We start from the raw sequence: 56,587 nt of genomic DNA on the forward strand, positions 1-56,587 counted from the left end.
CCTGCACCTTGGCATCGCCCCCCACCACGGCCACGGCGGTCATCGGCAGGGCCGGCGTGCGGTTGCCATCGATCAGCACCAGCTGCGGCGCGATGGCCAGGCCAGCCACGGCGCGTTGCATGGCCAGCATGGTGGCCTGCAGGATGTTGAGGCGCTCGATTTCCTCCACGCTGGCCTGGGCCACGCAGCACGCCAGGGCCTGGGCCTCGATGGCCTGGGCCAGTTGCTCGCGCCGGCGCGCGCTCAAGCGTTTGGAATCGGCCAACCCGGCAATGGGCCGGGCCGCATCAAGGATCACCGCCGCCGCAAAGACAGGGCCGGCCAGCGGCCCGCGGCCGGCCTCGTCCACCCCGGCCTGCAGCGCAGGCCCTTCGGGCTGCAACGGCAGCTCGGCCTGGCTCTGGGCAGCCTCAGGCTTGCAGCAGTTTTTTGAGGACATGGGCGCTCAGGGTAGCGGTGTCGGCCTGCAGCGACTGATGCAGTGCCGTCAAAGCCTGCTGCAACTGCTGCCAATCGGCACTGCGCTGCAGGCTGGCGTGCAGCCATTGGGCGCAGGCCTGGGCCAACGCGGCCGGGGTGGCCGCTTCTTGCAAAAGCTCGGGCACCAGCTGCTGCTGCCACAAGATGTTAGGCAGTCCGACCCAAGGCTGCAGTTGCTTGCGCCGCATCAGCATTGCGCTCACCGGGTGCATGGCGTAGCTGATGACCATGGGCTTTTTGAACAGCGCGGCTTCCAGCGTGGCCGTGCCACTGGCAATCAGCGTCACGTCGCAGGCCTGCAGCGCCAGGTGCGATTGGCCGCCGAGCACCCGCAGCCGCCCCTGCAACTGGCTCTGGCTTTGTACGATGGCCTGCACCCGTGCCAGCTGCGCCGGCACACAGGGCAGGATCAGCTGTAGCCTGGACTGCTCGGCCAGCAAGCGCTGCGCTGCGGCAAGAAAGCGCGGCAGCAGGTAGTCGATTTCCTTGCTGCGGCTGCCCGGCAGCAGTGCCAGCACCGGGTCGCCCGGCTCCAGTTGCAGCTGCTGGCGCGCCGCTGCAGTGGCCTGCTCGGCCTGCTGCGGCGATTGCAGGGCAATGGCCTGGGCCAGCGGGTGGCCCACGAAGGTGGCCTCGATGCCATGCTGGCGCAGCAGCGCAGGCTCGAAGGGGAACAGGCACAGCACATGGCTGGCAGCGCGGCGGATGGCGTGCACGCGCTCGGGGCGCCAGGCCCAGATCGACGGGCAGACGAAATGCACGGTCGGGATGCCTGCCGCGCGCAGGCGCTGCTCCAAGCCCAGGTTGAAATCCGGCGCGTCCACGCCCACGAACACATCCGGGCGCTGCGCCAGAAGGCTGTCGCCCAGTTGGCGGCGAATGCGCAACAAGCCTGCCACGCGCTTGAACACCTCCCAACTGTAGCCATGCACGGCCAGCCGCTCGGCCGGCCATTGCGCTTCAAAGCCCTGCGCCTGCATGTGCGGCCCGCCAATGCCCCAGCTGCGCAGGGCAGGCCACAGCGCCGGCACATGCTCCTGCATGCCTTGCAGCAGCAGAGACGCCAGCAAGTCGCCCGAAGCCTCGCCAGCCACCATGGCCAGGCGCAGCGGTGCGGCGGCAGGTCTGGGGCTCAACGCGCGATGCCTCGCTCGGCCTGCTGCAGGAACATCAGCATGCCCAGCAGCTCTTCCCAGCCATCGCCTTGCACGGCGCGGGTTTGCAAGTCCTGCAGTTGCGCGCAGGCGTCCTGCAGAGTGCGGCCCTCGCGGAAGACGATGCGATAAGCGGTTTTGAGCGTCGCAATCTGGTTGGCATTGAACTGGCGCCGGCGCAGACCCTCGATGTTCAGACCACGCACGGCAAAAGGGTTACCGCCGGCAAGCACGTAAGGCGGCACGTCCTGCGACACATGGCTGGAAAAGCCGATCATGGCGTGCGCCCCAATGCGCGTGAACTGGTGCACGCCCGTCAGGCCGCCCAGAATGGCCCAGTCGCCCACATGCACATGGCCAGCCAACGCCACGCTGTTGGCCATGACGGTGTGGCTGCCAACTTGGCAGTCGTGCGCGATGTGCGCATAGGCCATGATCCAATTCTCATCGCCCAAACGGGTGACGCCGCCGCCCTGCACCGTGCCGGTATTGATGGTGGTGAACTCGCGAATGGTGTTGCCATCGCCAATGTGCAGCTCGGTAGGCTCGCCCGCGTATTTTTTGTCCTGTGGGGGGCCGCCGATGCTGGCGTGCGCATGGATGGTGTTGCGCGCACCGATACGGGTGCGGCCGTCGATGACGCAGTGCGCCCCAATGTGCGTGTCGGCACCGATCGACACATGCTCGCCGACCACGGCATAGGGGCCGATGCGCACGCTGGGGTGCAGCTGGGCGCCCGGATGCACGATGGCGCTGGGATGGATCAAGGGATCAGCCATAGGGGATTCGCGTTGCGGGCAGACAAAATGCACGGCGCGGGTGTCTTGAAAACCACCTGTTCGCGCTTTGTGCCGGGTCGGATCATCCGCGGATCGGGGCAGTATGCGAGGCTGAAAAGCCTCGCCGGGTCAAGCACAAGGCTACACACCGCGCTCTGCCATATCGGCCATGAATCAGCCGCGCTCGACCGGGCGCATGGTACACATCAGATCGGCCTCGGCCACAACCTGACCATCGACCTTGGCCACGCCCTTGTACTTGTAGATGCCGCCACGCACGCGGTCGATGCTGGCTTCCAGCACAAGCTGATCGCCCGGTACTACAGGGCGCTTGAACCGCGCATTGTCAATGCCGACAAAATAAAACACCTTGTCTTCGCCCGGCGCCTCGCCATAGGTCTCAAAGGACAACAGCCCAGCGGCCTGAGCCAGAGCTTCGAGCACCAGCACCCCGGGCATGACGGGATTCTTCGGAAAGTGCCCGTTGAAGAAGGGCTCGTTGACGGTCACGTTCTTATAAGCAACGATGCGCTCGCCCAAGTGAATTTCCGTCACCCGATCCACCAGCAAGAAAGGATAGCGGTGCGGCAGAAGTTCGAAGATCTTGTGAATGTTCATGATGGTCGTCATGCCGATGTGTGTGGCGGCTGCACGCCTTGCAGAGCCGCCAATTCTTTTTCCAGCGCCTTGATGCGTTCACGCATTTTCTTGAGCTGGCGCAACAGGGCTGCATTTTGTTCCCATTTTGCGTGAGGCTCGAACGGATAAACCCCTGTATAGCGCCCCGGCTCAGTCAGCGAGCGCGAAATGACGGTCGCCCCCGAGACATGGGTGTTGTCGGCCAGCTCGATATGGCCCACTACCCCCACGCCACCGGCCAGGGTGCAATTGGCTCCAATCTTGGTGCTGCCCGAAATGCCCACGCAGGCGGCCATGGCCGTGTTTTCCCCAACCTGCACGTTGTGCGCGATCTGGATCAGGTTGTCGAGCTTGACGCCGTTGGCGATCACGGTGTCGCCCAGAGCGCCGCGGTCGATGCAGGTGTTGGCGCCGATTTCCACGTCATCGCCAATGCGCACCGCGCCCAATTGCTCGATCTTGACCCAGACCTTGCCGCCAGGGGCAGGGGCTTGTGCAAAGCCAAAGCCATCGCCGCCAATCACCGCGCCGGACTGCACAATGCACCGTGCGCCGATCTCACAGTTGCGCTCAATCGTCACGCGCGCGCCAATGCGGCTGTGCGCGCCAATGCGCACGCCCGGGCCAATCACCGTCAATGGCCCAATACTGGCTGTGGCATCGATCTGCGCCGAGGGGTCAACCACCGCGCTGGGGTGGATGCCCGGCGAAGGCAGATCGCCCTGCCGCTGCCGCCACCACTGCGTCAGCTGTGCGAAATACAGATAGGGGTCATCGGCCACGATGCAGGCGCCGCGCGCCTGGGCCTGCTCGGCATGGGTTGCCGACACGATCACGCAGGCTGCCTGGCTGGCCTGCAGCAGGGGCAGCATGCGTGGATTGCTCAAAAAACTGATCTGCGTTGGGCCGGCAGACTCCAGCGCAGCAATGGCCGTGACTGCAGTCGCAGCATCGCCATGCAGCTGTCCGCCCAGTGCCGCGCAAATTTCTCCAAGCGTTGCCGCTGTCACATGTCGTTCCTGTAAAAAGTCCCGCCCTACCCTTCAAGCACACCAATCAGGCTTGTGCTGGGGGAAGCACAGGCTCAAAAAAACTGCATTCCTGCGGTACCCTACCAGCAGACGGGAAGGCTTGGTACGCCACTGCCGGGACTGGCCTGGCGCGGGGACAATGGCTTTAAGAGCCTGCTCAAAGCCCCTGCTAAGGCCACTGCACGGCTGGCAAAAAAGTGGATTTTGAGAGGTATGCGCGGGCGTTGCGCGGCCTCGCTGTAGCTTGGGCTATGGCTGCGTTTTGCGCCTTGCAGACCCATTCCACACCACTTTTTGCCCGCCCACACCGAACCCTCGAACAAGCTCTAAAGCCACCAGCAACCTGGACGCTTATCGCGATGTAGAGACAAGCCCCTTGCCAACCATGCCCAATCAGCTATGACCAAGATGAGTCAGGCCCAAAGCCGCAATTGATCAATGCAATGTTCTGAAACCTTGCAATGTGTCTCTACTTTTCCCATTCAGCTTCGGCAGTGGGCATGGGCTGCGCACCCAATCAGCGCACAGAAAGCCCTTCAAATATCAGGTGGCTACGCTGAATCATGTCCAGCGCAGCTACCTTAGCCTCAGAGCTGGCCGCAATCTCAGCGGCTGCCGTTGAGCGCGCGGATGACTTTGTCGGTGATGTCGTGCTGCGGGCTGACCCAGACAGCCTCCTGCAGGATCACGTCGTACTTCTCGCTTTCGGCCACTTGCTGCACCACAGCATTGGCGCGCTCAAGCACCTTGGCCAGCTCCTCAGTCTTGCGTGCGGCCAGATCCTCCTGGAATTCGCGGCGCTTGCGCTGGAATTCACGGTCCTGATCCATCAGCTGGCGCTGGCGCTGGGTGCGCTGGCTTTCCGAGAGGGTTGCGGCCTCACGTTCGAAGCGCTCGGATGCGGCCTGCAGGCTGTTGCCCAGGTTGACGATTTCCTTCTCGCGGCGCGAGAACTCCTGCTCCAGGCGCTGCTGAGCACTCTTGGCCATGTTGGCGTCGCGCAGGATGCGGTCGGTATTGACGAAGCCGGCCTTGAAGCTTTGCGCCATGGCAGGCGCACAGGCCAGAGCCGCAGCCAGAACGACAGCGGAAGAGAGTTTGGAGGTCAATGCTTTCATGACAGACGCTTTGAGGACAAAGGGTTAAAAGGAAGTCCCGATCTGGAACTGAATTTCTTCGATTCTATCGCCAGCTTTCTTGCGGATCGGATGGGCGTAGGCAATGCGCAGCGGGCCCACGGGAGAAATCCAGCTCAGGCCCAGGCCGGTGGAGGCGCGCAGGTCGGAGAAGCTGACTTTCTCATGCTCGCCAAACACATTGCCGGCATCGACGAAGGCAAACACGCGCAGCGTGCGGTCGTTGCCAGCGCCTGGGAAGGGCGTGATGAACTCGACGTTCATGTTGACCTTCTTGGCGCCGCCCAGCGATGCCCCGATCAGGTCGCGCGGGCCCAAGGTGCCTTGCTCAAAGCCACGCACCGACCCCAAGCCGCCCGAATAGAAATTCTTGAACACCGGGAAGGGCTGGCCGCTGAAGCCCTTGCCCCAGCCCAGCTCGCCATTGAAGGCCAGCGTGTAGCGCTTGCTCAGCGGCAGGTATTGCTGGTACTGGTAGTTGCTCTTCAGATAGCGCGTATCGCCCGCGAAGGACCATTCGCTGTTAAAGCGCTGGTAACGCCCTTCGTTGGGCGCCAAGGCGCTGTCACGGCTGTCACGCGACCAGCCGATGGTAAAGGGCACCGAGGTGCTGCTGTAGCCAAAGGTGTCGGCGTAGTGCAGATAGGCCGCAGGAATGGCGGTGCCGGGCTTGATGCGGTTGCGCTCCACCCCCAGGCCGAAGTAAACGGTGTCGATCTCGCTGAAGGGCACGCCAAAGCGCAGCGCACCGCCGTAGGTGACCAGCGAGTAATTACCGCCCATGCGGTCGTAGGGCTTGTCGGTGCGGTAGTAGGCATCGAGCGTGCGCGACACGCCCGACTGCGTGAAGTAGGGATTGGTGGTGCTGAACACCAACGTGCGGTTGTATTTGCTGGTGTTCAGATCCACGCCCAGATAATGGCCTGAGCCCATGAAATTCTCCTGCTTGAGCGCGAAGGAGAACGAGAGCTTGTCGGCGCTGGAAAAGCCTGCGCCAATCTGCACCGAGCCGGTGGGCTTCTCCGCCACGGTGATCTGCAGATCAACCTGATCGGGCACGCCCGGCACCTCCTGGGTCTCGACTTCGACCTGGGTGAAGTAGCCCAGCCGGTCGACGCGGTCGCGCGAGAGGCGAATCTTCTCGCCGTCGTACCAGGAGGCCTCGTACTGGCGGAACTCGCGGCGGATGACCTCATCGCGCGTGCGCGTATTGCCGGTGACGTTGATGCGCCGCACGTACACGCGCGCCTGCGGCTCCGAACGCAGCACAATGGCCACGGTATTGCGCTCGCGGTCCACCTCGGGCTGAGCCTGCACGCGGGCGAAGGCGTAGCCATAGTTGCCGAAGTGCTCGGTGAAGGCCTCGCGGGTGTTGGTCACCTCCTCCTCGTTGAAGGGCTGTCCGGGGCGGATCTGCACCAGCGACTTGAATTCGTCGTCACGCCCCAGGTAATCGCCCTCCAGGCGCACGCCGGAGACGGCAAAGCGCTCGCCCTCGTGCACGTTGATGGTGATGGAGATGCTTTGCTTGTCGGGCGAGATCGCCACCTGCGTGGAGTCGATGCGGAAATCCAGGTAGCCGCGCTGCAGGTAATGCGAGCGCACACTTTCCAGATCGGCATTGAGCTTGGCGCGCGAGTAGCGGTTGGACTTGGTATACCAGCTCAGCCAGCCGCCGGTGTCCTGATCCATCAGACCCTTGAGAGTGGATTCGCTGAAGGCTTTGTTGCCGGTGAAACGGATGTCGCCGATTTTGGCCACGCCGCCCTCGGTGACGGTGAACACCAGGTTGACGCGGTTGCGATCCACCGGCGTGACGGTGGTCACGACCTGCGCGCCGTAGTAACTGCGCGAGAGGTATTGACGCACCAGCTCCTGCTCGGCGCGGTCGGCCAGCGATCGATCAAAGGGCCGCCCTTCTGCCAGGCCCACGTCGCGCATGGCGTTGACCAGGGCCTCGCGGTCAAATTCGCGCGTGCCGGCAAACTCCACGCTGCCAATCACCGGGCGCTCCTGCACCACGACCACCAGCACATTGCCATCGGCCTCAATGCGCACATCATTGAACAGACCCAGCGCAAACAGCGCGCGGATTGAATCAGAGGCCTTGTCGTCCGTGTACTGATCGCCCACCCGGATCGGCAGCGAGGCAAAGACTGTACCCGGCTCGACGCGCTGCAGCCCCTCGACGCGGATGTCGCGCACCGTGAAGGGCTCGATGGCCCAAAGCGGCAGGCTGCAGGCGCAAGCGGTCACGGCCGCTGCCGCGCGCATGGAAAAACGTTTTAACAAGTGGTTCATGGATTGCATCAATCGCGCGCCACAGCGCCTGGGCCGGACGAGCCAACTAGGACAGCAGCCGCGCCAAATCATTGAACAGGGCCAACGCCATCAACATGAAAAGGGCTGCAATGCCCAAGGCTTGCAGCCGCTCCAACCAGAGCACGGACACTGGCCTGCCAGTGACCGCCTCCCAAAGATAATATATCAGGTGCCCGCCATCGAGTATCGGCAGCGGCAGCAAATTCAACACCCCCAGGCTGAGGCTGACCACGGCCAGAAATTGCAGGAATTGCACCATGCCCAGGCGCGCCGATTGGCCGGCATATTGGGCAATGCTGACAGGGCCGCTGAGGTTTTGCAGCGATGCCTGCCCCAGTACCATGCGGCCAAACATGCGCAGTGTGAGCGCAGCCATCTCGCCACTGAGCTGCACCCCACGCACCAACCCATCCCAGGCGCCATAACGCACCCGCACCAGGGCTGCTGCAGGGCCGGGACCCAGGTAAGCGCCCACTTCCGCCCAGCGCCGCGCGCCCTCCTGCCGCAGGCGCGGCTGCACCTGCAGCTGCAGCGGCTGGCCATTGCGCTGCACCATCCAGCGCTGCACCGGCATGGCGGTCGCGGCCACGCCGGGCGGGCCATCGGCCGCTTGGCTGGGCAGCGCATGCAGCAGGGCGATCAGCTGCTGCACATCGCCCATGGGCACGCCGTCCACGGCCTGCACGATGTCGCCCGGTTGCAGCCCGGCCTGCGCCGCCGGGCTGCCTGGCTGGATGCTGCCGAGCTGCGGCGGCGCCATTGGCGCGAGCAGCCCAATGCGACGCAGCGCCTGGGCATCCAAATCCTGCAGCTGTAGAACCGACAGGGGCAGGCGCAGCTCCTGCTGATCGTCGCCACGCTGCACCTGCAGCCACACGTCCTGCTGCAACAAGGCGGCGCGCTGCAGCGCCCAGCTCAACTCGTCGAAAGACTGAATGGTCTGAGGTCGGCTGCCCTGCCCTACGCGCAACTGAAGAACCCGATCGCCCTGCCGCAAGCCCGCCTGAGCCGCCAACGAATCGGCCTCGGGCGTGGCCAGCAGCGCCTGCGGGGCCTGCCCCCCCCACCAGTTGACGGCCGAAAAGCACAGCACGGCCAGCAGCAGATTGGCCAGCGGCCCGGCCAGCACGATGGCCACGCGCTGCAGCAATGGGCGCCGGTTGAAGGCGCGCGCCAGCTCCTCTGGCGGCACAGGGCCTTCGCGCTCATCCAGCATGCGTACATAGCCGCCCAGCGGCAGGGCCGAGAGCACGAACTCGGTCTCATTGCCCGGGCGTTGCCAGCGCAGCAGCGGCCGCCCCATGCCGATGGAAAAGCGCAGCACCTTCACGCCGCAAGCGCGCGCCATCCGGTAGTGGCCATATTCGTGGATGGTCACCAACAGGCCGATGGTGACGAGAAAGGCCAACAAGGTCAGCATGGCAGCGCTTGTCGGATGTGCGCCATGGCTTTAACCCAGGCGCGCCACGCTGGCCTGGGCCAGGCGCCGCGCACGCTCGTCAAGCTCCAGCAAGGCGGGCAACGAATCCACGGCCCCGGTGGCGCAGTGTTCCAGCGTGTGAGCATTGACGGCATGGATGCGGTCAAAGCGCAATCGGCCTTGCAAGAAGGCTTCGACCGCCACCTCGTTGGCGCCATTGAGCACTGCCGTGCTGCCGGCTGGGCCTTTCAGCGCCTGCCAGGCCAGGGCCAGGCAAGGAAAACGCCGCTGGTGCTGCGCATCGTCAAACGATTCGAACGTCAGGGCGCGCAGCGCCATGAAATCCAGTCGCGCACTGCCGGACTCCATGCGCTCCGGCCAGGACAGGCCGTAAGCAATGGGCACGCGCATATCGGGCGTGCCCAACTGCGCAACGATGGAGCCATCGCGATACTGCACCATGGAATGAATCACGCTTTGCGGGTGGATGAGCACCTGCAGCTGCTCGGGCGGCAGGTCGAACAGATAGCGCGCCTCGATCACCTCCAGCGCCTTATTCATCATCGTGGCCGAGTCCACCGAAATCTTGCGCCCCATGCTCCAGTTCGGGTGGGCACAGGCCTGCTCGGGGGTGACTTCGGCCAGCGTGGCCGGGTCGCGCTGGCGGAACGGCCCGCCCGAGGCGGTGAGGATGATTTTCTCCACGCACGCGGCCCAGGTTTCAGGCGACTCAGGCAGCGATTGGAAAATGGCCGAATGCTCGCTGTCGATGGGCAACAGCGTCGCCCCATGCATGCGCACCTGCTGCATGAACCAGCCCCCCCCCACCACCAGTGCCTCTTTATTGGCCAGCAGCAGTTTCTTGCCGGCCTGCACGGCTGCCAGCGCCGGCGGCAAGCCCGCCACGCCAACAATGGCCGCCATCACAGTGTCGACCTCCTCGTGTGCAGCCAACTGCGCGATGGCCTGACTGCCCACCAGCACCTGCGTGCCGCTGACGCCTTGCTCCCGCAATTGCTGGCGCAGAGCCTGGGCCACGTCCGCCTCCGGCACGGCGGCGTAGCGCGGCTGAAATTGCACGCACTGCTGCACCAGGCGCTGCACGTTGCGCCCTGCCGTGAGAGCAAAGACTTCGAAACGTCCGGGGTGCCGCGCCAGCACATCCAGCGTGCTGACCCCAATTGAACCGGTGGAGCCCAGCACGGTGATGCGCTGGCGCGCGGCCTGGGATGGAGCCTTGGGCTGAACCATGAATTGCTGCGCCATCACACGGCCCTCGCCAACAAGGCCAGCACCAGCATTCCCATGGGCATGACCGGCAGCAGACCATCGATGCGATCCAACATGCCGCCGTGGCCGGGCAGGATGGCGCTGCTGTCCTTCACGCCTGCGGCGCGCTTGATCAGCGATTCCAGCAAATCGCCCAGCACGCTCATGGCCGTCAGGGCCAGGCACACCCCAATCATCATGGTCAGGCCCTGCTGGCGCACCAGCCCGTAAAAGCTGCGCCCCCAGTCTTCGGCCAGCGAGCGATCCAGCCACAGCCACAGAAAGGCCAGCAGCACAACGCCGATCATGCCACCGAACACGCCCTCCCAGCTCTTGCCGGGGCTGACTGTAGGCGCCAGCTTGCGCGCCACCAGCTTCTGCCCAAAGGTGCGGCCGGCAAAGTAAGCGCCAATGTCGGCCATCCACACCAGCGCCATCAGCGACAGCAAATAGTTGATGCCCAGCTGGTAGGCCCGCAGCACAGCCACCCAGACCACGGCGAACACCACGATGCCCAGCAGCAGGCGCAGCGCGCGCGGCAGCGCCAGCCAGCCCGCAGTGCCTTCCCGCAGCACGAACACCGCCCCCACCAGCCAGGCCATGGAAAAGAGCAGCCAGAACAGGCTGGGCTTGCTGACCTCTTGCACGCCGTTGAGCGCCGCCACCGTGCAGCCCAGCGCAAACACCAGCCCGACCATCCTCGCGGCCATGCCGCCAATGCCGTTGAGCCTGGCCCATTCCCAGGCTGTGATGCTCAGCACCGCCGTCACCAGCACCACGAAAGGCCAATCCCAAGGGGCGAACAGGCAGACCAGAATCACTGCCAGCAAGGCCAGGGCGGTGATGATTCTTTGCTTCAACATCCAGAAATCCCCAACAAAAAAGAAGGCTGCGGCGCAGCATTTTCAGCATTCAGGCCGCAGCCAATCGCATGGCCCGTGATCCGCAGTCCGGCGATCAGCGCGCCACTTGCTCCCCCGTCTTGCCAAAACGGCGCTGCCGCTGCGCATAGTCGCAAAGCGCAGCATCTAGGTCTTGGGCATCGAAATCAGGCCAGAGCACATCGGAAAAATACAGCTCCGTATAGGCCAGCTGCCACAACAGGAAATTGCTGATGCGCAACTCACCGCCGGTGCGAATGAGCAAGTCCGGATCGGGCACATGCGCCAGCGCCAGCGCGCCCGACAGGCCGTCCGCATCAATGGGCTGATCTTGCTGGCGCAGGCGCTCGGCGGCCTGGGCGATGTCCCAACGCCCACCGTAGTTGAAGCAGACATTGAGGATCAGGCGATCATTGCCTGCAGTGTCCCGCTCGGCCTGCGCCAGGCTGGCACGCACCTTCTCGCTCAAGCGGGCGCGATCGCCCACGCAATGCAGGCGCACGCCATTGGCTTGGAGGCTGGTGATTTCCTTGGCCAGCGCCGAAGCCATCAGCCCCATCAAGCCATCGACCTCATCGGCAGGCCGGGCCCAGTTCTCAGAGGAAAAGGCAAACACCGTCAGCACCCGCACGCCACGCTGGCCGCACAGGCCCACGCAACGGCGCAACGCATCCACCCCCTTTTTGTGCCCTGCCAGACGGGGCAGCATACGCCGCTGGGCCCAGCGACCATTGCCATCCATGACGATGGCAATGTGCTGCGGCAAAGCAGATGAGGCTGAGGCCATGGACACTCCAAACAGCGTGCGGGCAGCACTGCTTCAGGGAAAAACCAAAAGCGCCGCATCTGATCCGTGCAGCGCAAGCCCGGCTGGGCGCGGGCTCTCGGTAAATCTCCGTCCCACCATGCCAAAACGGCGGGCGCGGCGAAAAAAATGACTGCTAAAAGATCGTGAGCGGGGGCTCAGACCTCCATCACGTCCTTTTCCTTGGCCTCGACCAGGGTATCGATTTCCGCGATGAATTTGTCGGTGAGTTTTTGCACGTCGGCTTCGGAACGCTTTTGCTCGTCCTCGGAGGCCTGCTTGTCCTTGACCAGCTTCTTGACCGCGTCGTTGGCATCGCGGCGCAGGTTGCGCACGGCAATCTTGGCATTCTCGCCCTCGCTGCGCACCAGCTTGGTCATTTCGCGGCGGCGCTCCTCGCTCATCGGCGGCATGGGCACTCGGATCAGCTCGCCCATGCTGGCAGGGTTCAGACCCAAATCACTTTCGCGAATGGCTTTTTCGATTTTGGCGGCCATGTCCCGTTCCCAAGGCTGCACGCTGATGGTGCGCGCGTCGAGCAGAGCCACGTTGGCCACCTGGCTGATGGGCACTTGCTGGCCGTAATACTCCACCTGCACGGTGTCGAGCAGGCCAGGGTTGGCGCGCCCGGTGCGAATCTTGGCCAATTGGTTCTTGAAGGCAGCGATGGACTGTTCCATCTTGCCCTGGGTGTTTTTGCGAATGTCGGCAATCGTCATGGCAATTCTCCTGGTTTCATGTCAGCGAGAGGCTTGGCTCAGGCATAGACCAGCGTGCCCTCATCCTCGCCGCGCACCACGCGCTGCAGGGCGCCGGGCTTGACGATGGAAAAGACCTTGATGGGCAGCTTCTGGTCGCGGCATAGGGCGAACGCCGTGGCATCCATGATGCCCAGGTTCTTCACCATCGCCTCGTCGAAGCTGATGCGGCTGTAGCGCTGAGCCTGCGGATCCTTCATCGGGTCGGCGCTGTAGACACCGTCCACCTTGGTAGCCTTGAGCACCAGTTGCGCCCCCACCTCGGCCCCTCGCAATGCAGCGGCTGTATCGGTGGTGAAGAATGGATTGCCAGTGCCTGCGGCAAAGACGACGATCTTGCCCTCTTCCAAGTACTGCAAAGCCTTGGGCCGCACATAGGGCTCGGCCACCTGGTCAATCGAGATGGCGGACATGACGCGCGCGGGCACGCCCTTGCGGTCGATGGCATCGGCCAGCGCCAGCGAGTTCATCACCGTGGCCAGCATGCCCATGTAGTCGGCCGTGGCACGATCCATGCCAGCGGCGCCGCCGGCCATGCCGCGAAAAATATTGCCGCCTCCGATCACAATGGCCAGCTGAACTCCCATCTGGGCCACGGCAATGATCTCCTGAACCATCCTCTCGATGGTTTCCCGATTGATGCCAAAGGCATCATCGCCCATCAGGGCTTCGCCAGAGAGCTTGAGCAAAATGCGCGAATAGGCTGGGGGGGGGACGGCGGTATCGGTCATCACGGATGAGGCTGGTCAAATTTCATGGGGCACGGGCCTGGCGATCTACGCTCCACAACAGCGTGAGCATTGATATCACCGACAGCCACCTGACCGGGCGCAACGCAAAGCAGCGCCCAGCAGAAGAACCGGCGGCGGCGCGCCCCTTGACAAGGCCTATGTCACGCCGCACACCAGACTCTCAAGGCATCAGCCCTTGGCCGCAGCCATCTGAGCTGCCACCTCGGCAGCGAAGTCATCAACTTTCTTCTCAATGCCTTCGCCCACGACGTACAGAGTAAAGCCATGCACCGTGGTACCTTTTTCCTTGAGCATCTGGCCCACGTTCTGCTTGTCATTCTTGACGAAAGGCTGGTCCAGCAGCGCCACTTCCTTGAGATACTTGGCCACAGCGCCATCGACCATCTTGGCCACGATGTCGGCGGGCTTGCCCGATTCTGCGGCCTTGCCTTGGGCAACGCTGCGCTCTTTCTCGATCAACTCGGCAGGCACGTCAGCGCCAGACAGCGCCACGGGCTTCATGGCCGCCACATGCATGGCCACGTCCTTGGCGGCAGCTTCGTCGCCATCGAACTCGACGACCACGCCAATGCGCGTGCCGTGCAAATAGTGCGCCAGCTGCTTGCCATTGGCAAAGCGTGCGAAGCGGCGCAGCGACATGTTCTCGCCAATCTTGCCGATCAGGCCCTTGCGAACCTCTTCCAACGTGGGGCCAAAGCCGTCCTGGCTGTATTCCAGCGCGCCCAGTGCTTCCAGATCAGCAGGATTCTTTTCTGCCACCAGACGGGCGGCCGCATTGGCGAACTCCAGGAAGCTGTCGTTCTTGCTGACGAAGTCCGTCTCGCAGTTGACCTCCACCATGGCGCCAGTCTGGCCCTGCATGGCCACAGCGATCACGCCCTCGGCAGTCACGCGCGAAGCGGCCTTGCCAGCCTTGGTGCCAAGCTTGATGCGCAGCAGCTCTTCGGCCTTGGCCATGTCGCCATCAGCCTCAACCAGGGCCTTCTTGGCCTCCATCATGGGCGCATCGGTTTTTGCACGAAGCTCTGCCACCATACTTGCTGTCACTGCAGCCATCACGTTCTCCAATCCAAATCAGTACAAAAATCAAATTCTGCCGCTGGCATACGAAAAAGGGGCACTCTGTGCGACGCCCCCTTTTGATCGATGCACGCCGCTCTGACAAGAAAGCCAGACGGCATCACGGCGCTGTGCGCGGGAGCAGCGGCTTACTCGGCCGCCTCCTCCTGCACCTCGACGAACTCATCGCCCTGCTCGCCAGCGGCCAGCTTGACCACTTCATCGACGGCGTTGTTGCGGCCCTCGATGATGGCGTCGGCAATGCCACGGGCATACAGGGCCACGGCCTTGGCCGAGTCGTCATTGCCGGGGATGACGTAGTCGATGCCTTCAGGGTTGTGATTGGTATCGACGACACCGATCAACGGAATGCCCAGCTTGTGCGCTTCAGACACGGCAATCTTGTGGTAACCCACGTCGATGACGAAGATCGCATCGGGCAGCGCGCTCATGTCCTGGATGCCACCGATGTCGCGCTCGAGCTTTTCGATCTCGCGCGAGAACATCAGTTGCTCTTTCTTGCTCATGGCTTCCAGGCCAGCCTCCTGCTGGGCCTTCATATCCTTGAGGCGCTTGACCGAGGTCTTCAGGGTCTTGAAGTTGGTCAACATGCCGCCCAGCCAGCGCTGGTCCACATAGGGCATGCCGGCGCGCTGCGCTTCCTGGGCGACGAACTCGCGCGACTGGCGCTTGGTGCCCACGAACAGGATGGTGCCGCGATTGGCCGCCAGCTGGCGCGCAAACTTTTGCGCCTCCTGGAACTTGGGCAGCGTAGCCTCCAAGTTAATGATGTGAATCTTGTTGCGATGGCCGAAGATGAAGGGGGCCATCTTGGGGTTCCAGAAACGGGTTTGGTGGCCGAAATGCACACCTGCTTCCAGCATTTCACGCATGGTGATCGACATAGCTGTCTCTGCTTTCAAAGTCCGAAGGTTGGTTTCCTAGACCGGCCCCGCACTGGCACCCTGCGCCGCCATTGCCACAAAAGAGCACAATGACAACCGCAACTTGCGCAGCACCCTGGATGAACCGGCCTGCTATTTGCCTTGCAGCGATGCGAAGCCCGTAAAAGCACAATCAAAGCTTCAGCAGTACCCACATCAAGCAAAACCGGCGGATTTTAGCACAGCGGCCATTTGCTGCAGCCGCTCGATCGGAAGCGGGCGACAGCCCCGCGTTTTGTGGGAAAATCGCGCGTTTTGCGTGCGCTTGGCAGTCCATTTGAATCCGCTGGACTGTCAACCGTGCAGAGACTTCGGACAGGATCTCAAGCGCGGCACAGGCCGCGTTTTTGCTTTTTACCCGGCACTTCTTCTTTTTGGGCTTTCCCATGATTCAGATCACCCTTCCCGATGGTTCGCAGCGCCAGTTCGACAGCGCCGTCACCGTGGCCGAGGTGGCCGCCGCCATTGGCCCCGGCCTGGCCAAAAATACTGTGGCCGGCAAGGTCGATGGCCGCCTGGTGGATGCCAGCGATCTGATCGAGCACGACGCTCGCGTGCAAATCATCACCCCAAAGGATGAGGAAGGCGTAGACATCATCCGCCACTCCTGCGCACACTTGGTGGGCCACGCCGTCAAGCAACTCTACCCGTCGGCCAAGATGGTCATCGGCCCAGTGATCGACGAGGGCTTTTATTACGACATCTCCTACGAGCGCCCCTTCACCCCAGAGGACATGGCCGCCATTGAGCAGCGCATGAAGGAACTGATCGCCAAGGACTACGATGTCATCAAGCGCATGACGCCGCGCGCTGAAGTCATCCGCATCTTTCAGGAGCGTGGCGAGGACTACAAGCTGCGCCTGATCGAGGACATGCCCAATGAACAGGCCATGGGCCTGTACTTCCACGAGGAATACGTGGACATGTGCCGCGGCCCGCATGTGCCCAACACGCGCTTTCTGAAGGCTTTCAAGCTCACCAAGCTGGCTGGCGCCTACTGGCGCGGCGACTCGCGCAACGAGCAGCTGCAACGCATCTACGGCACGGCCTGGGCCGACAAAAAGCAGCTCGATGCCTACATCCAGCGCATTGAGGAGGCAGAAAAGCGCGACCACCGCCGCCTGGGCCGCGAGCTGGATCTGTTCCATCAGGACGAGCACTCGCCCGGCACCGTGTTCTGGCACCCCAAGGGCTGGATCATCTGGCAGCAAGTCGAGCAGTACATGCGCCGCGTCTACCAGGAAAACGGCTATCTCGAAGTCAAAGGCCCGCAAATCCTGGACAAAACCCTGTGGGAGAAAACCGGCCACTGGGACAAATACCGCGAGAACATGTTCATCACCGAGAGCGAAAAGCGCGACTACGCACTCAAGCCGATGAACTGCCCCGGCCACCTGCTGATCTTCAACCAAGGCATCAAAAGCTACCGCGACCTGCCGCTGCGCTATGGCGAATTCGGCCAATGCCACCGCAACGAGCCCTCGGGCGGCCTGCACGGCATCATGCGCGTGCGCGCCTTCACGCAGGACGACGGCCACATCTTCTGTACGCCCGACCAGCTGCAAGCCGAAGTGCAACACTTCACCCAGGTGCTGCAGCGCGTCTACCGTGACTTTGGTTTTACCGACATCATCTACAAGGTCGCCACCCGCCCCGAGAAGCGCATCGGCACCGAGGAGAGCTGGGACCAGGCTGAAGCTGCGTTGATCGACAGCCTCAAGGCCACCGGCGTGCAATACCGCATCGCCGAGGGCGACGGCGCCTTCTACGGCCCCAAGCTGGAATACACGCTGCGCGATGCCCTGGGGCGCGAATGGCAGTGTGGCACCATCCAGGTTGACCCTTCGATGCCCGAGCGACTGGATGCCCAATACGTCGGCGAGGACGGCGCACGCCACCGCCCGCTGATGCTGCACCGCGCCATCGTCGGCAGCCTGGAACGCTTCATCGGCATCCTCATCGAGCACTATGCCGGCGCCCTGCCCGTCTGGCTGGCACCGCAACAAGTCAGTGTGCTCAACATCACCGACGCCCAGGCCGACTACTGCCGCGAGCTTGTTGTAAAACTCCAAAAAGCCCTGCCGCACCAACCCATCCGCGCCGAGTTGGATTTACGCAACGAAAAGATCACTTATAAAATACGCGAGCACGCCTTGCAAAAAGTGCCGTTCATCCTCGTGGCCGGCGACAAGGAGAAGGCCGCAGGCACCGTGGCAGTCCGCGGTCGTGGCAACCAGGATTTGGGGGTCATGCCGCTGGAGCAATTCATCGCATTGATCAGCGAAAAAATTGCCGCCAAGCAATAAATGCCTGCCTGCCCTGTCCTCAGCCTGTTCATGATCTTCAAGGGCCTTGCTGCCCGCCACTCCGCCCGGCCATTGCCGGGCGGCTTCTTGCAACCAACCGTTTGAAGGTGAGAGCCATCGCTACTGAATACCGTGACCGTCGACACCGCGAAGAGCGCAAGCATCGACTCAACCGTGAAATCAACGCGCCCGAGCTGCGCGTGACCGGGCCAGACAACGAGCCCATCGGCGTCATCAGCCTGCAGGAAGCCCTGCGCATGGCCGGCGACCTGGATGTCGATCTGGTCGAGATCGCGCCCACCGCCAACCCGCCCGTGGCCCGCCTGATCGACTACGGCAAGTTCAAGTACCAGGAACAAAAGCGCGCTGCCGAGGCCAAGGCCAAGCAGACCGTCATCGACATCAAGGAAGTCAAATTCCGCCCTGGCACCGACGACGGCGACTACAACATCAAGCTGCGCAACATCCGCCGCTTTCTTGAAGATGGCGACAAAGTCAAGGTCACACTGCGTTTTCGCGGCCGCGAAATCACCCACCAGAATCTGGGCCTGAACCTGCTCAACCGACTGCGCGAAGAACTGGGCGATGCCATCGTCGTCGAGCAATTCCCCAAGCTCGAAGGCCGCCAGATGATCATGATGATCGCGCCGCAAAAGAAAAAAGCCAGCGGCGGCGGCAAACCAAAGGCCAATGCCCCGCAATCCCAGCCCGGCAGCGAAGCCGCCCCGGACTGATCCAAGCAACCGCCCGCCCCAGGCCACCGCCCACTTAAGGGCGAGCCGCAAGCACCACCCACACGCGCTGCATGCCATCACAGATGATGGCTGCCGCGCGTCGTCGTCTGCGCCGAGCCCTGCCACTACTCGCCAAGCAGACATCATTCCCGATGCGCCAGACGGGAAATACCGGCCGCTAACGCCAGCAGTCAGGCGCTATCATGCCGTCGGCGCAGGCTTCTCCACACGGCAGGCCTGCCTCCATATTCCCCGAGGGGAGCCCCGCGCCAAGGGGCTGAGAAACTGTTGGTCGGCACGCCCGCAGCGCCTGGGCATGCCCGGCAGCACAGTGACCCTTTGAACCTGATCCGGATCATGCCGGCGAAGGGACGGGCAAGGCCCCAGGTACAGCCCCCGCTGTCGCACCCAGGCCACCCCGTACTCCTCGCAGGCCCCATCCACACCAACGAGGAGCACACCATGACCGCCTTCACCGAACAACTGCGCCAAGCCAACCTGCAGACCTGGGAGCAGGCTGCCGAACACCGCTTCGTCCAAGAGCTGTTTGCCGGCACCATCGACGATGCCGTCATGGCCCACTACCTGATTCAGGATCACCGCTTCCTCGACAGCTTCCTGACCCTGCTGGGCAGCGCCATCGCCACCGCCGACACTTTCGAGGCGCGGCTGCGCTTCGGTCGCTTTGCCGGCATGGTCTCAGGCGACGAAAACACCTACTTCCTGCGCGCCTTCGAAGCCTTGGGCGTGAGTGAGGCGCGCCGCCACCAGGAGCCGGACACAGCCCCCACGCAGGGCTTTCAGGCCATCATGCGCGAGGCTGCTGCAACCCGCAACTACGCCGCCGTGCTGGCTGTGCTCAACGTCGCCGAATGGCTCTACCAGGACTGGGCCACACGCGGCAACAAGCCCTTGCCCGAACACTTCGTGCACGCCGAATGGGTCACGCTGCACAACAACCCCTTCTTCAACGACTTCGTCGCCTTCCTGCGCGCCGAGCTCGACCGCATCGGCCCGGCGCACAGCGACATCGCGCACGACTTCTTCCGCCGCGCCGTGGCGCTGGAGCTGGCCTTCTTCGACGAAGCCTACAACGCCTGAACGGGAGCGCCGCCCATGACAACCGTCTTCGAGCGCCTCAAGGCTGCCGCCCTGTCCGACTGGAACCGCTACGTCGACCACCCCTTCATCCGCCAAATGGAAGCGGGCACCCTGCCCCAGCCCGTGTTCCAGCAGTACCTGATCCAAGACTACCTGTTCCTGATCCAATACGCGCGCGCCCACGCCCTGGCCATCTACAAAAGCCGCACACTGGAAGACATGCACATCGCGCAGGGCGGGCTCAATGCCATCCTGGGCGAAATGAACCTGCACGTGCGCCTGTGCGAGCGCTGGGGCCTGAGCCCGGCCCAGCTCCAGGCCGCGCCCGAGCACCAGGCCACCGTGGCCTACACCCGCTACGTGCTCGACTGCGGCCAAAGTGGCGACCTGCTGGACCTGAACGTGGCCCTGGCCCCGTGCATGATTGGCTACGCCGAAATCGGTCGTCGCCTGGCTCCGGCCCTGGCCGCGCGGCCCGACCACCCCTATCGCGAATGGATCAGCGAATACTCCGGGCAAGCCTTTCAGCAAGCCGCCCAGGCCTGTATCGTCCACATGGACAAACTCGCTGCCCACGCCATGACCGAGGCACGTTTTACCGAACTCACCGCCATCTTCGCCCAAGCAGCCCGCCTGGAGGCTGACTTCTGGCAGATGGGCTTCGATCTGGCCAAGTAGGTGCCCGAACACTGATGCGGTCTGACTCACGCACATGGCTCGCGGAGCAGGCACCGAAGGACAGTCACGAACTCTGAGTTTGCTGCGACAAGCCCAGCAATTGCTTGACCACCCTGCCCGTGTCCCGATAGTGGCGCGCCAACAAGCCGGCGGCCAGACCGGCATCGCGCGCCACTGCCGCATCCATGAGTTGGCGGTGCTCGGCCAGTACATCACGCCCCACCTGCCAGTACCGACCATCGCGCAGCGCCGGCTGACGGTAGCGCTCGCTTTGTGCATATAACTGTTCAGCAAAGCTCAGCAACCAACCTGAGCCGCAAGCTGCGATAAGGCTACGGTGGAACTCGTAGTGGCGTTGCTCGAACTGCGCCTCGGCATCGCTATGGCCTTCCTGTTCATCGGCTGCGTAGTAACGCCGGGTAGCCAAGGCCAACGCATGGTAGGCTGACACAACCTGAGCCTCCCACTGATCGTCGCCCTTGACCAGGGATCGGCGCAACGCCTCACACTCGATGACGATGCGGGTCTCAATCACATCCCACATCTGCTCTTCGGAAAAAGGCGCCACGCGAAAACCGCGCGATGTGGTAGATACCACCAATTGCTCGCTGAGCAGGCGATTCAAGGCCTCACGCAGCGGCGAGTAGCTGATTCCGTAACAGTTCTTAAGTTGCGCCAGGCGCAGCGCCTGGCCTGCGGGAAAGCGCCCGGCAATGATGTCGCGGCGCAACGCTCGATGCGCTTGCTCGGCCAGGGTGATTTCTTCGTAGATGGCCCCCTCTGGCTGCGCAGAATGCGGGGCCTGTGTTTTGGCGACCTTTATGCGGGGCTTCATGGCGGACTCCGTAGACCACTGCTTCGTCTCATGGCTATCGGGCATAGACCTGGGCTGCGGCCCCAAACCGTAGACAGTCGAATGCAGTGGGATACAGGCAGCAGGTCAGAAATCTGCCAAGGTCGTGATGCCAAACCTTGGCAGACGCGACTCACAGGGAGAGTTCGCTCACTTGCATGCCAGGCACGATTATGTACTGCTGGGCCCGCCTGCGCCTCGCGCAGCCAGCAAGGCGCCGTAGCCAGGCACCTGCGCATCCAAGCCCAGGCGCTTGAGCATCTGGTAAACCGTGGCTACAGATGAAGAGAGCACGGGCAGCCCAATGCGATCCTCGATGGGCTGAATGGAAGCCAACGAAGGCATTTGCACACAGGCCGATGCCACCACTGCGTCCACACCGCTGGTCTTGAGCTTGCGGCTGATCTCGATCGGCGCGCGCGGATCCTGGCGTCCGACTTCCAGGTTGTCGGCGATTTCCAGCGAGATGCTGTCCACGACCTCAATGCCTTCGTGCTCGATGTAGTCGATCACCAGCTGTGTCAGCGGCTTCATGTAAGGGGTCAGGATGGAGATTTTCTTGGCCCCCAAAGCCTGCAAGCCTTCAACCAGCGCCCCGGCGCTGGTCACGACAGGTGCAGGCGCGCCATTGGCTACCGTGCAGGCATGCAGGCGCTGTTCAGAGATGCGGTGGTAGCCCTTGCCCATGCTCATGATGGCCACCAAGCACGCGTAGCCCAACACGTCCACGCGAGCATCCGACAACTCCAACGCACAGCGATCGCTGTCTGCGTCCATGGCCGACAGCTCCTCCTTGGTGACATGCTTCATGCGCATGCGACTGGAGTGAAATGTAAAGCGCTCCGGAGCCACGGCCTCGCGAGCACGCAACACTGCTGGGATTTCCGTTTCCATCGTGGTGTTAGAGGAAGGCACGATTTGCCCAATGCGGTAATAGCGCGTTGCAACACTCATGGCTGGGTCTCCTGTACGGAATCGATTGTGGGCTGCTGATCCAACTCCGACGCCTCCGCGCATTCACCAAGATGGGCAGCCTGGAGTGCGCGCCGGTTGACGCGCAGCTCGAAGATGTCAAAGCGGTTGTAATGGCCTGTGATGTCATGCATCTGCCGCGGCTGGATGCAGCGAGCCAGATCAATCTCGGCGTAAATGATGCCTTCCTCATCAATGAGTGGCTCGCCCAACATGCGGCCATCAGGGCCAATGAAGCCCGAAAAAGCACTGTGGCTGCGCGAGAGCTGCTCACGTGCCTGAGGGAAGTCCACCTCCAATGCAGCAATCATTTCCTCGGAAATCGTCGAGCATGACACCACGGTGAACAACTTGCCCTCGAAACTGTGCGCGGCCGATCTCACCTTAATGGCATCAGCCATGTCGTAATCCGGCGGCGCCACCGGCAGCGAGATGTAATTGGCCACATGCACCAGCTCCCCTTGTGCCAGCAGCGCAAAACGCGCCAAGGTATTGGTGTTCTCACCGCAGGCCAATGCCCCCAACGGGCCGATGGAGGTGCTGTGCACGCGCAATGCCGAAGCATCACCCGGTGTCCAGGTGAGCTTTTCAGCCCATGTGGGCACAAGCTTGCGATGCCGCCCCAGGATGCGGCCTTCATCGGAGATCGTTACCACGGTGTTGTAGATGGTGCCGATGCCGGTGCGGCTGCGCTCGTTGACACCAACAACCACGTTGATCCTGTGGCGTGCTGCAGCAGCAGCAATCTTGGCAATCTCTGGCCCTGGGATCTCAATGGCAGCCCGCGCCAGCTTCTCAAACCAGGCACTACCCTGAATGGGACTGCCAATCCAGTTCCAATAAGGATAGCCAGCCACAAACACCTCTGGGAATGCCACCAGGCGTGCGCCTTGATCTGCCGCCTCGCCCATCAGGCGCACCACCTTGTCGACCGTCGCCTGCGGATCTAAAAATACAGGTGCAGCCTGCACAGTCGCGGCTTTGAAAACGGGAAGTTCCAACATCTTTCAAGTCCTTTCAAATCCCCATCTAATTGCTCATCAAATACCCAAATAGCGTTGTGCCATGGTCTGGTCCTGTGACAGCTCATCTGGTGTGCCAGACCAAACCACACGCCCCTTTTCAACAATGTGGTGCACATCGACCAGTGCCGCCATTTCGGCCAGATTCTTGTCAACGACGATGATCGTCATGCCCTCCTGCTTGAGTGCACCTAGGCAATGCCAGATTTCCTGACGAATCAGCGGAGCCAAGCCTTCCGTGGCTTCATCAAGCAGCATCAGACAGGGATTGGTCATCAAGGCGCGTCCTATAGCCAACATTTGCTGCTCCCCACCGGACAAAGTCTTGGCAGACTGAGAGCGGCGCTCATGCAATCTTGGAAACAGCGCCATGACGCGCTCCAAGGTCCAGTCACGCCGACCAGCATGACTGCGCGCCGTCGCAAGCAGGTTCTCCTGAACAGATAGGGATCCAAAAACGCGCCTACCCTCCGGCACCAGCCCCATTCCCAGACGCGCAATAGCATGAGGCGCAAGGCCATTCAACGGCCTATCTCGCAGCACGATGCGTCCGCCTCTGGCTGGCAGCAGCCCCATCAGGGTGTGTACCGTCGTGGTCTTGCCCATGCCATTGCGACCGATTAGTGAAATAGCTTGGCCTTGCTGCGCCTGGAAGTCCATGCCCAACAGCACCTGGCTTTGCCCATAGCCCCCGGTCAGTCCTTCGACAATCAGCATGCGTCCTCCCCCAAATAAGCACTGCGCACCTGCGGATGGCTGCGCACTTCATCGGGCGTACCGGTAAAGATGGTGCGTCCATACACCAGCACGCTGATGCGATCGGCCAGCGCAAAGACCGCATCCATGTCATGCTCGACCAGCAGGATGCTGTAGCGCCCCTTGAGTGAGCCCAGCAGCTGCGTCATGCGCACCGTTTCCTCGGCACCCATGCCCGCCATTGGCTCATCCAGCAGCAAAATGCGCGGCGCACGCGCCAGGGCTACCGCCAGCTCCAGCTGTCGTCGCTCGCCATGGGCCAGGTCAGCAGCCAGGCAATGCGCGCGCTCAGCCAGACCAACCTCGCCCAGCCATTGCTGCGCCGCCTGCACCAAGGCCGAATCCTGGCGTGGATCTGCCCATGAGAATGCATGGCCAGACTTCAGCATCAAAGACAGCACCACGTTCTCCAGCGCGGTGTAATCCAGGCACAACTCGGTCACCTGAAAGGAGCGTGACAGCCCGGCTCGTGCACGCTGAAAAGCCCGCTGCGCAGTCACGTCAACGCCGTCGACCAGAATACGCCCGGCGTCGGGGCGCAGTTCCCCGCATAGCTGCGCAATCAGCGTGGATTTGCCTGCCCCGTTGGGCCCGATCAGCGCATGTACCTCGCCCTCAAGCAGTTCCAGATCAACACCATTGGTGGCCTTGACGGCACCAAAGGATTTGTAAAGCCCGCATACCTGCATCAAGGCCTGCGGCTGTGCCTCAATCGCCATGGCGCCCCCCCAACCAGCGGCCGAACAGGCCGCGCCGCCCCAACAGGGCAATCAGTACCAGGATAGGCCCCATGACCAGCATCCAGTGCTCAGTCCAGCTTGTCAGCAACTGCTCCAGGCCAAGAAATACGGCTGCACCACCAATTGGCCCCAGCAGCGTTCCCACGCCGCCCAAAATCACCATCGCCATGAACTCGCCCGACTTTGTCCAGGCCGCCATATCCGGCGTGACCAAGCCAGCATAGTTGGCCCACAGAATGCCCGCCAGGCCCGTACCGATGGCTGACCAGACGAATGCCAGCAAACGGTACGGCGTGGGCGCAGCACCCAGATTGACAACGCGCCGCTCACTTTGCCGCAAAGCCTGCAACACCATGCCAAAACGCGATGCGGTGATGAGCGCGCACACCGCTGTCCAGGCCACGAGGATGATCAGGCACAAGTAATAAAAGCTCTCGGGGTTTTCCAGGTCGATGAAGGGCAGCACATTGCGCTGCGACATCAGCAGGCCGTCATCACCGCCATAGACCTGCAGCGACATCAGGATGAAATACACCATCTGCCCGAATGCCAGCGTGATCATGATGAACTGCACGCCGCGCGTGCGCAGGGCCAGCGCCCCGACAACTGCGCCAAGCACACCGCACAACAGCAAAGCCAGGGGCCAGACCAGCAAGGCCTGCAAAGACCCCTGCCAGCCCAGCAGCGGCAAGCCTTCGAGAGCATGATGCGCCGCGATCGCCGCGATGTAGCCACCCGTGCCAAAGAACATGGCATGACCAAAACTGACCATGGCACCATAGCCCAACACCAGATCCAGCGACACCGCCACCAGGCCATAGATGAGAAAGCGCGTGGCCACATTGACCGCATAGGGCATGCCAGCCAGCTGCGCTCCCATGGGAAGCAAGGCTAGAAGCAGTAACACCGCCCCAGCGGGCACCACACGTCTTGAAAATATTCTTGTCATGCTTTGCTCACCTCTTTGCTGGCAGCAGTCCCAACGGTCGAACGATCAGCACTACCGCCATCAACACATAGATGGACGCCGAGGCCAGGCCTGCAGCCAGAGGTGCTGCGACCTCTGGTCTGAAGAACTGGTCCAACAAAATAGGCAAGAACGCCCGCCCCAGGCTATCCACCATACCCACCAGCAATGCGCCGAGCAGCGCGCCGCGCACTGAGCCCACGCCGCCAATGATGATGACAACGAAGGTAGTGATCAGAATGCGCTCGCCCATGCCGATTTCCACTGCCAGCAAAGGCGCCGCCATGACACCGGCCAAGCCGCACAGCACAGCCCCAAGGCCAAACACGAAGAAATACAGTCGACGGATGTCCACCCCCAGGGCGCTGACCATGTCGCGATCGTCTGCACCAGCGCGCACCAGCATGCCAACGCGAGTGCGATTCACCAGAAACCACAGACCGACCGCCACCAATGCGCCCACCGCTATGAAGGCCAAGCGAATCACTGGGTATTCCAAGCCTGGGGCCACCGTCACCGACCCTTGCAACAAGGCAGGCGTCTGCACTAGGGGCGGCTGGCGGCCAAAAATCAACGTCACTGCTTCGTTGGTGAAGAGAATCAGGCCAAAGGTCGCCAGCACCTGGTAGAGGTGGTCGCGTTGGTAGAGGTGGCGAATCACGCTCCACTCCACCAACAGCCCATAACCGCCAGCGCTGAGTAGAGCTGCGAACATCGCCACGACAAACGAGCCTGTATGGGCCAATGCCAGCGCAGCGCAATAGGCACCCACCATGTAGAAGGAGCCATGCGTGAGGTTGACCACCCCCATGATGCCGAAAATCAGCGTCAGGCCAGAGGCCAGCATGAACAGCATGGCGCCGAACTGCAGGCCGTTGAGCAACTGTTCAAGCAACAGCATCATGGCAGCTTGCACTGGCTAGCGTAAGCATCCTTGCCGTCGGTGATGATCTTGCGCACCACCTGAGGCTCCAACCCACCCTGGTCGTTCTTTACCAGGCGCATCAAATACATGTCCTGGATGGGATGCTGGTTGTTATTCAATGCAAACTTACCGCGCAACGAGACAAAGTCCACCTCACGCAGTGCGGCCTGAAAGGCCTGCATATCCCCCAGATCGCCATTGACGCGCCGCAGTGCCGAGCCAATCCACTGCGCCGTGTCGTAGGCCTGCATGGCATAGTCCGTCGGCGTGCGGCCATAGGCCTGGCGGAAATCGACCACGAACTGCCTGCTCTGCGGGTTGTCCAGTGCAATCGACCAGATGCCAGTAGTGTAAAAACCCTCAGCGGCATCACCCGTGGCTTCGATCATGCGCGCATCCATTGAGAAGCCCGGCATCAGCATTGGCGTGGTCTTGTTCAGCCCCGAATTGCCGTACTGCTTGGCAAAGTTGATGCCAGCCCCGCCCGGATGGAACTGGAAGATGCCATCGGGTGCCAGCGCCCGCACCCTGGCCATCTCGACCGAGAAGTCCGACTGATCGAGCTTGGTGTAAATCTCCGCCAGCACTTCGCCCTGATAAGTGCTCTTGAACCCGGCGATGGCATCACGCCCAGCCTGATAGTTCGGTGCCAATACGACCATGCGCTTGAACCCCAACTCATTGGCCGCAATGCCAGCAGACGAGTGATAGAAGTCGTTTTGGTACGAAGCCACGAAATAGTTCCGATCGCAGCGCGCACCCGCGAACATGGACGGCCCGGCCTGTGCGCTGACGTAGGTATGACCAGCTTTGGTGATGCTGGGCACGACCGCCGCCAGCACGTTCGAGAAATTGACGCCGGTGTAGAGCCTCACGCCCGACTGCACCAGGCGATCGGCCGCCTGCTTGGCATTGGCCGGCTTGAGACCATCGTCTTCGATGACCAACTCCACTGGAACGCCGCCCAGCTTTCCCTGGCCTTGCTGCACGGCCAATAAAAAGCCATCTCGCAGATCCTGACCGATGTAGCCCGCCGGGGTCGAGAGCGTGGTGATGAAGCCGATCTTGACCGGCTCTGCCTGCACGCTGCCGATGGCACACGCCAGCACTGCGCTGGCAGCAAGCACTTTGTTGAGCATAGGAGTCTCCTTTTCATGTTTTATGAAAAGCGGCCTGCATGTGGACCGCTTCTGGCAGGCTTCAGCCCTTGGGCGAGCGCTCGGCGTCACCCACGGCCACGACTGGGTTGCGCAAGCAACCAATCTTCTCGACCCAGGCCTCGACCACATCGCCCGGCCATAGCCATTCCTGCGGCGTACGCCCAGCCCCTACACCAGCGGGGGTGCCGGTGGCGATGATGTCGCCAGGCTCGAGCGTGATGGCCGCGCTGATGTCGGCAATCAGCTCCGGAATCTTGAACAGCAAATGGCGTGTGTTGGAGTGCTGCTTGAGCACTCCATTGACCTTCAGGCCCAAATCCAGATTGTGCGGATCGCCGATTTCATCGGCCGTGACGATGACCGGCCCGAAGGGTGCATAGGTGTCCTGCCCCTTGGAGTAGATCCACTGGCCAGCGCGGCGGTTGTCGCGGGCACTGATGTCGTTGAGCACGCTGTAGCCGAACACATGGCTCATGGCCTGCTCCTGGCTGACACGCCGGGCTCGCTGGCCAATCACCACGGCCAATTCCACCTCCCAGTCGAGCTGCTGTGTGATGGCGGCGTTGTGCTCAATGGCATCGCCATCGGCAATCACTGCTGTGGGAGGCTTGGAAAAAATGACCGGCTGCGTGGGTAGCTCCTTGGCAGTGTCCAAGGAGCGACTGGACTCATGCACATGCTCCACGTAGTTCAGCCCAATGCCGAAGATGTTCTTGCGCGGACGAGGAATCGGCGCCAGCAGGCTCAGATTGACCAAAGGCAAGGCCACTCCGATAGGCCAGCGCCCGTGATACTGCGCCAACAGCTCCGCCGTCTGCAGCACAGCCTGCTTGCCCAAGTCGATGAAATCCAGCATAGAGGCAGGCAAAGCCTGACCGGCATGTTTGCCCAACCTTTGCAAATCCACCACCAAATCATCAACGATGGCTCCAAGCCGAGCCTCTGAGGCCGGATGGGCGCGATAAGTCACAAGTCGCATGCTCCAAAGTTCTCCATCAAAGTAACAGATACGAAAGTGGCATGCCGTCCCGCAGTCAATGCTGAGGCGGCAAGGATCTTCTATGTGTGCAGGGATGACAGGCAGGGGCGATGGGCTCAGACGTTGGGCTCCAGAATGGGCTGGTGGCCGCTGTTATCGGCCAGTGCCTCCTGTCGATACAGCGCCAGCTTTTCCATGACAGGCAAATCGCTGAAGGAAAACAGGCAGGCGTCCTCGCTCTGGCTGGTATTGACATGCTCATGCCAGACCCACGATGGCACGCAAAAGATGTCGTGCTCCTGCCAGTCAAAGCGCCGCCCGCCAATGACCGAGTAGCCACGCCCCTTAGCAACGTGGTAGAGAAAACTGCCCGTATGGCGGTGAGCCTTACCGGTGAAACCAGGCCGCAGCAGCTGCATGCTGGCCCCAATCGTGGCCATCACATGGCCATGGGTGACCGGATTGACGTAATGCATCAGGGCGCCATCGAAAGGGCAGTCTTCCTTGGACGCAGCAAGCCTGCGCAAAGCCTCGTAGGTCGGCTCCCACTGGTACTTGAACAGCGGCGAATAAGGCCGGTCCCAATTCAGCGCCTGCGGTCGCAAGCCGGGCGCCCCCCAAAGAGCCACTGTGTCGTCAACCGGATAGCCCACGGCTTGCTGCAGATCCGGGTGCACGGCATAAAACCCCGCATCCAGGGCATTGACCAGCGGAATGTCCAACCCGTCCTGCCAGATGCAGGGCAGACCATCCTCTTCCACGCCATGCTCATGCCAGCAGCCATTGGGCGTGAGTACAAAATCGTTGGCCCCCAGCGTCATCTTGTGTCCATCGACGATGGTGTAGGCGCCACGCCCCTCCATGATGAAACGCAGCGCCGAGGAAGAATGCGCATGCGCCGAAGCCCTTTCGCCAGGGTGCATCACCTGCAGGCCCGAGTACAGCCAGCCCACTGCTGCAGCCACATCGCTGCGCCCCGGGTTGTTCAGATAGATCACCCGCCGACCCGCCTTTTCCGGCGTCACCAAATCCACCGAACGCAGCACATGCTCACGCAAATCCCGATATCGCCACAGCATAGGCTGCGACTGCGACTTGGGCTCCCAGGGCTCAATCTTGTTAGCCACCGTCCATAGAGCCCCTGTATTCAAGGACTCAAGCTGTCGGTAGTAGCTCAGCAGCTCAGGGGTATCGGCCACATCGGCGCGGCCCGCAACGCTCTCACGATACTGTTCATAGCTGCTCGTCATCTGCAAAGACTCCAGGTTGATTGCATGACACAGATTGGCACCACCATGCCGGCAAACCCTTCTCACAAGCCAGATTCGGCGCCATCTTTCCTAAACTTGATTGATTTTATAAAATTTGAACGACGACCCCATCAGTACAAACCCTTGTCTTATGGCTTGCTCGTCCTGGTCTCTGGCACAGTCGGACTCCCTGCAGAGCAGACAACCATGCGCCTGGCAGGGCTCTGCCTCCTCCATGGAGTTTTATCCCCTGGATTTCATTCAAAATAGCCATCAACTCATTTTCAAAGGCTACCTCAGCGGTCAGTCCTATTGCTAACCCACCGTGCCATCAAATAAAAGAAAAGGAGAAGATTTAAATGCCAGATCAATTTAGCAGCGAATTCCATTGCTACGAGCCCAATCAAGGCCATGGCCTGCGCCACGACCCCATTGCAGCCATTCTTGGCCCACGCTTCATAGGTTGGATTTCGACCCGCTCACTAGACGGAACGCTCAATTTGGCGCCCTACAGCTTTTTCAGCATCTTTAACTACCAACCGCCAATCATTGGTTTTTCCAGCGTAGGTTGGAAAGACACCGTGCGCAATGCACAGGAAACAGGTCAATTTGTCGTCAATCTGGCCACACGTGCATTGGCAGAGCAAATGAATCTCAGCAGCGCCGAGCTTCCCAGCGACGTCAGCGAGTTCCAAATCGCGCAGCTCGACACCATCGATGCAAAAAACGTGGCAGCACCGCGTGTGGCGCAAAGCCCTGTTTCGCTGGAGTGCAAAGTCCTGCAAATTCAGCAGCTCAGTACACTGGAAAACAAGAAAATCAATACTTGGCTGACCCTGGGTGAGGTTGTAACCGTGCACATTTCATCCAGCCTTCTAAAAGATGGCATATACGACACAGCCATCGCGCACCCCATTCTTCGGGGCGGAGGCTCATCGGATTATTTTGAAATCACGCCGGAAAGCCTTTTTAAAATGCGTAGACCACGCTAATCAAAATCCCAGCTTCTTCAGAGCAGCTTGTACTTCATGGAAATTTCATGCAAAACCCCGCTCTTGCTGTGCTTTCCCGAGAAATCATGAGTTATGCAAGCACGCGAGTCGGCCTCCTGCCACAGGACAGAAGGTACCGGCAAGTTAATTTTTTATAAAATTTATCTTTCCAAGGGCGTTGCAGCACAGCGTGCTCACAACAAACGAAGAAGGAGATCAGGCAGGTAAGCACCCATGGTTTCCACCGATGGACGACTCGCGTACAAGGGAAATACTTTTCCCGCTTGACATCCCATGCATCGGTTAGGGGCAACCAGCACGAGACTTGCGCCACCCACACACACTACGAAGGAGGAACCATGCGCACCTGCACACCTGCATTTCGCCCCTTTGCAGCCTTGGCCAGCGCCTGTGCGCTGGCCGTTTCTCTGGGCGCTGCCAGCGCTGTCTGGGCCAGTGAATCCATCAAGCTGGGCATCGTGCAGCCCATGACCGGGCCGAACAAGCAGTACGGCGATCAGATCGTCGCCGGTGCCATGACGGCCATCGAGACCATCAATGCCGCAGGCGGCGTCAAGGGGCGCAAAATCGAGCCCATCCTGATCGACGACGGCTGCGAGCCCAAGCAGGCCGTGCCAGCGGCCAATCAGGTGATCAAGTCCGGCGCCAAGTTCGCCGTGGCCCATGCCTGCTCGGGCACGGCCGTGCCTGCCGTCAATGTGTACGAGGAAGAGCGCATCGTGGGCATCACGCCGGGGGCCACCTCGCCACTGGTGACCGACACCATCAAGCCGCATTTCTTCTTCCGCACCGGTGGGCGCGACGACCAGCAAGGCCCATTCGCTGCGCGCTACATGCTCACGGCGATCAAGCCCAGCAAGATTGCCGTGCTGCACGACAAGCAGACCTATGGCTTTGGCGTGGCCAATGAAGTGCACAAGACGCTCAAGGAGCAAGGCGCCAACATCGTCATGTTCGAGAGCATCAATGCGGGCGACAACGACTACTCGGCCGTCATCACCAAGCTCAAGGCCCAGGGCGCGGACATGGTCTATTACGGTGGCTACCATGCTGAGCTGGGCCTGCTGCTGCGCCAGGCGCGCGAGCAGGGGCTGAGTGCGCAGTTCATGGCCCCGGATGGCGCGGCCAATCCCGATCTGGTGGCCATTGCTGGCCATGCCACCGATGGCCTGCTGGTGACCATGGGGGCGGATTTCACCAAGCGCCCGGAAAACGCGCAGATTCTTGCCGCCTTCCAGAAGGCCGGGCGCGAGCCCGAGGGCACCTTCCAGCTACCGGCCTATGCCGCCGTGGAAGTGATTGCGCAAAGCATCGCGGCAGTCGGCGACGACCCAGTCAAGGTCGCCGATCACATGCACAGCAGCCGCTTCGACACGGCCGTGGGCACGGTCGAGTACGACGCCAAGGGCGATCTCAAGACCTTCGAGTTCGCCGTCTATCGCTGGGACGCCCAGGGCCGCCGCCAGCAAGTGCGGTGATGGGATTGGGCTGCGACTGCGCGCGGATCAATCAATACGCGAGCAGCACTACTTCCTTGCATGTAGCCTACCCCGCAGACATGGCTGGACAAGGCAGCAACTGGTACGTACGCGAGCGAACCTGAAATAACAGAAATAGTGCTATGAATTGCTTGAAATAAAAATGGATTCTGCGATTGGCCATCACCTCTCACACAATCATCCACAATCAAACTCAACCAGCCCCTGTAATTTCATTAGACCAACCATTAATCAGGAGGGATCAATGATCACCGAAATTGTCTACTTTGAACTACCCAATGGAATTTCCCGAGAAGAAGTTCTCGAAAAATATAGACAAACCGCTACCGCGTGGTCAAAAAACAATGACTTGATTCAGAAGTTCTATTTTTTTGACGAATCTAGGAGCATCGGCGGCGGCGTCTACATATGGAAGACAATGGAAGCCGCGCGCCACTGGCATGGAGAAGAGTACCAAACCCGCATCAAAGCGCTGTATGGAAGCGAGGTACGGATGACTTACCATGACACACTCCTTGTTGTCGATAATTTAAATTCGCAGATTTTCGAGCCAGAGAAAACCTAAATCACCACCTCACTCGAGCGTTACAGGAATTATGTTTTTAGACTCCCTCATCCGTCTGGCACATATAAGAAAACCCCCAGCATTTCAATTAACACTGTTTTGATTGATTAACGCCGACTGGCCTCGCGCAGCGTGACGAACTCCTCGGCGCTGGTGGGGTGGATGCCGATGGTGGCGTCAAACTGGGCCTTGGTGGCGCCACATTGCAGGGCCACGGCAAAGCCTTGCACGATTTCGCCCGCGTCCCCGCCCACCATGTGTAGGCCCAGCACGCGGTCGCTGGCGTCGTCCACGATGAGCTTCACCAGAGTGCGCTCGGCGCTGCCGCTCAAGGTGTGCTTGAGCGGCTTGAAGTCGCTGCGATAGACGCGGATGGCGCCAAAGCGCTGCCGCGCTTGCTCTTCCGTCAGGCCCACGGTGCCAATGGGTGGGTGTGTGAAAACGGCGGTGGGGATGTTGTCGTAGCTGAGCGTGCGCGCTGCCTGGCCGGGGGCGGGGCCGAACAGATGATCCACCAGCACCATGGCTTCGGCCAGGGCCACGGGGGTCAGGGCCATGCGGCCCACCACGTCGCCCAAAGCGTAGATGCCAGGCACGTTGGTGGCATAGCGCTCATCCACTTCGATGTGGCCTTGTCTGCTTTGCTTCACGCCCGCGCCATCCAGGTTCAACCCGTCGACCAGCGGGCGACGGCCAGTGGCGTAGAGCACTGCGTCGGCCTCCAGCGTGCTGCCATCGCTCAAATGCACGCGGCGTTGTTCGCCCACGGCTTCGATACGCTGGATGTCGGTCTGCACGCGGATGTCCACGCCATGCTGGCGCATCTGCGCGGCGGTGAAGTCGCGCACCTCGTCGTCAAAACCGCGCAGGATTTGCTCGCCACGGTAGAGCAGCGTGACCTCGGCCCCCAGGCCGTGGAAGATGCTGGCCATTTCGCAGCCGATGTAGCCGCCGCCCGCCACCACCAGCCGCTGGGGGATGCGGGGCAGGTCGAACATATCGTCGGACGTCAAAGCCAGTTCAGCTCCTGGCAACTCGGGCTTGAAAGGGGTGCTGCCGGTGGCGATCAGAATGTGACGGGCGCTGTAGCGGCTGGTGCGGCCATCGGCGGCGCGCACCTGCACGGTATGGGCATCGATGAGCGAGCCATGGCCTTGCAGGCGGGTGACGCCCGCACCGCTCATCAGTCCGTCGTAGATGCCGTTCAGGCGGCCGATCTCCTTGGCGCGCGCGGCCTTGAGCGCGGCCCAGTCCAGCGCGGGCGCGCCTGGCAGCTGCCAGCCGTAACCGCGCGCTTCTTCAAAGTCCTGCGCGTAGTGCGCGGCATAGCTGTAGAGCTTCTTGGGAATGCAGCCCAGGTTGACGCAGGTGCCGCCCATGCGGGCGCTTTCGACCAAGGCCACGCGCGCGCCGCGCTGCGCGGCAAAGCGGGCTGCGCGCACACCGCCTGAGCCTCCGCCGATGACGAAGAGGTCAAAGTCGTGGGCGTCGTGGGAGTCTTTGGAATGGGACATAGTGGTGGGGGTTGGGTGCAATGTGCCTGGCACCGTACTGAAAACCTATTCAAAGCCTCTGCATGACAGCAGCAGGCTGTGGGCTTGCTTGATTCGCCATTGCCTGCGAGAAAAGGGGCAAGGGCCTGCGGCCAGCTTTGCCGGGCAGGCCCTTTGGCAGGCGCAGTGCAATCAAACCGTGCAGCGGCCAATCAGCAGACAGCGGCTCAACAACGGCGCTCAGATATCAAACTTCACGCCCTGTGCCAGCGGCAGCTCGCGCGAGTAGTTGACGGTGTTGGTGGCGCGGCGCATATAGGCCTTCCAGGCATCCGAGCCGGACTCGCGGCCGCCACCGGTTTCCTTCTCGCCGCCGAAGGCACCGCCGATTTCCGCGCCGCTGGTGCCGATGTTGACGTTGGCGATGCCGCAATCGGAGCCCGACGCCGAGAGGAAGCGCTCGGCCTCGCGCAGGTCAGTGGTGAAGATGGCCGAGGACAGACCCTGGGGTACGTCATTCTGCAGCGCGATCGCCTCCTCCAGGCTGTCGTAGCCCAGCACGTAGAGGATGGGGGCAAAGGTTTCATGGCGCACGGTCTCGCTCTGGGCCGGCATCTCGACGATGGCCGGGCGCACGTAATAGGCATCCGGGGCCTTGTCGGCATCGACGCGCTCGCCGCCAAACACTTGGCCCCCTTCAGCGCGCGCGCTGGCCAGCGCCTTCTCAAAGGCCTCGAAGCTGGCCTTGTCGATCAGCGGCCCGACCAGCACGCCCTCTTGCAGCGGGCTGCCGATGGGCAGCTTGGCATAGGCGGCCTTGAGGCGCTCGAGCAACTGCTGCTTGACGCTGTGGTGCACGATCAGGCGGCGCGTGGTGGTGCAGCGCTGGCCAGCCGTGCCCGCTGCGGCAAAGGCAATGCCGCGCAGCGCCAGATCCAGATCGGCGCTGGGCGTGACGATCACGGCGTTGTTGCCGCCCAGCTCCAGCAGCACGCGGCCAAAGCGCTGGGCCACGCGCGGCCCGACCTCGCGGCCCATGCGGGTGCTGCCCGTGGCCGAGACCAGCGCCACCTTGGGGCTGTCCACCACCACCTCGCCCAGCGTGCGGTCGCCCAGCACCAGCTGGTTCAGATGCGCCAGCGCAGCGCCGTCGCTGCGGCCAGCGCCAAAGCGCTTGAGCGCGCGCGCGAACAGAGCCTGCGTGGCCAGCGCCGTCAGCGGCGTTTTTTCAGAAGGCTTCCACACCACGGCATTGCCCGCCACCAGCGCCAGCGCCGCATTCCAGGCCCACACGGCCACGGGGAAGTTGAAGGCCGTGATCACGCCCACCACGCCCAGCGGGTGCCAAGTCTCCATCATGCGGTGACCGGGCCGCTCGGAGGCGATCGTCAGCCCATAGAGCTGGCGCGACAGGCCCACGGCAAAGTCGCAAATGTCGATCATCTCCTGCACCTCGCCCAGGCCTTCGGTAAGGATCTTGCCTGCCTCCAGCGCCACCAGCTGGCCCAGCGCCTGCTTCTCGGCGCGCAGCTCCTCGCCCAGCAGGCGCACCAGCTCACCGCGCTGCGGCGCAGGCACATCGCGCCAGGCCAGATAGGCCGCATGCGCCTGGTCAATGGTCTGCTGCACCTGCGCGGCCGTCTGCGTATGCAGCTGGCCGATGACCGAGCCATCGATCGGGCTGTGCACCGCCAGATTGCCGCCGGTGTGCAGGGCCGGATCGACGCCCAACTGTTGCAACAGGGAGCGGGTGAGTTCGGATGGCTTGGACATGGTGCGGGCAACCCTTTCGATGAGATCAAAAAAACGGCGAGCGCACACGGCGCGCGCCAGACAGTGTGGCTGTGCCGCGGGCAACTATACAGCGCCAAATACCTCTGCCCCTCATTGGAAACCCTGGCCCGAAGACTGACCACGGCCTGGACACGGCAGAGCCATGAAAGCGTGTGACACCAAAGGGGCGGACGCACGCGTTCTTGACGAATCTCGCGCCCGCAGGCGGCGACTTCGCAACCGCGCACCGAGCGCTGGCCGCACCTGCTTCAATCCAGGCGCACGCGAGGGGCGCGACGATTCGTCGCCGTCCTCGCTGTACGACTTCATGTAGTTTCAACTCACGCGCCCGCGAGGGGCGCGACCGCCGCCATTGATGGTGGCGTGGCGGTAGAGGGGTTTCAACTCACGCGCCCGCGAGGGGCGCGACGCCAAATGTTCTTGTCCGACGTTGGCTGGCGGCCGTTTCAACTCACGCGCCCGCGAGGGGCGCGACACGGCGTCTGTGACCTGCACCGGCCTGAGCGTTTTGTTTCAACTCACGCGCCCGCGAAGGGCGCGACCTGATCAGGCCATTTGCGCCAAGCGCTTTTCCATCGCCGCGCGCGTGGCTTTCAGAGCCTCGGGCAGGCCCTGCTGCAGTTGCTTGAACAGCTCGTCGTGCAGCGCAAACTCGGCCTGCCAGGCGTCGGCGTCGATGCCGGTGACGGTGGCGAACTGCGCGGCGTCGAAGTCCAGCCCCGTCCAGTTGATTTCGCCGTATTGCGGGCTGATGCCGAAGTGGTTTTCCTGGCCCTGGGCCTGGCCTTCGATGCGGTCGATCATCCACTTGAGCACGCGCATGTTCTCGCCATAGCCGGGCCAAACGAATTGGCCATCGGCATTCTTGCGGAACCAGTTGACGCAGAAGATCGGCGGCAGCGCAAAGCCCTTGGCCTGCACGCCCGCGCCCGTATCCAGCCAGTGCTGGAAGTAGCCGCTCATGTTGTAGCCGCAAAACGGCAGCATGGCGAAGGGGTCGCGGCGCACCACGCCTTGCGCGCCAAAGGCGGCGGCGGTGGTTTCGCTGCCCATGGTGGCGGCCATGTATACGCCTTCGGCCCAGTCGCGCGCCTGGGTGACCAGCGGCACGGTGGTGGAGCGGCGCCCGCCAAAGAGGAAGGCGTCGATCTTCACGCCCGCGGGGTCGTCCCAGGCCTCGTCCAGCGCGGGGTTGTTGGTGGCGGCCACGGTGAAGCGCGCGTTGGGGTGGGCGGCTTTGCGCCCGGCCTTGCCGTCCTCGGGCGTCCAGTCGTTACCTTGCCAGTCGATCAGGTGCGCGGGGATGTGGCCGCCCTGGTCTTTTTCCATGCCTTCCCACCACACGTCGCCATCGTCGGTCAGCGCCACGTTGGTGAAGATGACGTTTTTGTCCAGGCTTTTCATGCAGTTGGGGTTGGTGAGCATGTTGGTGCCCGGCGCCACGCCGAAGTAGCCCGCCTCGGGGTTGATGGCGCGCAGGCTGCCGTCGGCCTGGGGTTTGATCCAGGCGATGTCATCCCCGATGGTGCTGACTTTCCAGCCCTCAAAGCCCTTGGGCGGCACGAGCATGGAGAAGTTGGTTTTGCCGCAGGCGCTGGGGAAGGCGGCGGCCACGTGGTATTTCTTGCCCTCGGGGTTTTGCACGCCGAGGATGAGCATGTGCTCGGCCAGCCAGCCCTGGTCCTTGCCCATCTTGGAGGCGATGCGCAGCGCAAAGCACTTCTTGCCCAGCAGGGCGTTGCCGCCGTAGCCCGAGCCGTAGCTCCAGATTTCGCGCGTCTCGGGGTAGTGGACGATGTATTTCACATCGGGGTTGCAGGGCCAGGGGGTCTGGTCTTTTTCGCCTTCGGCCAGCGGCGCGCCCACGGTGTGCATGCAGGGCACGAATTCACCGCTCTCGCCCAGCACGTCCAGCGCGCCCTGGCCCATGCGGGTCATCAGCTTCATGTTCACGGCCACGTAGGCGCTGTCGGTCAATTGCACGCCGATGTGGGCGATGGGGCTGCCCAGCGGCCCCATGGAGAAGGGCACGACGTACATGGTGCGCCCGGCCATGCAGCCGTCAAACAGCGGCTCCAGCGTAGCGCGCATCTCGGCCGGGGCCATCCAGTTGTTGGTGGGGCCGGCGTCCTCCTCGCGCTCGGAGCAGATGAAGGTGCGGTCTTCCACGCGGGCCACGTCCGAAGGGTCGGTGCGCGCCAGGAAGGAGTTGGCGCGCTTGGCGGGGTTGAGGCGGATGAAGGTGCCCGCTTCGACCAGCTCATCGCACAGACGCTGGTATTCGGCATCGCTGCCATCGCACCAGTGGATGCGCGCGGGCTTGCACAGCGCGGCCATTTCGGCCACCCAGGCCAGCAGCCTGGCATGCCGCAGGCCAGCAGGCGCATTGAGCGCCGCCGCAGCGGGCGTCGGTTTAGAGGAATGCATGCTCGATCTCCTGAAGTAAAAAAAACCGTCGTGCGGTACGGCCTGCAACGCCATGGGCCGCCAGCGCCTGCCCTGCGCCGGGCAGGGAAAAAAGTGGAGATTCTAAAGAGCCTGACACACAAGCCCGAACGGGCAGGCCCGGCGGTGGCTGCTGCTTCAATCGGCTGGACAGAGCCTGGCCCAGACCATGTGCATGTCCAGATTGCGCCGCCCCCAGGCAGTGCGCAGCAACAACCGCATCGGCCAAGGGTAGCGGTGGCCGCAGGCCTGGCTCAAGCCTTGGTGCGCCAGTACCTGCAAGCCGAAGCTGGCCAGCTCCGAAACATCGCCGATGCCCCATTGGAATGCGGGCGGGTTCTGGCCCATTTTCTTCAGCGAATCGTGCTGCCTTTGCCGCCCAACCAGCTTCTTGGGCAAGGCATCGAACACCAACTGCGCCTGCGGCAGCTTGCGCGCCAGCCGGGCAAACCACTCTTGCAAGGTCTGGGCATCAAAGTACATGAACACGCCTTCGGCCACCAGCAGCACGGGCTGACCGTGGGCAGCGGCCGTGTCCATCCAGGCCTCATCGAGCATGGAAGCGGCCAGGTACACATTGCCGGACTCGGGCAGCAGCTTGCGCCGCAACGCGATGGCCGGCGGCAGATCCAGCTCGTACCAAGCGGTTACGTCTGGGCGTCCCAAGCGCTCGTAGCGCGCATCCAGCCCTGCGCCCAGGTGAACGACCACTGCCTTGGGGTGCTGGGCAAGGAATTCGCGCACATAAGCGTCGAGCAACGCCGCCCGGCCACAGCAGCCGGCCTGCGAGGCCTTGGCGCTGGCAAAAACGGAAAAATCGAAGTCGATCTGGCCCAGCATGCGCTGGGCCTGGGCATCGCGCAGCAAGGCATCGGGCCGCTCACACTCAACGGCCTTGGCCCACAGCGGGATCAGCATGGTGGCCGAGAGCTCGCAGAGATCGGCGGGAGAGATTTTTGGGGCGCTCATGGCCTGCTCCTTTTCAAACGATGGCAATTGGAAGGCTGTGGAATCTTGCGGCAGCTCCCGGCCCACCGCGCGGCGCGGCGCGGCGGGCCCGAAGGCATGGCAAGAAAACATCGTGGAGCGGCCCACACCAGGCCATGGTGGTTGTGGCGTGCCGACGCTATTGTTCCCGATCTGTCGCGCTCGATTTGCAGCACAGCCCTGGCGCGCTGTGACGCGCCAGGCGCTGTGATACAAATGCAAGCTACTTTGAAAGGGCATTTGCCATGAAATTTTCTGCGCTCAAACTTGCCATGCTGTGCAGCTCGCTGTTACTGGCCAGCGCCCCAACCTGGGCCGGCATCGACTGCGATCGGGCGCGGACTGGCCCGGAAATCGCCATCTGCTCCGACCCCAAGCTCAAGGCCTTCGACGACTATCTGGCCCAGGCTTACAGCCGCATTCGCAGCGTCCTGCCCGAGGCGCTGTTCGACGAGGTGCGCCGCAGCCAGAGGCAATGGATTGCGCAGCGCGATGCGCAATGCGGCGCGGACGTGCCCTGCCTGATGCGCGAGACCTATGAGCGCACGGCCGCCCTCAATGGCTTTGCCCAGCGCTATGCCGAGCAGCAACGCGGCGCAGGCCAGGCCGAAGCCGGCAGCGGCCGCAATCACCCGACGCCAGGCATGGGCTCCAGCCCCGCATGGCCAGGGCCCGCCCCGGCACAGAGCTTGCCGCGGCCCGATGCCCAAGACCCCATGACGGCGCAGCGCAGGCCCGCGCCCAATGCCACAGCAGAAGCGCCCAGGCAAAGCCTCAGCCCCAAGCAGATCTACCAGGTAGGGGCGCAGTCCATCGTCGTCATCGCTGCCTACGCCAAGGGCAAGGATGGCGTCAGCCAGGGCAGCGGCGTGGTAATCGCCGAGGATGTGGTGGCCACCAACTGCCATGTGCTCGAAGGGGCTGACAACGCAGTCGTGATCTTCCAGGGCCAGCCCCATGAGGCCGAACTGGTCACGGGCGACCGCAAGATGGACTACTGCATCCTGCGCACGCGCGGCCTGTCGGCCCAGGTGGCGCGCATTGGCCGGCTCGATGAGCTCACGCCCGGGCAGCGCGTCTACAGCATCGGCTCGCCCCGCGGACTGGAGCTGACCATTGCCGAGGGCCTGCTCTCGGCCGTGCGCAAGCAAGACGGCGTGCCCATGATCCAGACCTCGGCGGCGATCTCGCCGGGCTCCAGCGGCGGCGGCCTGTTCGACGAATATGGGCGCGTCATCGGCATCACCACCTTCTTGCTCAAGGATTCGCAAAACCTGAACTTCGCCCTGCCCGTGGAGCTGGCCGAAGTGCTGTTGCGCTGAGATCGTGAAGACAGGTTTGCACAGACTCTGAACACCCCTCAGCCCAGCCGCATGACCATCGCCCTGTACCTGCTGACCGCCACCCTGGCGCTGCTGACCCTGCTGCCATTACACCCCGCACGGGTGTGGTGGGTGCGCGTCTGGGATTTCCCGCGCCTGCAGCTGGCGCTGCTGCTGGCGGCGCTGCTGTTGGCGCAAGTCTGGTGGCTGGACTTCTCCCGCTGGCATGCCTGGCTGGCCGTGGCCACGACCGCGCTGTGCGCGCTCTACCAAGTCTGGTGGATTCTGCCGTACACGCCGCTGTGGCGCCATGAGGTGCGCTGGGCCGATGCCCACGAGCAAGGCCCGCGGCTGCGCATCATGGCCGCCAACGTGCTCACCCCCAACCGCAACGCTGAAGCCGTCGTGGCCCTGGTGCGCCAGCACCGCCCCGACGTGCTGGTGACGCTGGAGACCGACGCCTGGTGGGAGCAGCAACTGCAGCCGCTGCGCCAGCACTACCCGCACCACGTGGCCTGCCCGCAAGACAACCTCTACGGCATGCACCTGTACGCCCGCCTGCCGCTGGACGAAGTGCAGGTGCAGTACCTGGTCGAGCCGGACGTGCCCTCCATCCACGCCAGCCTGCTGCTGCACCCCGCCCAAGGCGCGCAGCCCGAGGTGCGGGTGCGCATGCACTTTCTGCACCCGGCGCCGCCCAGCCCGACGGAAAACGACGAATCCACCGAGCGCGATGTGGAGTTGCTGATGGTCGCCAAAAGCCTGCGCGGCGAGAGCGGCCCAGTCGTCGTGGCCGGCGACCTCAACGACGTGGCCTGGTCGCCCACGACGCGGCTGTTTCGCAAAATCAGCGGCCTGCTCGACGCGCGCGTGGGCCGGGGCATGATCAACAGCTTCCACGCCCGCTACTGGTTTGCCCGCTGGCCGCTGGATCACATCTTCCACAGCGACCACTTTGAACTGGTGCGCGTGCAACGCCTGCCCGGCATCGGCTCAGACCACTTCCCGATCATGATCGAGCTGCAATACCACCCGGCCAACTCCGGCCAGCAAGAAGGCCTGCAAGCCAACGCCCGGGACCATCGCCAAGCCAGCCAGACCCTGGCCGAGCAAGGCGCCAGCGCTGCCGACGTGCCCGAGCCCCAGGCGCGCGGGCAGTGAGTACCTGCCCGCCATGGCCAGCGCCAGGCTTGCCAGCCCGGCCGCTACCGCCCCGCCACCATCCCGCCGCAGCCCCAGACATCTGCACCATGCCCAGCCGCACCAACCCATCCCTGCGCCATCTGCTGTACCTGCACGGCTTTCGCTCCTCGCCGCAATCGACCAAGGCCCAGCTCACGCGCGCCTGGTTCGCCCAGCACCACCCACAGGTGCAAGTGCTCACGCCGCAGCTGCCGCCCTCGCCACAGGCCGCCGCACAGCTCATGCTGGCGCTCACCGGCCACTGGCCCAGCGGCAGCATGGCCGTAATGGGCTCCTCACTGGGGGGCTACTACGCCAGCTGGTTCGCCGTGCAGCGCCAATGCCCTGCCGTGCTGCTGAACCCGGCGGTAGAGCCCGCGCGCGACCTGGCGGCCTACATCGGCCAGGTCGCGCAATGGCACCAGCCCGAAGAGTCCTTTGATTTCCGCCCCGAGTACATTGACGAGCTGCGCGCCCTGGACACACGCCACGTGCGCCCTGCCCCGCCCACGCTGGTGCTGATGGCCAAGGGCGACGAAGTGCTGGACTGGCGCGAAATGCAAGCCCGCCACGCCGATGCCCAGCACATCGTGCTCGAAGGCGGCGACCACGCACTGAGCGAGGACTTCACCCCACAATTGCCCGTGCTGGCTCAATTCCTGCTGCATCTGGGCCAACCACCGGCCAGCGCAGACCAAAGCATGTTATGAAACACACCAGAAAAATATGGACAGATTTTTATTGACGATCAATGGCCTGATACTTTTCTTGACCGCCCTGTATGTCAACGAAACAAGCCATGCCCACAGAGACAAAAGCCTGGCCTTTAATTTATTTCTCAACACATCCATCGCATTCTTTATATTTCTCATCACTCTTTTCATAATATCCATTTTTTCAAAAAATAAAAATAAATTCTCAACCCTCATGATTCACGTTTGCGCAGCCATATTCTCATCCCTCATTGGAGTTCTCGCGACATCAGCCCCATTTTTACTTCAATTAAACACCCCTCATTAAAACAACCCAGAAACAAAAAGCCTCAAACACAAACTGATCAGCCCAAACAACCAAAAAGGTCATCAAGAAATATTGAGTCAGGTCTGCAAAGGATAAAACTTCACCAAAAAATACTTTACCCTCAGCAAAGTTTATGAAATTATTTTTCCTTGCCTTTTTGCTGCTGTTATCAGGCTGCACGCTCAACAGGCTTGACGCAAGCCAAGAAGCATGCAGAGTAAAAAGTACCGATAAAGAAAGCTCACCCAAAAACCCCAAAAATCATTCAAGAAATGCCATCAAGCTGAATGACGTTGACGCTGAAGAATTATTGGCTCTAAAAATTTCTACAGAGAAGTTTTTTAAATCGAATAATACATCGGACACATGGGATATAAATGACTGCCACTACCAAAAGAGCGGCAACAAATACTACGCATCATGCGGCAGAAAAGGATTTGACAAGTCCGCCTGGACAGGCATGCATGATATTTTCATGATTTTTGACGAAAAATTTAATTTAATTGAGACAAATTAGCATTCTACAGAAGTTACCCCACTCACCGCTTACCAAAACCTCACAACCTGCTCAAATCTCATTTGAGCACACCCCGAATTAAAATTTATAGCTGAGCCAAGCATTCCAGCACCTGCATACGCCTTTTCTTCGTTCTCGCTCACTCTCATTCGCACAGGAGCATTCTCCATTGCACCATCCTGGCCGACCTACCCACCCCATGTCCTGGAGATCAACCTTGAAAAATATTATCTATTCCTTAACTTTCATCTTGAGCGGATGCGCCCTTCTCATTGAAGGCCCCAAAGACAGTGCCAGGGAAGGAAATTGGGTGAAAGTTGGCTCCTCAATTCTTGGCATAGTCAAGAAATATGAAATTACCAACGTAAAGCCAAACGACCCTAAAGAGTGGATTGTTGAAGGTTTTCCGTCGGGGACATACAAAGTTGGATTTGATTACTCAGAAGATCGCTGCAAGAGTGAAATTTCTGACTTATAGGTTAATTTTTCAATTAGTTCGGAAGAAAAAATTATTGTTGATGAATCAGGATTTTTGGGAGGACAGGAATTCGGCTTTGGGCCTCCTGGGGATGAGCCTTACTACAGCCTTATGAATGATACTAACAATGAGAGACTTATTTTAGATTTGACTCCCGAAATTAAATATAATATAAAATTTTTTTGGAAGCAAGGAAAGGGCGAGGTGAATGGTTGCTCAATGACTTTGAAATTTCTGATTTCAAAGTTACATTTCGGAGCTAAATAGAGGTACCTTGCCCGCTACCCGCCAATACCTCTTCACCTGCATTCAACTCTGTTTTTCACAAAATCGGGTGCTACCAATGCGACCAGGACAGCAACATCACCCACATCCAAAAACAGGCAGGGGGCGACATCCAAGGCAGCACCGACTACCGCTACGACCGGCTCGACCGCCTCGTCCAGGCCAGCCCCAACCTCAGCCTCAGCCTGCAAGAGCTGGGCCTGCCCCACGAACACTACAGCTACGAAGCCGTGCACAACCGCACCGCCAGCGTCCACCAGCCTGGCCCCTGGCAATACGCCAGCGGCAACCGCCTCACCCAATCGGGCCAACAACAACAGGCCACCCGCTACCAATACAACCACAGCGGCCACATCACCCAAAAAACCCAAGGAGGAACCAACACCCCAGGCAATCCAGGCAGCCCAAGCACCCCCAACGCCAGCACCACCAGCTACCACTACGACGCCGCCCAGCGGCTGGTGCACATCGAACAAAACGGCCAGACCATCGCCCGCTACCACTACGACCCCAAAGGCCGGAGAATCGCCAAAACCACCGGCCAGGGCAGCGGGCAAACCACCACCTGGTACGTCTACGCCGAAGAAGGATTGATTGCCGAGATCAACGAGCAAGGCCAAACCCAGAAAAGCTACGGCTGGGAGCCGGACAGCCCCTGGGGCACGAAAATCCTCTGGCAGGCCGACCACGGCAGCGGCAACACCAATACAAACGCCAAGACCTACCACTACATCCACAGCGACCACCTGGGCACGCCACAGATTGCCACGGACAAAAACGGCCAGCAGACCTGGGCGCAGGTGAGCGAAGCGTTTGGCAAGGCCACGATCTCAGCCAACGCCAGCACTGAAATCAACATCCGCTTCCCTGGCCAGTACTACGACAAGGAAACGGGCACGCACTACAACTTCCATCGGGACTATGACCCTAGTACGGGACGGTATTTGCAGAGTGATCCGATTGGGTTGGATGGGGGGGTGAATTTTTATGTCTATGCAAGATTTAATCATGTGTCAAATTTTGACAATACTGGGTTATATGATTGGATTAATAAAAAAGAGTGTACGCCTGAGCAACGAAAGAAAATTAATGATGCAGTTGAGCGAGTCCAAATTGTTTTGGAGGAAGAGTGCTCCGAATGCGAAGGCGGGTGCGTCCCCCAAAAAGACTGCGATAAATTAAAAAACCAAATAAACATAACAGAAATATCATGCGGGAGTAGTCATTATAACTTCAAGTGGGGCGGAAACATGCCTAGTGCCTGTGCGGCCAATGTGCAGGGAAAGCCGTATATGATAATTTACGAGAAGGCTTATACAAGAGATTGCTCATGCCTGGCCAAAACAATCTTTCATGAACTAATGCATGGGATTGGCTATGGTCACGAAGAGAGCAAGCGTGGAGACTACGTATATACAGTCGAAATGGGGTGTCATCATGAGTTATGTGGATATAGGGGAGATTGATATGAAAATGAATCTTTTCTTTATTTTTTTTATGGTGTTAAGTCTTGATTTATTGGCTTGTCCAGTGGGTGAGTTTGAGTTTGTGGATTTTGATGAAAAAAATTTCGACTTAGAGGGCGTTGCTTCTAATCTAAAAATTGAGGTGGCAAAGTATGAGAATCCTTTATTTTCTCCAGTCCCTTGCTTTGGAGGGATTTCTATACTGATTCGCAGTACCGAAGTTGATAAGAGGTTATATAATTTTGATGTGCGTTCAAAATTTTATGATGTTAGCTACCCGGTTGCTAAAAAAGGGGGTGCATACCGAGGAATTCTGCTTGATGAAAGAACAATGATTTTTAATTTTCCTTTGAGAGTTGGAGCGCCCTTTGAAGAGCATAAGAATATTGCAATTGGTGTATCCGAGTTCACGATCGGCGGAAGAAAAATAGCGACTGGTGAGCTTTTGTTTTCATTGAAATAGTTTGTTGGGAGAGGGTATGAAATATTTGATTGTTTGTTTTTTAATGTTTTTTTTGCAGGCGGATTTGTTTTCTTGCTCGATAGGTGAAACTGGTTATGTGAATTATGTTGATTTTTTAGAAGGAGGGGTAAATAAAGGGAAGGTGTCGAAAATTAAAGTGGAGGTTGCAGATTATCAGCGACCAATCGCTGGGACTGACTCTTGCTCTAATGTTGGGTATTTGACTATTGCTATTTTTGGTGTAAATAAAGAAAGTCTTTATTCGTTTTCTATAAGATCGGAAGGTAGAGTGTTTTCATCTTTCGAGAAAGAAAAGGGGGCTTATAGAGGGTTTGTGGATGATAAAACTGGGGCTGTTATATTCAATCTTCGTATGGCTACAGAAAAAGATGCTATTGACTTTCTTGTTGCTGTGGATGTTATGGAGTTTGATGTATATGGAAGCCTGATTGGGGTTGGTGATGTGGAGATTTCATCAAAAAAGAATTTTTAATTTGCCTTGTTCGATATTATTTTTGTATTCATGTCGCTGTCCCATAAATATCGCAAATCAACCCCCAGCCGCCGATCTATGCCTTGGCTGCAGGCCCTGCTGCTCGCCCTATCGCCCCTGCTGCCCTTGCCAGCGCAAGCGCAGTCGCACCTGTCGGGCACGGCCAACCCCTGGGTAGCAGAAGTCGAGCTGGGAGTGGGCCTGCAACTGAGCGCCAGTGCGCCCAGCGTGCGCCAGCCCAATGGCGAATACCGAGAAACGCACATTGACCTGCGCGTCAATGCCCTGGGCGGGCCCATCGACATCGCGCGCAGCTGGAGCCAAGGGCGCTGGTGGCTCAACCCTGCCTTGGCGCCGCTGAACTTCGAACTCGACCCGCTGGACGGCGGCGCCCGCGTCATCGAACGCGCAGGCCTGATCTACGAGCGAAGCGGCAGCAGCGAACTGTTCAACTATTCATCTCCAAAGCCAACACAGTTACCGCCCGTCTTCATCCGCAAGATCTGCAGCAAACCCCACAGCAGCCAGCGTAAGGCCGGCAATCCAACAACCGGCCAGCCTGGCAAGCAGGCGACTGCCCATCACTGGGCGCGCTGTGCAAACCCCATAGAATCCAGCGCAGAAATTCGCAGACCAGACACACAAAACATGCCTCAATGTGTGCAGGCATGTGGAGGCTTTACATGATCGACAAGATCGTTCCATCCATCGAGGCCGCGTTGGCCGATGTGGCCGATGGCGCAACCATTTTGGTTGGCGGCTTTGGCACGGCTGGCGTGCCTGAAGCGCTGATCGACGGGCTGATCGCCCAGGGCGCGCGCGAGTTGACCATCGTCAACAACAACGCCGGCAATGGCGATGTTGGTCTGGCGGCGCTGCTCAAGGCTGGGCGGGTGCGCAAGATCATTTGCAGTTTTCCCCGTCAGGCTGACTCCTATGTGTTCGATTCGCTCTACCGCAGTGGCCAAATCGAGCTGGAGCTGGTGCCGCAAGGCAATCTGGCCGAGCGCCTTCGCGCCGCAGGCGCTGGCATTGGCGCGTTCTTCTGCCCTACGGCCTATGGCACGCAACTGGCCCAGGGCAAGGAGACGCGTGTCATTGACGGCCGCCACTATGTGCTCGAATACCCCATCCACGGCGATGTGGCACTGATCCAGGCCGAACGCGGCGACCGCTGGGGCAATCTGTGCTATCGCATGGCCGCGCGCAATTTCGGCCCGGTCATGGCCACGGCCGCACGCACCACCATCGCCACGGTGCATGAGGTGGTGCCGCTGGGCTCCATGGATCCTGAAAGCATTGTCACGCCCGGTATTTACGTGGACCGCGTGGTGCCCATTGAGCGCCGCGCTACGCGTGGCGCCGGCTTCAAAAGTGCGGCGCAACCAGCAGCCGCAGCACAGCAAGAAAGGGCCCAACCATGAGCCAAGCAACGGCAAACGCCTGGCAGCGCCGCAGCAAGGATGAATTGGCGCGCCGCGTGGCGCAGGACATCCACGACGGCGCTTACGTCAACCTCGGCATTGGCATGCCCACGCTGGTGGCCAACCACATCCCGGCAGGGCGCGAGGTGGTGCTGCACAGTGAGAACGGCATTCTGGGCATGGGCCCTGCCCCCGCTGTGGGGCAGGAGGATTACGACCTCATCAATGCGGGCAAACAGCCCGTCAGCCTGCTGCCCGGCGGCAGCTTCTTCCACCATGCCGACAGCTTTGCCATGATGCGCGGCGGGCATTTGGACATTTGCGTGCTGGGCGCATTCCAGGTTTCAGCCACTGGCGACCTGGCCAACTGGAGCACGGGCGAGCCCAGCGCCATCCCGGCCGTAGGCGGTGCCATGGATCTGGCCATCGGCGCGCGCCAGACCTGGGTCATGATGGATTTGTGCACCAAAGACGGCCAGAGCAAAGTCGTCGCCCAATGCACTTACCCACTCACGGGCCTGGGCTGCGTCAAGCGGATCTACACCGATCTGGCCACGCTGGAATGCACCCCAGAAGGCCTGCGTCTGATCGACACCGTGCCTGGCATGAGCCTGGATGAGCTGCAAAGCCTCATAGGCCTGCCGCTGCAACCAGCCTGAGCCGCTGCCACAGCGCCAACACCCACCACATCATCGCAAGGAGAGAATTGCCCATGAGTTCCCAACAAGCCTTTCTCTGCGACGCCGTTCGCACTCCCATAGGCCGATACGGCGGCAGCCTCTCAGGTGTGCGGCCTGACGATTTGGCCGCACACGTGCTGCATGCACTGCTGCAACGCAACCCCACGCTGGATGCGGCATCGATCGACGACGTGCTGCTGGGCTGCGCCAACCAGGCCGGCGAGGACAACCGCAACGTCGCGCGCATGGCCGCGCTGCTGGCCGGCCTGCCCGAGGGCGTGCCCGGCGCCACGCTCAACCGCCTGTGTGGCTCCGGGCTGGACGCCATTGCCACCGCCGCGCGTGCCATCAAGGCCGGCGAAGCCCAGCTGATGCTGGCTGGCGGCGTCGAGAGCATGAGCCGCGCGCCTTTTGTCATGCCCAAGGCCGACAGCGCCTTCGCGCGCAACAACGCCGTGTACGACACCACCATCGGCTGGCGCTTCATCAATCCGGCCATGCGCGCCCAGTACGGCGTGGACTCCATGCCCGAGACCGCCGAGAACGTCGCAGAGGAATACCGCATCGCCCGCGAAGACCAGGATCGTTTCGCCCTGGCCAGCCAGAACAAGGCCCTCAAGGCCCAGGAGGCCGGCCTGTTCGACGACGAAATCGCCCCCGTGACGCTGCCGCAGAAAAAAGGCGAACCCATCGTCTTTGCGCGCGATGAGCACCCGCGCGCCACCTCGCTGGAGGCCCTGGCGCGGCTCAAAGGCATCGTGCGGCCTGATGGCAGCGTCACCGCTGGCAACGCCAGCGGCGTCAACGACGGCGCAGCCGCGGTCATCGTCGCCAGTGAGGCCGCTGCCGTGCGCCACGGCTTGACCCCGCGCGCGCGCATCGTTGCCAGCGCCGTGGCCGGCGTGGCCCCGCGCGTCATGGGCATCGGCCCAGCGCCGGCCGTGCAAAAGCTGCTGGCCCAGACAGGCATTGGCCTGGATGCCATCGACCTGATCGAACTCAACGAAGCCTTTGCCGCCCAAGCCCTGGCCGTGCTGCGCCTGCTCTCGCTGCCTGACGACGACCCGCGCGTCAACCCTTGCGGCGGCGCCATCGCACTGGGCCACCCACTGGGCGCCAGCGGCGCGCGCCTGGCCGGCACGGCCATGCACCAGCTACAGCGCAACGGCGGGCGCTATGCCCTGTGCACCATGTGCATCGGCGTTGGCCAAGGCATTGCCATGTTGCTGGAAAAAGTCTAAGAGCCTGTTCAAAATCTCGGCGCGAGTGGGCAAGAAGCGGTTTGGGGTGGGCTGCAAGGCGCAAAACGCAGCCATAGCTGGGGCTATGGCGAGGCTTTGCAACGCGGCAGAGCGCCCAAATCCGCTCTCTTGACCGCCGTGCAAAGATTTTGAACAGGCTCTAAGACGCCCAAGCCATGGCTTGCCATGGCCAAACAAGCACACCACTCAAGGAGACAAACACCATGAAACGCATTGCCACTACCACACGCCCCCTGCCCGCCCCCGTCCTGCCCCGCCGCCGCTGGCTGGGCCGCGCCGCCCTGGCCGCCTGCGCCTGCCTGTGGGCTGCGCAGCCGGGCGCAGTGCAGGCGCAGGATTTCCCCACCAAGTCCGTGACCATCGTCGTGCCCTTCCCCGCAGGCGGCACCACCGACCTGCTGGCGCGCATCCTCGGCCAGCACCTGAGCCAGCAATGGGGCCAGAGCGTGGTCATCGACAACAAGGGCGGCGCTGGCGGCAACATCGGCGCGCAGGCGGCCGCACGCGCCGCGGCCGATGGCCATACGCTGCTGATGGGCACCGTTGGCACCCACGCCATCAACCAAAGCCTGTACAAGAAGCTGCCCTACGACCCCGTCAAGGACTTCCAACCCCTGAGCCGCGTGGCCCTGGTGCCCAACCTGCTGGTGGCGCACCCGAAGCAGCCCTACAAAACCGTGCAGGAGCTGCTGGACTATGCCCGCGCCAACCCCGGCAAGGTGGACTTTGCCTCCTCGGGCAATGGCACCTCCATCCACCTCTCGGCCGAGCTGTTCAAGCAAATGGCCAGCGTGGACATGCAGCACATCCCCTACAAGGGCAGCGCCCCGGCCGGCGCCGATTTGCTGGCCGGTCAGGTGCACATCATGTTCGACAACATGCCCTCGGCCATTCAGAACGTGCGCGCCGGCCGCCTGGTGCCGCTGGCCGTGACCACGGCCACGCGCTCGGAACAGTTGCCCGACGTGCCCACCATTGCCGAGGCCGGCGTACCCGGCTACGAGGCCTACTCCTGGTTCGGCCTGTTCGCCCCGGCCGGCACGCCCGAGCCCGTGGTCGAGCGCCTCAGCCAAGCCATCACCAAAGCGCTGAAGGACCCACAGGTCGTGCAGAAATTCGCCGAGCAAGGGGCCATCGCCCACCCCGAAACCCCGGCCGAGTTCGCCGCCTTCATCGACGCCGAAGCCAAGAAGTGGCAGGCCGTGGTCAAGGCCTCCGGCGCCAGCGTGGATTGAGCGCCCGCGTCAACGCCGCAGCGCCGCAGTGCCCGCCGCGCGCTTGCGGCGAATCGGCCGCCCATTCTCCGCAAATCATGCGGAGAATCGCTTGCATGAAACAGGCCACCAGCGTGTAATGCGCGCATGGCATGTGCAACACCCACCTATATCTGGCAACAGGCGCAATGGCCCCATTGGCGCTATGACCTGCAGGCGCTGAGCGGGCCGCTGGCTCAGGTCAGCCGCGCGCAAGGTCTGCTGCTGGGCCGGCTGGCCGATGCCGGTCTGGCGCTGCGCGCCCAGGCCAGCTTGGCCGCACTGACCGAGGACGTGGTCAGGACCAGCGCCATCGAGGGCGAAACGTTGAACGCGGCATCCGTGCGCTCGTCCATCGCCCGACGTCTGGGCGTGGACATCGGCGCGCTGGCCCCCATCGATCGCAGCGCCGAGGGCGTGGTGGACATGGTGCTCGACGCCACCGCCCGCAGCGCCGAGCCCTTGAGCGCCCAGCGCCTGTACGGCTGGCATGCCGCCCTGTTCCCGACCGGTTACTCCGGCATGACGCCCATTGCCATTGGCCGCTGGCGCGATGATGCCGACGGCCCGATGCAAGTGGTCTCCGGCCCGCTGGGCCGGCGCCGGCTGCACTTTCAGGCACCGCCCGCACAGGCCCTGCCTGCCCAAATGCAACGCTTTCTGGACTGGGCCAATGCCGATGGCAATGAGCCGGCGCTGCTCAAGGCAGGCCTGGCCCATCTGTGGTTCGTGACCCTGCACCCCTTCGACGACGGCAACGGCCGCATCGCGCGCGCCGTCGGCGACTTGTTTCTGGCGCGTGCCGATGGCAGTCCGCAGCGCTTCTACAGCCTGTCAGCGCAGCTGCAACGCGAGCGCAAGGATTACTACGCCATCCTGGAGCGTACGCAGCGCGGCAACCTCGACGTCACCGACTGGCTGGCCTGGTTCTTGGCTGCCCTGGAGCGCGCCATCGCCCACGCACAGGCCACGCTCGATGCCGTGGTGGCCAAGGCCAACTTTTGGCGGCACTGGGCCGGCACGCCATTCAACGAGCGCCAGATCAAGGTGCTCAACCGGCTGCTCGATGGCTTCGAGGGCAAGCTCAGCAGCAGCAAATGGGCCGCACTGGCCAAATGCTCGCCCGATACCGCATTGCGTGACATCACACAACTGCTGGAGTTGGGCATGCTGCAGAAAACGCCGGGCGGTGGGCGCAGCACCGGCTACGCGCTGGCCCCCCTCAGGCCATCGGCCAATCCAGCGTGCTGATCTCCTGCGCCAGCGCCAGCAGCTCGCTGGCGGCCTGCTGCACCAGCAGCTCACCCTTGGCGGCACTGGCGGCCAGGGCGTTGCCCGCTGCGCCCTGGCGGTTGTAGTCCTGCATCATCCAGCCCATCTTGGCGCTGTGCCCGTTGCCCAGGATGCGGTAGCGCTGGGCGCGTTGCTCGGCGCTGGTGCGAAAGTGCTGTGCCTGGGCCATGCAAACCTGCTCGGGGTGCAGGTGCAGCATGATGGACGTTTCCTCCTCGCCGCCGTGGATGCCAAAGCGCGCCTCGTGCGCGCTGGTCTGCGCCTGTGGTGCCTGGCTGCGCGGCAACTGGTACCAGCTGCTGCTGTAGGTCAGCAGGCCATGCGCCTGGCGCAACTGGCGCGCCACGATGTCCATCACACTGGTTTGCCCGCCATGGCTGTTGAACAGCAGCAGGCGCTGCACGCCGCTGGCGGCCACGCTGGCGCCAATGTCGTTCCACAGCGCCAGGATGGTGCTGGCCGACAAAGTCAGCGTGCCGGCAAAGGCGGCGTGCTCGGGGCTGAAGCCAATGGCCTGCAGCGGCAGGAACAGCACGGGCGGGCGCTGCGCCGGCGGCTGTTGCGCCCAGCGCTGCTGCGCCGCCTGCACAATACCGCGCGTGATCGCGGCATCGACGCCCAGCGGCAGATGCGGGCCATGCTGCTCTGTGGCGCCCAACGGCAGCACCGCCACGGTGCGCGCCAGCAACGCCGTGTCGGCGCGGGCGCTGAAGTCGCGGGTGCTCAGGGCATCCCACTGGCAGCTGGGCCAGGCATCGGTTTCGGGGGCTGGGGCTGGCGGTGTGGCGGCGGACATGGCCGGCATTATCGGCCTTGCCAGCCTGCTGAGAGCGTGTTGTGCGCACGGAACCTGGCGCGGCCTTGGCGCTCCAAACGCGCCTGGCTTCTGCCCGGCGCCCCAGCCTGCCCCGGCCCGATTCCTCGGCAGCGCCGCCCGGGCATACCGCCATGCGTGAATGTGAACAGTGAAGAATTGCAGTGAAGAACCACCATCTGATCGTGAATGAAGCGCCCTCCCGCCTGCTCAGGCCCCATGCCCGGGAGGGGCAAGCCCGCCAAGGCCTGCGCACTGCGCTGACGGCGCTGGCCTGGCTGGCCGCGCTGCTGCCCGCAGCCCAGGCGCAACAGCCCCTTGCGCAGACCGAAGCGCCAGCCACTTTCCCTCTGGCCGCGCCAGCGCAAGCCCCATCCCCAGCCCCGCTGGCGCTGCGCCTGAACGGCAGCAGTGCGGCAGCGGCCGAGGTGCGCACGCCGCACGTACACGCCCAGCTGCTGGCCGATGCGCCCGAGGGCATTGCGCCGGGGCGCAGCTTCAACCTGGGCCTGCTCATCAACCACGCGCCGCAATGGCATACCTATTGGCAGAACCCGGGCGATTCGGGCATGGCCACCGAGCTGCACTGGCAGCTGCCCGGCGGCTGGCAGGCCAGCGGTATTGACTGGCCGGTGCCGCAAAAGCTGCGCATCGGCGAGCTGGCCAACTACGGCTACGAGCAGCAGGTGCTGCTGCCGGTGCGCATCGATTTGCCTGCAGACTGGCAACCCAGCGGCGCCAGCCAGGTGGAGATCGGCCTGGATGCCAGCTGGCTGGTGTGCCGGCTTGAATGCATTCCCGAGCAGGGCAGCTTCCGCCTGAGCCTGCCGCTGGACGTGCCGCTGCAAGCGCATGCGGCACAGTTTGCGCAGGCCCGCGCCGAATTGCCGCAGGCACTGCCCGATGCCAGCGGCAGCGCCGCCGCGCAGGGCGAGCGCCTGAGCCTGCGCGTGCACGGCCTGCCCGCCGCGTTGCAGGGCCAGCAGCTGGAGGTGTTTGCCCAGCAGCCGCAGGTCATCGCCCATGGCGCGCGCGCCGGGCAAGGCTGGCAGCAGCGCTGGGAACAGGGCAATTGGGTCGCTGAGCTGCCACTCTCGCCTGACCGCGAGGACAGCCCTGCCATGCTTGATCTGCTGCTCACGCCGCTGGCGCGCAGCGAAGGCGGCCAGTGGGATCCGCATGCGCACGACAGCGACAGCGCCGGCCCCAAGGGCTGGGCCGTGCAAGTGCCCGTCACCACCGGCTGGCGCAGCGCCGATGCACTGCCCCTGCCCGCCGCCGACGCCACAGCCGCCACCCCAGGCACACCCGGCATGACCGCCAATGGCGCTGCTGGCGCTGGCAGCAGCGCGGCTGGCGTGGCCGCGCCGGCCCAAGCGGCGACGCTGGACTGGAGCCTGTCGCGCTGGAGCCTGTCGCGCTGGGGCCTGATGCTGCTGCTGGCCATGCTGGGCGGTGCCCTGCTCAACCTCATGCCCTGCGTGTTTCCGGTGCTGGCCATCAAGGCGCTGGCGTTGGCGCGCTATGGAAAAGATCGCACGGCCCAGCGCCAGAGCGCCTGGGCCTACGGCGCGGGCGTGGTGCTGTCCTTTGCGGCCATGGGCGCGCTGGTCATGGCGCTGCGCGCCGGCGGCGCGCAACTGGGCTGGGGCTTTCAGCTGCAATCGCCGTGGTTCATCGCCGCCCTGACGGTGCTGTTCACCGTCATGGGCCTGGCGCTGGCCGGCGTCATCGGCCTGCAACTGTGGCTGCCCGCGGCCTGGCGCGGCGGGGCCACTCCGGGCGCTGCGCGCTCACCCGTGCTCGAATCGCTGGGCGCTGGCGTGGTTGCGGTGCTGGTGGCTTCGCCCTGCACCGGCCCCTTCATGGGTGCGGCGCTGGGCGCCACACTGAGCCTGCCGGCCTGGGCAGCGCTGGCCATCTTCGTGGCCATTGGCGTGGGCATGGCTTTGCCCTTCATGGCGCTGGTGTGGTTCCCCGCCCTGCTCGATCGCCTGCCCCGCCCCGGCGCCTGGATGGAAACTTTCCGCACCGCCATGGCTTTCCCGATGTTTGCCACCGTCGTCTGGCTGCTGTGGGTGCTGGCCAGTCAGGTTGGCAGCAACGCCATGATTGCCTGGCTGTTCGCACTGTGGGCGCTGTGCTTTGCACTGTGGCTGCTGGGCAAGCGCCCAGCCTTGCAGCGCGGCCTGGCGCTGCAGGCGCTGTGGCTGCTGGCGCTGGCCGTGCCATTGGCCGTGGCCGCCAGCGGCGCACGCTACTTCAGCCAAAGCACGGCCGCCGCGCCCGAGGCCCAGACGCTGGGCGCCCCTGCCGCCGCACAGGGCTGGCAGCCCTGGTCGGCCCAGGCCCAGGAGCAAGCCCTGGCCGCCGGCCAGCCGGTGTTCGTCGATTTCACCGCCAGCTGGTGCATCACCTGCCAATACAACAAGGCCACGACCCTGGCCGACGCGGAAGTCCTGGCCGACTTCCGCGCCGCAGGCGTGCGCCTGCTGCGCGCGGACTGGTCGCGCCAGAACCCGGACATCACCGCCGAGCTACAGGCGCTGCAGCGCAACGGCGTGCCCACCTACGCGTTGCATGTGCCCGGCCAGCCCCCGCAGGTGCTGACCGAAATCCTCGACAAGCAGGCGCTGCGCGCCCAGCTGCAAGCGTTGCGCTGAAAGCCTGTTGACAGCCCCCTCGTGCCAGCGCCCTTGGCCACTCTTGGCGGCCAAGGGCGCTGGCTTGCCTTCACACCGCCACAGGGGCCTTGATGGCCGGGTGGTGCTGGTAATCACGCACCTCGAAATCCTCGTAGGCGTAGTCAAAGATCGACGCTGGCCGGCGCGCGATGTGCAGTTGCGGATACGGATAAGGCGTGCGCGAGAGTTGCTCGCGCACCTGCTGCACGTGGTTGTCATAAATGTGGCAGTCGCCGCCCGTCCAGATGAAGTCGCCCACCTGCAAGCCCGTTTGCTGCGCCAC

Annotated in this window: 54 protein-coding genes, 1 CRISPR repeat array and 1 riboswitch (2 of these 56 only partly in view); of the genes, 22 read left to right on the plus strand and 32 right to left on the minus strand. The window is 62.3% G+C overall.

Translation table 11 applies throughout. From position 1 onward, the window contains the following. The 16 genes from rnhB to CK620_RS13820 form a co-directional block, all read right to left on the minus strand. Positions 1–439 carry the 5' portion of a ribonuclease HII gene (gene rnhB / locus CK620_RS07770; RefSeq protein WP_095549817.1) on the minus strand. The gene continues 245 nt to the left of window position 1, outside the view, so 439 of the gene's 684 nt are visible here — the first part of the coding sequence; the start codon lies at positions 437–439; its stop codon lies off the left edge, out of view. Continuing rightward, a complete protein-coding gene (lpxB, locus tag CK620_RS07775) occupies positions 411–1,616 on the minus strand; it encodes a lipid-A-disaccharide synthase (RefSeq protein ID WP_275250701.1) in 1,206 nt (401 codons plus the stop codon). The genes rnhB and lpxB overlap by 29 nt, the downstream gene beginning before the upstream one ends. Further along, the gene (lpxA, locus tag CK620_RS07780) at positions 1,613–2,413 is read right to left on the minus strand and encodes an acyl-ACP--UDP-N-acetylglucosamine O-acyltransferase (RefSeq protein WP_095549819.1); all 801 of its coding nucleotides are present in this window, start codon (positions 2,411–2,413) and stop codon (positions 1,613–1,615) included. The genes lpxB and lpxA overlap by 4 nt, the downstream gene beginning before the upstream one ends. Before the next feature lie 174 nt (positions 2,414–2,587). Next, positions 2,588–3,034: a 3-hydroxyacyl-ACP dehydratase FabZ gene (gene fabZ, locus CK620_RS07785; RefSeq protein ID WP_095539697.1), complete on the minus strand. Its 447-nt coding sequence runs from the start codon at positions 3,032–3,034 to the stop codon at positions 2,588–2,590. A 5-nt stretch (positions 3,035–3,039) separates the two neighbouring features. After that, the gene (gene lpxD, locus CK620_RS07790) at positions 3,040–4,062 is read right to left on the minus strand and encodes a UDP-3-O-(3-hydroxymyristoyl)glucosamine N-acyltransferase (protein ID WP_095541543.1); all 1,023 of its coding nucleotides are present in this window, start codon (positions 4,060–4,062) and stop codon (positions 3,040–3,042) included. Between the two features lie 626 nt (positions 4,063–4,688). Continuing rightward, positions 4,689–5,201: an OmpH/Skp family outer membrane protein gene (locus CK620_RS07795; protein WP_095541544.1), complete on the minus strand. Its 513-nt coding sequence runs from the start codon at positions 5,199–5,201 to the stop codon at positions 4,689–4,691. A 24-nt stretch (positions 5,202–5,225) separates the two neighbouring features. Next, positions 5,226–7,520, minus strand: a complete 2,295-nt coding sequence (gene bamA, locus CK620_RS07800) for an outer membrane protein assembly factor BamA (protein WP_095541639.1) — start codon at positions 7,518–7,520, stop codon at positions 5,226–5,228. Between the two features lie 46 nt (positions 7,521–7,566). Further along, positions 7,567–8,961 (minus strand): RIP metalloprotease RseP, encoded by a 1,395-nt coding sequence (rseP, locus tag CK620_RS07805; protein WP_095549820.1) that lies wholly within the window; start codon positions 8,959–8,961, stop codon positions 7,567–7,569. 30 nt (positions 8,962–8,991) lie between these two features. Next, positions 8,992–10,212, minus strand: a complete 1,221-nt coding sequence (ispC, locus tag CK620_RS07810; protein WP_095549924.1) for a 1-deoxy-D-xylulose-5-phosphate reductoisomerase — start codon at positions 10,210–10,212, stop codon at positions 8,992–8,994. 14 nt (positions 10,213–10,226) lie between these two features. Continuing rightward, positions 10,227–11,093, minus strand: coding sequence for a phosphatidate cytidylyltransferase (locus CK620_RS07815; protein WP_095549821.1), 867 nt, complete (start codon positions 11,091–11,093; stop codon positions 10,227–10,229). Positions 11,094–11,187: 94 nt separating this feature from the next. After that, positions 11,188–11,898, minus strand: a complete 711-nt coding sequence (uppS, locus tag CK620_RS07820; RefSeq protein ID WP_095549822.1) for a polyprenyl diphosphate synthase — start codon at positions 11,896–11,898, stop codon at positions 11,188–11,190. Positions 11,899–12,074: 176 nt separating this feature from the next. Then, positions 12,075–12,635, minus strand: coding sequence for a ribosome recycling factor (gene frr / locus CK620_RS07825; RefSeq protein WP_095541547.1), 561 nt, complete (start codon positions 12,633–12,635; stop codon positions 12,075–12,077). 38 nt (positions 12,636–12,673) lie between these two features. Further along, the gene (gene pyrH, locus CK620_RS07830) at positions 12,674–13,405 is read right to left on the minus strand and encodes a UMP kinase (RefSeq protein ID WP_095549823.1); all 732 of its coding nucleotides are present in this window, start codon (positions 13,403–13,405) and stop codon (positions 12,674–12,676) included. Between the two features lie 189 nt (positions 13,406–13,594). Further along, complete coding sequence (gene tsf, locus CK620_RS07835; protein ID WP_095541549.1) at positions 13,595–14,482, minus strand: translation elongation factor Ts; 888 nt, start codon at positions 14,480–14,482, stop codon at positions 13,595–13,597. A gap of 152 nt (positions 14,483–14,634) precedes the next feature. Next, positions 14,635–15,390: a 30S ribosomal protein S2 gene (gene rpsB / locus CK620_RS07840; protein ID WP_095541550.1), complete on the minus strand. Its 756-nt coding sequence runs from the start codon at positions 15,388–15,390 to the stop codon at positions 14,635–14,637. Positions 15,391–15,562: 172 nt separating this feature from the next. Continuing rightward, positions 15,563–15,817 (minus strand): hypothetical protein, encoded by a 255-nt coding sequence (locus CK620_RS13820; RefSeq protein WP_143326004.1) that lies wholly within the window; start codon positions 15,815–15,817, stop codon positions 15,563–15,565. On the opposite strand from CK620_RS13820, the gene thrS reads away from it, so the two are divergent. The 4 genes from thrS (at position 15,816) to tenA (ending at position 20,248) form a co-directional block, all read left to right on the plus strand. Continuing rightward, complete coding sequence (thrS, locus tag CK620_RS07845; RefSeq protein WP_095549824.1) at positions 15,816–17,735, plus strand: threonine--tRNA ligase; 1,920 nt, start codon at positions 15,816–15,818, stop codon at positions 17,733–17,735. The genes CK620_RS13820 and thrS overlap by 2 nt on opposite strands. A gap of 107 nt (positions 17,736–17,842) precedes the next feature. Continuing rightward, positions 17,843–18,469 carry a translation initiation factor IF-3 gene (gene infC, locus CK620_RS07850; protein ID WP_095549925.1) on the plus strand — a complete coding sequence of 209 codons (627 nt, stop codon included), beginning with the start codon at positions 17,843–17,845 and terminating at the stop codon, positions 18,467–18,469. A 245-nt stretch (positions 18,470–18,714) separates the two neighbouring features. Further along, a riboswitch (TPP riboswitch) is annotated at positions 18,715–18,858 on the plus strand. 73 nt (positions 18,859–18,931) lie between these two features. Then, positions 18,932–19,570 (plus strand): TenA family protein, encoded by a 639-nt coding sequence (locus tag CK620_RS07855; RefSeq protein ID WP_095541643.1) that lies wholly within the window; start codon positions 18,932–18,934, stop codon positions 19,568–19,570. 15 nt (positions 19,571–19,585) lie between these two features. Then, positions 19,586–20,248: a thiaminase II gene (gene tenA, locus CK620_RS07860; RefSeq protein WP_095549825.1), complete on the plus strand. Its 663-nt coding sequence runs from the start codon at positions 19,586–19,588 to the stop codon at positions 20,246–20,248. A 64-nt stretch (positions 20,249–20,312) separates the two neighbouring features. On the opposite strand, the gene CK620_RS07865 is transcribed toward tenA, so the two are convergent. The 10 genes from CK620_RS07865 to CK620_RS07910 form a co-directional block, all read right to left on the minus strand. Further along, positions 20,313–21,083 (minus strand): GntR family transcriptional regulator, encoded by a 771-nt coding sequence (locus CK620_RS07865; RefSeq protein WP_095549826.1) that lies wholly within the window; start codon positions 21,081–21,083, stop codon positions 20,313–20,315. 189 nt (positions 21,084–21,272) lie between these two features. Next, complete coding sequence (locus CK620_RS07870) at positions 21,273–22,055, minus strand: maleate cis-trans isomerase family protein (RefSeq protein WP_095541553.1); 783 nt, start codon at positions 22,053–22,055, stop codon at positions 21,273–21,275. After that, positions 22,052–23,077: a carbon-nitrogen hydrolase family protein gene (locus CK620_RS07875; protein WP_095541554.1), complete on the minus strand. Its 1,026-nt coding sequence runs from the start codon at positions 23,075–23,077 to the stop codon at positions 22,052–22,054. The genes CK620_RS07870 and CK620_RS07875 overlap by 4 nt, the downstream gene beginning before the upstream one ends. A gap of 36 nt (positions 23,078–23,113) precedes the next feature. Continuing rightward, complete coding sequence (locus tag CK620_RS07880) at positions 23,114–23,812, minus strand: ABC transporter ATP-binding protein (RefSeq protein WP_095549827.1); 699 nt, start codon at positions 23,810–23,812, stop codon at positions 23,114–23,116. Continuing rightward, entirely contained in the window at positions 23,806–24,570 is a 765-nt protein-coding gene (locus tag CK620_RS07885; RefSeq protein ID WP_095549828.1) for an ABC transporter ATP-binding protein, read from the minus strand. Before CK620_RS07885 ends, CK620_RS07880 begins: the two co-directional genes overlap by 7 nt. Then, positions 24,560–25,540, minus strand: a complete 981-nt coding sequence (locus tag CK620_RS07890) for a branched-chain amino acid ABC transporter permease (RefSeq protein ID WP_095549829.1) — start codon at positions 25,538–25,540, stop codon at positions 24,560–24,562. Before CK620_RS07890 ends, CK620_RS07885 begins: the two co-directional genes overlap by 11 nt. A 7-nt stretch (positions 25,541–25,547) precedes the next feature. Beyond that, positions 25,548–26,462: a branched-chain amino acid ABC transporter permease gene (locus CK620_RS07895; RefSeq protein ID WP_179290603.1), complete on the minus strand. Its 915-nt coding sequence runs from the start codon at positions 26,460–26,462 to the stop codon at positions 25,548–25,550. Further along, positions 26,459–27,622 (minus strand): ABC transporter substrate-binding protein, encoded by a 1,164-nt coding sequence (locus tag CK620_RS07900; RefSeq protein WP_095549830.1) that lies wholly within the window; start codon positions 27,620–27,622, stop codon positions 26,459–26,461. The genes CK620_RS07895 and CK620_RS07900 overlap by 4 nt, the downstream gene beginning before the upstream one ends. Positions 27,623–27,683: 61 nt before the next feature. After that, positions 27,684–28,622 carry a fumarylacetoacetate hydrolase family protein gene (locus CK620_RS07905; protein ID WP_095549831.1) on the minus strand — a complete coding sequence of 313 codons (939 nt, stop codon included), beginning with the start codon at positions 28,620–28,622 and terminating at the stop codon, positions 27,684–27,686. A gap of 116 nt (positions 28,623–28,738) precedes the next feature. Next, positions 28,739–29,872 carry a cupin domain-containing protein gene (locus CK620_RS07910; protein WP_095549832.1) on the minus strand — a complete coding sequence of 378 codons (1,134 nt, stop codon included), beginning with the start codon at positions 29,870–29,872 and terminating at the stop codon, positions 28,739–28,741. 359 nt (positions 29,873–30,231) lie between these two features. Here CK620_RS07910 and CK620_RS07915 point away from each other — a divergent pair, with 359 nt between their 5' ends. From CK620_RS07915 to CK620_RS07925, 3 genes are all read left to right on the plus strand, one after another. Continuing rightward, positions 30,232–30,864, plus strand: a complete 633-nt coding sequence (locus CK620_RS07915) for a flavin reductase family protein (protein WP_095549833.1) — start codon at positions 30,232–30,234, stop codon at positions 30,862–30,864. Between the two features lie 359 nt (positions 30,865–31,223). Further along, on the plus strand, positions 31,224–32,363 hold the full coding sequence (locus CK620_RS07920) for a high-affinity branched-chain amino acid ABC transporter substrate-binding protein (RefSeq protein WP_095549834.1): 1,140 nt from the start codon (positions 31,224–31,226) through the stop codon (positions 32,361–32,363). Positions 32,364–32,628: 265 nt separating this feature from the next. After that, positions 32,629–32,949: a YdhR family protein gene (locus tag CK620_RS07925; protein WP_095549835.1), complete on the plus strand. Its 321-nt coding sequence runs from the start codon at positions 32,629–32,631 to the stop codon at positions 32,947–32,949. A gap of 107 nt (positions 32,950–33,056) precedes the next feature. Here CK620_RS07925 and gorA read toward each other — a convergent pair whose 3' ends face one another. The 4 genes from gorA to CK620_RS07945 all read right to left on the minus strand — a co-directional run bounded on the left by gorA (position 33,057) and on the right by CK620_RS07945 (position 39,650). Then, positions 33,057–34,463 carry a glutathione-disulfide reductase gene (gorA, locus tag CK620_RS07930; RefSeq protein WP_095549836.1) on the minus strand — a complete coding sequence of 469 codons (1,407 nt, stop codon included), beginning with the start codon at positions 34,461–34,463 and terminating at the stop codon, positions 33,057–33,059. 219 nt (positions 34,464–34,682) lie between these two features. Then, the gene (gene amaB, locus CK620_RS07935) at positions 34,683–36,215 is read right to left on the minus strand and encodes an L-piperidine-6-carboxylate dehydrogenase (protein ID WP_095549837.1); all 1,533 of its coding nucleotides are present in this window, start codon (positions 36,213–36,215) and stop codon (positions 34,683–34,685) included. 266 nt (positions 36,216–36,481) lie between these two features. After that, positions 36,482–36,778: a CRISPR direct-repeat array (repeat unit 32 nt; unit sequence GTTTCAACTCACGCGCCCGCGAGGGGCGCGAC). Positions 36,779–36,782: 4 nt separating this feature from the next. Continuing rightward, a complete protein-coding gene (locus CK620_RS07940; RefSeq protein ID WP_095549838.1) occupies positions 36,783–38,663 on the minus strand; it encodes a phosphoenolpyruvate carboxykinase (GTP) in 1,881 nt (626 codons plus the stop codon). 156 nt (positions 38,664–38,819) lie between these two features. Then, entirely contained in the window at positions 38,820–39,650 is an 831-nt protein-coding gene (locus CK620_RS07945) for a class I SAM-dependent methyltransferase (RefSeq protein WP_095549927.1), read from the minus strand. A gap of 263 nt (positions 39,651–39,913) precedes the next feature. Between CK620_RS07945 and CK620_RS07950 the strand changes: the two genes are divergently transcribed. The 14 genes from CK620_RS07950 (at position 39,914) to CK620_RS08000 (ending at position 52,764) form a co-directional block, all read left to right on the plus strand. Beyond that, the gene (locus CK620_RS07950; RefSeq protein WP_095549839.1) at positions 39,914–40,990 is read left to right on the plus strand and encodes a trypsin-like peptidase domain-containing protein; all 1,077 of its coding nucleotides are present in this window, start codon (positions 39,914–39,916) and stop codon (positions 40,988–40,990) included. A gap of 51 nt (positions 40,991–41,041) precedes the next feature. Next, positions 41,042–42,151 (plus strand): endonuclease/exonuclease/phosphatase family protein, encoded by a 1,110-nt coding sequence (locus CK620_RS07955; RefSeq protein WP_095549840.1) that lies wholly within the window; start codon positions 41,042–41,044, stop codon positions 42,149–42,151. An 89-nt stretch (positions 42,152–42,240) separates the two neighbouring features. Further along, positions 42,241–42,882, plus strand: a complete 642-nt coding sequence (locus CK620_RS07960; RefSeq protein ID WP_095549841.1) for a YqiA/YcfP family alpha/beta fold hydrolase — start codon at positions 42,241–42,243, stop codon at positions 42,880–42,882. Positions 42,883–43,325: 443 nt separating this feature from the next. Next, complete coding sequence (locus tag CK620_RS13825) at positions 43,326–43,709, plus strand: hypothetical protein (protein ID WP_143326005.1); 384 nt, start codon at positions 43,326–43,328, stop codon at positions 43,707–43,709. Positions 43,710–43,926: 217 nt separating this feature from the next. After that, positions 43,927–44,187, plus strand: a complete 261-nt coding sequence (locus CK620_RS13830; RefSeq protein WP_143326007.1) for a hypothetical protein — start codon at positions 43,927–43,929, stop codon at positions 44,185–44,187. Positions 44,188–44,582: 395 nt separating this feature from the next. After that, positions 44,583–45,938: an RHS repeat domain-containing protein gene (locus CK620_RS14400; protein WP_478212752.1), complete on the plus strand. Its 1,356-nt coding sequence runs from the start codon at positions 44,583–44,585 to the stop codon at positions 45,936–45,938. Further along, on the plus strand, positions 45,910–46,401 hold the full coding sequence (locus tag CK620_RS13835; protein WP_143326009.1) for a hypothetical protein: 492 nt from the start codon (positions 45,910–45,912) through the stop codon (positions 46,399–46,401). Before CK620_RS14400 ends, CK620_RS13835 begins: the two co-directional genes overlap by 29 nt. Before the next feature lie 16 nt (positions 46,402–46,417). After that, complete coding sequence (locus CK620_RS13840; protein WP_143326011.1) at positions 46,418–46,894, plus strand: hypothetical protein; 477 nt, start codon at positions 46,418–46,420, stop codon at positions 46,892–46,894. Positions 46,895–46,972: 78 nt separating this feature from the next. After that, complete coding sequence (locus CK620_RS07975; protein WP_095549844.1) at positions 46,973–47,581, plus strand: hypothetical protein; 609 nt, start codon at positions 46,973–46,975, stop codon at positions 47,579–47,581. Next, entirely contained in the window at positions 47,578–48,318 is a 741-nt protein-coding gene (locus tag CK620_RS07980; protein ID WP_095549845.1) for a 3-oxoacid CoA-transferase subunit A, read from the plus strand. The genes CK620_RS07975 and CK620_RS07980 overlap by 4 nt, the downstream gene beginning before the upstream one ends. After that, positions 48,315–48,977: a 3-oxoacid CoA-transferase subunit B gene (locus CK620_RS07985; RefSeq protein WP_095549846.1), complete on the plus strand. Its 663-nt coding sequence runs from the start codon at positions 48,315–48,317 to the stop codon at positions 48,975–48,977. Before CK620_RS07980 ends, CK620_RS07985 begins: the two co-directional genes overlap by 4 nt. Before the next feature lie 53 nt (positions 48,978–49,030). Next, on the plus strand, positions 49,031–50,239 hold the full coding sequence (gene pcaF, locus CK620_RS07990; protein ID WP_095541571.1) for a 3-oxoadipyl-CoA thiolase: 1,209 nt from the start codon (positions 49,031–49,033) through the stop codon (positions 50,237–50,239). Positions 50,240–50,463: 224 nt separating this feature from the next. Then, the gene (locus CK620_RS07995) at positions 50,464–51,495 is read left to right on the plus strand and encodes a Bug family tripartite tricarboxylate transporter substrate binding protein (RefSeq protein ID WP_095549847.1); all 1,032 of its coding nucleotides are present in this window, start codon (positions 50,464–50,466) and stop codon (positions 51,493–51,495) included. 126 nt (positions 51,496–51,621) lie between these two features. Continuing rightward, entirely contained in the window at positions 51,622–52,764 is a 1,143-nt protein-coding gene (locus tag CK620_RS08000; protein ID WP_095549848.1) for a Fic family protein, read from the plus strand. On the opposite strand, the gene CK620_RS08005 is transcribed toward CK620_RS08000, so the two are convergent. Beyond that, the gene (locus CK620_RS08005; RefSeq protein ID WP_095549849.1) at positions 52,736–53,611 is read right to left on the minus strand and encodes a creatininase family protein; all 876 of its coding nucleotides are present in this window, start codon (positions 53,609–53,611) and stop codon (positions 52,736–52,738) included. The genes CK620_RS08000 and CK620_RS08005 overlap by 29 nt on opposite strands. A gap of 173 nt (positions 53,612–53,784) precedes the next feature. Here CK620_RS08005 and CK620_RS08010 point away from each other — a divergent pair, with 173 nt between their 5' ends. Next, a complete protein-coding gene (locus tag CK620_RS08010) occupies positions 53,785–56,283 on the plus strand; it encodes a protein-disulfide reductase DsbD family protein (RefSeq protein ID WP_238946064.1) in 2,499 nt (832 codons plus the stop codon). Between the two features lie 70 nt (positions 56,284–56,353). Here CK620_RS08010 and CK620_RS08015 read toward each other — a convergent pair whose 3' ends face one another. Then, on the minus strand, positions 56,354–56,587 hold the final stretch of the coding sequence (locus tag CK620_RS08015; RefSeq protein ID WP_095549850.1) for a thymidylate synthase. It continues 582 nt past the right edge of the window; the window shows 234 of its 816 coding nt (coding positions 583–816); its start codon lies off the right edge, out of view; its stop codon occupies positions 56,354–56,356.

It is taken from the genome of Vandammella animalimorsus, from assembly GCF_002285285.1.
Classification (GTDB): Bacteria; Pseudomonadota; Gammaproteobacteria; order Burkholderiales; family Burkholderiaceae_C; genus Lampropedia; species Lampropedia animalimorsus.

What these genes read in the sequence shown, in the direction of transcription:
- CK620_RS07950 (WP_095549839.1), top strand. Translation starts at nt 39,914, where the DNA reads ATGAAATTTTCTGCGCTCAAACTTGCCATGCTGTGCAGCTCGCTGTTA.
- rseP (WP_095549820.1), bottom strand. Translation starts at nt 8,961, where the DNA reads ATGCTGACCTTGTTGGCCTTTCTCGTCACCATCGGCCTGTTGGTGACC.
- CK620_RS07940 (WP_095549838.1), bottom strand. Translation starts at nt 38,663, where the DNA reads ATGCATTCCTCTAAACCGACGCCCGCTGCGGCGGCGCTCAATGCGCCT.
- CK620_RS07890 (WP_095549829.1), bottom strand. Translation starts at nt 25,540, where the DNA reads ATGACAAGAATATTTTCAAGACGTGTGGTGCCCGCTGGGGCGGTGTTA.
- lpxA (WP_095549819.1), bottom strand. Translation starts at nt 2,413, where the DNA reads ATGGCTGATCCCTTGATCCATCCCAGCGCCATCGTGCATCCGGGCGCC.
- tenA (WP_095549825.1), top strand. Translation starts at nt 19,586, where the DNA reads ATGACAACCGTCTTCGAGCGCCTCAAGGCTGCCGCCCTGTCCGACTGG.
- CK620_RS07900 (WP_095549830.1), bottom strand. Translation starts at nt 27,622, where the DNA reads ATGCTCAACAAAGTGCTTGCTGCCAGCGCAGTGCTGGCGTGTGCCATC.
- CK620_RS13820 (WP_143326004.1), bottom strand. Translation starts at nt 15,817, where the DNA reads ATGGGAAAGCCCAAAAAGAAGAAGTGCCGGGTAAAAAGCAAAAACGCG.
- CK620_RS07905 (WP_095549831.1), bottom strand. Translation starts at nt 28,622, where the DNA reads ATGCGACTTGTGACTTATCGCGCCCATCCGGCCTCAGAGGCTCGGCTT.
- ispC (WP_095549924.1), bottom strand. Translation starts at nt 10,212, where the DNA reads ATGGTTCAGCCCAAGGCTCCATCCCAGGCCGCGCGCCAGCGCATCACC.
- CK620_RS07925 (WP_095549835.1), top strand. Translation starts at nt 32,629, where the DNA reads ATGATCACCGAAATTGTCTACTTTGAACTACCCAATGGAATTTCCCGA.
- pcaF (WP_095541571.1), top strand. Translation starts at nt 49,031, where the DNA reads ATGAGTTCCCAACAAGCCTTTCTCTGCGACGCCGTTCGCACTCCCATA.
- CK620_RS07920 (WP_095549834.1), top strand. Translation starts at nt 31,224, where the DNA reads ATGCGCACCTGCACACCTGCATTTCGCCCCTTTGCAGCCTTGGCCAGC.
- CK620_RS07955 (WP_095549840.1), top strand. Translation starts at nt 41,042, where the DNA reads ATGACCATCGCCCTGTACCTGCTGACCGCCACCCTGGCGCTGCTGACC.
- amaB (WP_095549837.1), bottom strand. Translation starts at nt 36,215, where the DNA reads ATGTCCAAGCCATCCGAACTCACCCGCTCCCTGTTGCAACAGTTGGGC.
- CK620_RS07815 (WP_095549821.1), bottom strand. Translation starts at nt 11,093, where the DNA reads ATGTTGAAGCAAAGAATCATCACCGCCCTGGCCTTGCTGGCAGTGATT.
- bamA (WP_095541639.1), bottom strand. Translation starts at nt 7,520, where the DNA reads ATGAACCACTTGTTAAAACGTTTTTCCATGCGCGCGGCAGCGGCCGTG.
- CK620_RS13825 (WP_143326005.1), top strand. Translation starts at nt 43,326, where the DNA reads ATGAAATTATTTTTCCTTGCCTTTTTGCTGCTGTTATCAGGCTGCACG.
- CK620_RS08000 (WP_095549848.1), top strand. Translation starts at nt 51,622, where the DNA reads ATGGCATGTGCAACACCCACCTATATCTGGCAACAGGCGCAATGGCCC.
- CK620_RS07910 (WP_095549832.1), bottom strand. Translation starts at nt 29,872, where the DNA reads ATGACGAGCAGCTATGAACAGTATCGTGAGAGCGTTGCGGGCCGCGCC.
- CK620_RS07995 (WP_095549847.1), top strand. Translation starts at nt 50,464, where the DNA reads ATGAAACGCATTGCCACTACCACACGCCCCCTGCCCGCCCCCGTCCTG.
- CK620_RS07865 (WP_095549826.1), bottom strand. Translation starts at nt 21,083, where the DNA reads ATGAAGCCCCGCATAAAGGTCGCCAAAACACAGGCCCCGCATTCTGCG.
- CK620_RS13840 (WP_143326011.1), top strand. Translation starts at nt 46,418, where the DNA reads ATGAAATATTTGATTGTTTGTTTTTTAATGTTTTTTTTGCAGGCGGAT.
- CK620_RS07980 (WP_095549845.1), top strand. Translation starts at nt 47,578, where the DNA reads ATGATCGACAAGATCGTTCCATCCATCGAGGCCGCGTTGGCCGATGTG.
- CK620_RS07870 (WP_095541553.1), bottom strand. Translation starts at nt 22,055, where the DNA reads ATGAGTGTTGCAACGCGCTATTACCGCATTGGGCAAATCGTGCCTTCC.
- frr (WP_095541547.1), bottom strand. Translation starts at nt 12,635, where the DNA reads ATGACGATTGCCGACATTCGCAAAAACACCCAGGGCAAGATGGAACAG.
- CK620_RS07985 (WP_095549846.1), top strand. Translation starts at nt 48,315, where the DNA reads ATGAGCCAAGCAACGGCAAACGCCTGGCAGCGCCGCAGCAAGGATGAA.
- CK620_RS07945 (WP_095549927.1), bottom strand. Translation starts at nt 39,650, where the DNA reads ATGAGCGCCCCAAAAATCTCTCCCGCCGATCTCTGCGAGCTCTCGGCC.
- pyrH (WP_095549823.1), bottom strand. Translation starts at nt 13,405, where the DNA reads ATGACCGATACCGCCGTCCCCCCCCCAGCCTATTCGCGCATTTTGCTC.
- CK620_RS07875 (WP_095541554.1), bottom strand. Translation starts at nt 23,077, where the DNA reads ATGTTGGAACTTCCCGTTTTCAAAGCCGCGACTGTGCAGGCTGCACCT.
- CK620_RS07915 (WP_095549833.1), top strand. Translation starts at nt 30,232, where the DNA reads ATGCCAGATCAATTTAGCAGCGAATTCCATTGCTACGAGCCCAATCAA.
- gorA (WP_095549836.1), bottom strand. Translation starts at nt 34,463, where the DNA reads ATGTCCCATTCCAAAGACTCCCACGACGCCCACGACTTTGACCTCTTC.
- thrS (WP_095549824.1), top strand. Translation starts at nt 15,816, where the DNA reads ATGATTCAGATCACCCTTCCCGATGGTTCGCAGCGCCAGTTCGACAGC.
- uppS (WP_095549822.1), bottom strand. Translation starts at nt 11,898, where the DNA reads ATGGCCTCAGCCTCATCTGCTTTGCCGCAGCACATTGCCATCGTCATG.
- rpsB (WP_095541550.1), bottom strand. Translation starts at nt 15,390, where the DNA reads ATGTCGATCACCATGCGTGAAATGCTGGAAGCAGGTGTGCATTTCGGC.
- CK620_RS07795 (WP_095541544.1), bottom strand. Translation starts at nt 5,201, where the DNA reads ATGAAAGCATTGACCTCCAAACTCTCTTCCGCTGTCGTTCTGGCTGCG.
- CK620_RS07975 (WP_095549844.1), top strand. Translation starts at nt 46,973, where the DNA reads ATGCCTTGGCTGCAGGCCCTGCTGCTCGCCCTATCGCCCCTGCTGCCC.
- CK620_RS13835 (WP_143326009.1), top strand. Translation starts at nt 45,910, where the DNA reads ATGAGTTATGTGGATATAGGGGAGATTGATATGAAAATGAATCTTTTC.
- CK620_RS07895 (WP_179290603.1), bottom strand. Translation starts at nt 26,462, where the DNA reads ATGATGCTGTTGCTTGAACAGTTGCTCAACGGCCTGCAGTTCGGCGCC.
- CK620_RS07855 (WP_095541643.1), top strand. Translation starts at nt 18,932, where the DNA reads ATGACCGCCTTCACCGAACAACTGCGCCAAGCCAACCTGCAGACCTGG.
- CK620_RS07960 (WP_095549841.1), top strand. Translation starts at nt 42,241, where the DNA reads ATGCCCAGCCGCACCAACCCATCCCTGCGCCATCTGCTGTACCTGCAC.
- CK620_RS07880 (WP_095549827.1), bottom strand. Translation starts at nt 23,812, where the DNA reads ATGCTGATTGTCGAAGGACTGACCGGGGGCTATGGGCAAAGCCAGGTG.
- CK620_RS08005 (WP_095549849.1), bottom strand. Translation starts at nt 53,611, where the DNA reads ATGCCGGCCATGTCCGCCGCCACACCGCCAGCCCCAGCCCCCGAAACC.
- tsf (WP_095541549.1), bottom strand. Translation starts at nt 14,482, where the DNA reads ATGGCTGCAGTGACAGCAAGTATGGTGGCAGAGCTTCGTGCAAAAACC.
- CK620_RS07885 (WP_095549828.1), bottom strand. Translation starts at nt 24,570, where the DNA reads ATGGCGATTGAGGCACAGCCGCAGGCCTTGATGCAGGTATGCGGGCTT.